At 57.3% G+C, this 48,763-nt stretch carries 35 protein-coding genes and 1 tRNA gene (1 of these 36 cut by a window edge); 12 read left to right on the top strand and 24 right to left on the bottom strand.

From position 1 onward, the window contains the following. Positions 1–110: 110 nt before the first annotated feature. Positions 111–374 carry a hypothetical protein gene (locus L7A15_RS08375; RefSeq protein WP_237212403.1) on the bottom strand — a complete coding sequence of 88 codons (264 nt, stop codon included), beginning with the start codon at positions 372–374 and terminating at the stop codon, positions 111–113. A gap of 144 nt (positions 375–518) precedes the next feature. Here L7A15_RS08375 and L7A15_RS08370 point away from each other — a divergent pair, with 144 nt between their 5' ends. Continuing rightward, entirely contained in the window at positions 519–1,235 is a 717-nt protein-coding gene (locus L7A15_RS08370; protein WP_237208707.1) for an acyltransferase, read from the top strand. Between the two features lie 71 nt (positions 1,236–1,306). Here L7A15_RS08370 and L7A15_RS08365 read toward each other — a convergent pair whose 3' ends face one another. The 5 genes from L7A15_RS08365 to L7A15_RS08345 form a co-directional block, all read right to left on the bottom strand. Continuing rightward, positions 1,307–3,172 (bottom strand): hypothetical protein, encoded by a 1,866-nt coding sequence (locus L7A15_RS08365; RefSeq protein WP_237188283.1) that lies wholly within the window; start codon positions 3,170–3,172, stop codon positions 1,307–1,309. After that, complete coding sequence (locus L7A15_RS08360; protein ID WP_237212401.1) at positions 3,173–5,104, bottom strand: CDP-glycerol glycerophosphotransferase family protein; 1,932 nt, start codon at positions 5,102–5,104, stop codon at positions 3,173–3,175. It lies immediately after the preceding gene. 256 nt (positions 5,105–5,360) lie between these two features. Next, entirely contained in the window at positions 5,361–6,734 is a 1,374-nt protein-coding gene (locus L7A15_RS08355) for a hypothetical protein (protein ID WP_237208709.1), read from the bottom strand. Positions 6,735–6,736: 2 nt separating this feature from the next. After that, the gene (locus L7A15_RS08350; RefSeq protein ID WP_237208710.1) at positions 6,737–8,272 is read right to left on the bottom strand and encodes a CDP-glycerol glycerophosphotransferase family protein; all 1,536 of its coding nucleotides are present in this window, start codon (positions 8,270–8,272) and stop codon (positions 6,737–6,739) included. Positions 8,273–8,340: 68 nt separating this feature from the next. Then, positions 8,341–10,338, bottom strand: a complete 1,998-nt coding sequence (locus tag L7A15_RS08345) for a glycosyltransferase family protein (RefSeq protein ID WP_237208711.1) — start codon at positions 10,336–10,338, stop codon at positions 8,341–8,343. Between the two features lie 320 nt (positions 10,339–10,658). Between L7A15_RS08345 and L7A15_RS08340 the strand changes: the two genes are divergently transcribed. The 6 genes from L7A15_RS08340 to L7A15_RS08310 all read left to right on the top strand — a co-directional run bounded on the left by L7A15_RS08340 (position 10,659) and on the right by L7A15_RS08310 (position 19,869). Then, the gene (locus L7A15_RS08340) at positions 10,659–13,520 is read left to right on the top strand and encodes a bifunctional glycosyltransferase/CDP-glycerol:glycerophosphate glycerophosphotransferase (RefSeq protein WP_237188289.1); all 2,862 of its coding nucleotides are present in this window, start codon (positions 10,659–10,661) and stop codon (positions 13,518–13,520) included. 62 nt (positions 13,521–13,582) lie between these two features. Further along, positions 13,583–15,595 carry a leucine-rich repeat domain-containing protein gene (locus L7A15_RS10690; protein ID WP_272878641.1) on the top strand — a complete coding sequence of 671 codons (2,013 nt, stop codon included), beginning with the start codon at positions 13,583–13,585 and terminating at the stop codon, positions 15,593–15,595. 479 nt (positions 15,596–16,074) lie between these two features. Next, on the top strand, positions 16,075–17,784 hold the full coding sequence (locus tag L7A15_RS08325; protein WP_237208712.1) for a DUF6270 domain-containing protein: 1,710 nt from the start codon (positions 16,075–16,077) through the stop codon (positions 17,782–17,784). A 96-nt stretch (positions 17,785–17,880) separates the two neighbouring features. Then, a complete protein-coding gene (locus tag L7A15_RS08320; RefSeq protein ID WP_237208713.1) occupies positions 17,881–19,173 on the top strand; it encodes a DUF6270 domain-containing protein in 1,293 nt (430 codons plus the stop codon). Between the two features lie 94 nt (positions 19,174–19,267). After that, positions 19,268–19,486: a hypothetical protein gene (locus tag L7A15_RS08315; protein ID WP_237188293.1), complete on the top strand. Its 219-nt coding sequence runs from the start codon at positions 19,268–19,270 to the stop codon at positions 19,484–19,486. A 2-nt stretch (positions 19,487–19,488) separates the two neighbouring features. Beyond that, on the top strand, positions 19,489–19,869 hold the full coding sequence (locus L7A15_RS08310; RefSeq protein WP_237208714.1) for a hypothetical protein: 381 nt from the start codon (positions 19,489–19,491) through the stop codon (positions 19,867–19,869). 574 nt (positions 19,870–20,443) lie between these two features. Here L7A15_RS08310 and purM read toward each other — a convergent pair. From purM to L7A15_RS08250, 12 genes are all read right to left on the bottom strand, one after another. Beyond that, a complete protein-coding gene (purM, locus tag L7A15_RS08305) occupies positions 20,444–21,586 on the bottom strand; it encodes a phosphoribosylformylglycinamidine cyclo-ligase (protein WP_237208715.1) in 1,143 nt (380 codons plus the stop codon). A gap of 1 nt (position 21,587) precedes the next feature. Beyond that, positions 21,588–23,303 (bottom strand): amidophosphoribosyltransferase, encoded by a 1,716-nt coding sequence (purF, locus tag L7A15_RS08300; protein ID WP_237208716.1) that lies wholly within the window; start codon positions 23,301–23,303, stop codon positions 21,588–21,590. A 180-nt stretch (positions 23,304–23,483) separates the two neighbouring features. Further along, the gene (locus L7A15_RS08295) at positions 23,484–23,855 is read right to left on the bottom strand and encodes a hypothetical protein (protein ID WP_237208717.1); all 372 of its coding nucleotides are present in this window, start codon (positions 23,853–23,855) and stop codon (positions 23,484–23,486) included. Between the two features lie 34 nt (positions 23,856–23,889). Further along, positions 23,890–24,300 carry a sterol carrier family protein gene (locus L7A15_RS08290; protein ID WP_237188299.1) on the bottom strand — a complete coding sequence of 137 codons (411 nt, stop codon included), beginning with the start codon at positions 24,298–24,300 and terminating at the stop codon, positions 23,890–23,892. Continuing rightward, a complete protein-coding gene (locus L7A15_RS08285) occupies positions 24,300–25,298 on the bottom strand; it encodes an asparaginase (RefSeq protein ID WP_237208718.1) in 999 nt (332 codons plus the stop codon). The genes L7A15_RS08290 and L7A15_RS08285 overlap by 1 nt, the downstream gene beginning before the upstream one ends. Before the next feature lie 128 nt (positions 25,299–25,426). Beyond that, positions 25,427–26,401, bottom strand: a complete 975-nt coding sequence (locus tag L7A15_RS08280) for a phosphoribosylaminoimidazolesuccinocarboxamide synthase (RefSeq protein ID WP_421083371.1) — start codon at positions 26,399–26,401, stop codon at positions 25,427–25,429. A gap of 49 nt (positions 26,402–26,450) precedes the next feature. Continuing rightward, positions 26,451–27,731 (bottom strand): phosphoribosylamine--glycine ligase, encoded by a 1,281-nt coding sequence (purD, locus tag L7A15_RS08275; RefSeq protein WP_237208720.1) that lies wholly within the window; start codon positions 27,729–27,731, stop codon positions 26,451–26,453. Between the two features lie 168 nt (positions 27,732–27,899). Beyond that, positions 27,900–31,211, bottom strand: coding sequence for an MMPL family transporter (locus L7A15_RS08270; protein ID WP_237208721.1), 3,312 nt, complete (start codon positions 31,209–31,211; stop codon positions 27,900–27,902). Between the two features lie 30 nt (positions 31,212–31,241). Further along, entirely contained in the window at positions 31,242–31,931 is a 690-nt protein-coding gene (locus L7A15_RS08265) for a TetR/AcrR family transcriptional regulator (protein ID WP_237208722.1), read from the bottom strand. Between the two features lie 146 nt (positions 31,932–32,077). Next, positions 32,078–32,989 carry a type IV toxin-antitoxin system AbiEi family antitoxin domain-containing protein gene (locus L7A15_RS08260; protein ID WP_237208723.1) on the bottom strand — a complete coding sequence of 304 codons (912 nt, stop codon included), beginning with the start codon at positions 32,987–32,989 and terminating at the stop codon, positions 32,078–32,080. 205 nt (positions 32,990–33,194) lie between these two features. Further along, the gene (locus L7A15_RS08255; RefSeq protein WP_237188306.1) at positions 33,195–33,953 is read right to left on the bottom strand and encodes a FadR/GntR family transcriptional regulator; all 759 of its coding nucleotides are present in this window, start codon (positions 33,951–33,953) and stop codon (positions 33,195–33,197) included. A 139-nt stretch (positions 33,954–34,092) separates the two neighbouring features. After that, a complete protein-coding gene (locus L7A15_RS08250) occupies positions 34,093–35,787 on the bottom strand; it encodes an L-lactate permease (protein WP_237188308.1) in 1,695 nt (564 codons plus the stop codon). A 548-nt stretch (positions 35,788–36,335) separates the two neighbouring features. Between L7A15_RS08250 and L7A15_RS08245 the strand changes: the two genes are divergently transcribed. The 5 genes from L7A15_RS08245 (at position 36,336) to L7A15_RS08225 (ending at position 42,673) form a co-directional block, all read left to right on the top strand. Then, the gene (locus tag L7A15_RS08245) at positions 36,336–37,133 is read left to right on the top strand and encodes a (Fe-S)-binding protein (RefSeq protein WP_237188309.1); all 798 of its coding nucleotides are present in this window, start codon (positions 36,336–36,338) and stop codon (positions 37,131–37,133) included. Between the two features lie 3 nt (positions 37,134–37,136). Continuing rightward, entirely contained in the window at positions 37,137–38,762 is a 1,626-nt protein-coding gene (locus L7A15_RS08240) for a LutB/LldF family L-lactate oxidation iron-sulfur protein (RefSeq protein WP_237208724.1), read from the top strand. Next, on the top strand, positions 38,762–39,403 hold the full coding sequence (locus tag L7A15_RS08235; protein WP_237188313.1) for a LutC/YkgG family protein: 642 nt from the start codon (positions 38,762–38,764) through the stop codon (positions 39,401–39,403). The genes L7A15_RS08240 and L7A15_RS08235 overlap by 1 nt, the downstream gene beginning before the upstream one ends. Before the next feature lie 122 nt (positions 39,404–39,525). Beyond that, complete coding sequence (locus L7A15_RS08230) at positions 39,526–40,539, top strand: hypothetical protein (protein WP_237208725.1); 1,014 nt, start codon at positions 39,526–39,528, stop codon at positions 40,537–40,539. A gap of 19 nt (positions 40,540–40,558) precedes the next feature. After that, positions 40,559–42,673, top strand: coding sequence for an MMPL family transporter (locus L7A15_RS08225; RefSeq protein WP_237208726.1), 2,115 nt, complete (start codon positions 40,559–40,561; stop codon positions 42,671–42,673). A gap of 90 nt (positions 42,674–42,763) precedes the next feature. Here L7A15_RS08225 and L7A15_RS08220 read toward each other — a convergent pair whose 3' ends face one another. The 6 genes from L7A15_RS08220 to L7A15_RS08195 all read right to left on the bottom strand — a co-directional run. Then, positions 42,764–43,324, bottom strand: coding sequence for an NADPH-dependent FMN reductase (locus L7A15_RS08220; protein ID WP_237208727.1), 561 nt, complete (start codon positions 43,322–43,324; stop codon positions 42,764–42,766). A gap of 232 nt (positions 43,325–43,556) precedes the next feature. Next, positions 43,557–43,633: transfer RNA gene (locus tag L7A15_RS08215), tRNA-Pro, on the bottom strand. Between the two features lie 183 nt (positions 43,634–43,816). Continuing rightward, positions 43,817–45,637 (bottom strand): ABC transporter ATP-binding protein, encoded by a 1,821-nt coding sequence (locus tag L7A15_RS08210; RefSeq protein ID WP_237188321.1) that lies wholly within the window; start codon positions 45,635–45,637, stop codon positions 43,817–43,819. Between the two features lie 4 nt (positions 45,638–45,641). Then, positions 45,642–47,561: an ABC transporter ATP-binding protein gene (locus tag L7A15_RS08205; RefSeq protein WP_237191612.1), complete on the bottom strand. Its 1,920-nt coding sequence runs from the start codon at positions 47,559–47,561 to the stop codon at positions 45,642–45,644. 73 nt (positions 47,562–47,634) lie between these two features. Then, complete coding sequence (locus L7A15_RS08200; protein ID WP_423816860.1) at positions 47,635–48,588, bottom strand: metallophosphoesterase; 954 nt, start codon at positions 48,586–48,588, stop codon at positions 47,635–47,637. A gap of 8 nt (positions 48,589–48,596) precedes the next feature. Continuing rightward, a protein-coding gene (locus L7A15_RS08195) for a transglycosylase domain-containing protein (RefSeq protein ID WP_237208728.1) crosses the window boundary here: on the bottom strand, positions 48,597–48,763 show its final stretch. The gene runs 1,975 nt beyond the window's last position; 167 of the gene's 2,142 nt are visible here — the last part of the coding sequence; the start codon falls outside the window, past its right edge; it ends in the stop codon at positions 48,597–48,599.

Raw genomic sequence — 48,763 nt, 5'->3', positions numbered from 1 at the left:
CTCGGCGGTGGATGACTCGGTGGAAGCCGGCGTTGAATGCTTTTGCTATTGTTTTTGGTGATCGGTTGCCGCAGGTGGCTGGTCGCTAGATTTGTTGTGGGTTTACACCGTTAATCTGACAGTCCCTCCGCATCAGTCAAGGCAATTTTTTGGTCGCCCAGTTTTACTGTATCCCTGAAGTTGCCGAATGGCGGGCAAATGAGAATAGCTTTATCACCAGCTGTGTTCCAATAGGCATGGTAGGCGAAGGTGTGGAAGTCATACTTTTCTTCAAAACCTGCAGGAATCTCAACCCCTGAACCGACAAAATCAAAGACATGACCCCGTGAGTATTTATTCAGAATCAGACTGGCTGGTGAGGCAATTTCAAACAAGATGGCCTTTCGGCAAGGTGACTACAAATTTGCTAATTTGATTATACCTGAGTGTAAAAGTTGTGACACGGCACCTGTTTGTTGCGGCTCGATGCATGATACTATGATTCAGTCCTCCCATCGTATGACAGGCTTGGTGGTTAGATGCCAACTATCGTTAGAAAAATCTCAAATTACAAAGATGATAAAGGTAACGAGATTATTGATTCAGGTGCTGCCCCTATTGAAGAAGGAATTTATATTCTCTTCACTGGTTCCGGAAACAAGGTAACTATTGATACAGCGGCACGGATTAAGAAATTATATCTGCGCTTTGATTCAAACAACGGTACCTTCAATATCGGAAGTAACGTCGGAGTAGCCCCTTTTCAAGGCAATATTAGGGTTGGCGAAGACTCCAACGTGACTGTCGGTAATAATGTTTCAACAACCAACGCTGTCCAGATCTCGGCGGTCGAAGGAACCAAGATATCAATCGGTAACGACGTGATGATTGCAGGCAACGTTAAAGTTCGCGGCGATGATGGTCATCCTATCTTTGATATTGAAACTGGCCAACGAGTTAATCCTGCTCAGAATATTACTATCGGTGACCACGTCTGGTTGGGAATCGATTCGACTATCCTAGGCGGAGCTATTCTAGGTTCAGGAAGCGTTGTAGGCACTAAGGCTCTTGTCACGAAGCAGTTCCCCAATAACGTCATTGTTGCTGGCGTCCCGGCAAAGGTCATCCGAGAGAATATTGCGTGGGAGAGACCTCACCTGTCAGTCGTCAAACCCTACTATAAGCCTGATTCTTCAACTATCCCTACAACTGACTGGTGGCTCCCAACCAACCATACAGAAGACCCTTATATCTAGGATTTTCTCATGCATATAAAGAGTGCTGGCACCTAATGGTGCCAGCACTCTTTATATGCATAAGCGAAAACCTACAGCTGGATAATCTCTATACGCTCGCAGGCGGCATCAAGAATGGTAAACCACTGCTTGCGAGATAATGCTCCAGTTGCCACATGTACATTAACGTATCGAGGCTTGTAAACATTGACCACTCGCAAGACAAATAAATCTAGAAGCGCGTAGTTATGTCCGTGCTTTATTTCAAGGACGGAGTTTTCGGAAGGCTCAGCCTGAAGATTGATGTAGATATCTAGGGTATCGCTACCTTCGGCAAGACGTGGGGAGTAGTCGTAGATGTTGAAAATCTTGTCGTTCAGAATGGGGTATTTGTGAGTCCCATCTTCAGAAGAGATCATTGTATTTGAGGGCAGGGTTTCGTTCCTGAAGAACTTTGTGTCAGCAGACTCAAATTTCTGTGTTTCACTAGTGTAAACGGTTCCGTCCGGTGCGAAGCCCACGAGCTCAAACTGAGAAGAAAGAATATCGTACTGGGTATCAAATGACTGATCCTCATTGGTTACAAGCAAGAAGCTTAAATCATTATGAGGGGCCAGCATTTGGAAGAAGTTGTTATTTTCTGACATGCTGTGCAGATACCAGTTGATATCTTCAGGTAGGTCTGCAACAGCGTTTGCACGAATCTGGAAACGAACGTAGTTGTTCTCCTCAAACATTTTGAAACTGGTGGTCTTAATAGACTGTGAGTCGCTAATGCCCATGAAGTTCCGCATAATGTTCAGCATCGTCGATAGAGACTTACGGGCAACTGCACCGTGTACCCCGTCAACTCGGTACTTGGTAATGTTCCTTGCTGAGCTAATGAATTCAACCTGGGAGTAGTTGCTCAGCTCATCGTTATTGGTGTAGAAGTAGTCGATTTTTCGATTCTCAGCGATATACCTACGGAGTAGGACCTCGGGCTGCACCGACTCTTGAATCTGCCGGGAACGGAACAAATTATTCTTGAAGAAAGGCTTGTTCATATAGTAGGGCAGATTCATCTGAGGAACGCCTACAAGCAGATGGGCCTTTGGGAACTCCTGGGCGTATATCAGGGCTATCGAGCCGCCCTTCGAAGCGCCGAAGAAAAGCATATTGTCATCAGCAACCTGGTACTTTTCAGCCAAGTCCTTAATCGCAGCCACTACGCGGGGGTAGAGAGAATCACCCGCGTTATCAGAAAGCATGTAGGTGCCAGATACCAGGTAACGGTCTTGGAAGCAGACCATGAGGGTTTCAGCTAGCTCTTCGTCCGTCAGGTTTTTGAGATAGCTGACTGCATAGGGAATGCGGGTAGTGGAAGGGCCAAAACCGGGGAAAGTAAAAATGATGCGCTTGGGATCAGTGGTATTACCGCGAATCGAGAAAAAAACATCTCCAAACTTCTCGACACCGTATTGGTCGTCGTAGCTAAGCTGCTGATCAGTAAAGAAGGGCAGATTAGAGAATTCAAGAGTGAATTCTGTGTCTAGATTCAGAGTGAAATCAGAAATGTTTGTTGAGGTCACAATGATGTTTCGGTACTGTAGCTCAAAGCCACGGGCAGGGGCTTCAACACGGTTACCGTACACGATGTCACCCGATTGGGTTAGAACGAAATCTTTGTTACTGAAGTTCTCCCAATCCTTGATAGTGAGCAAGGCATAGGACTTACCGGCCGGAAGAGGCTGCTGATCGAAGTCAGGCATGCGGTCAAAGATGGGGTGCTTTGCTACCTGAGCCTTGGACACAACAGCCTGTTGGACAGGTTGAAGTGGGGCAACTTGAGCTGAATCCCGAGTAACCTTGGATGCAGACTCTGTCGGGTTTACTCTGTTCTTCACAAATTTTTTGGCGTGGTAGGCCTTTTTGCGGAGCTTTAGGGCCTGGGCATTGAGTTCATGAACAAAAGACACTTAGGCCTCCAAAATGCGGTTGAAGATTCGTTCGTTGATACGAGTGGGGTCAACGCCCTCAAAGAACTGCTGTGAACGCTGAGCATAGAGCTCACGGTCTGTAGAGTATTCCTCGCCGACAATATACTGCAGTACGTTGTCGAGGCTGTAGAAAACTGGTCCTAGGCCCTCTTGATCGAAATCAACCCTATTTTCGTAGGGTTGGTCCTTGAAGAAATCTTCCTTATCCCACTGGTAGTACACGATGGGTTTGCCGATAAAGGCGCCATCCAAAACTACAGAGCTATAGTCCGTAAGAATGAGCTCAGATCCAGCAATAGCGTCGCCGTAGCTCAGGTTTGAGATTTCAATATTAGCCGGGGTATCAAAGCATTCGGCTCGCTTCAAGATATTGGGGTGGAGCTGCAACAGTAGCTTCTTCCCTGTTTTGGCAAGGTGCTCAGTGAGTTGCTCAGACTGGATGAAATCGTTGATTGATTTATAGAATTCAGTCTCCATGAAAGCCTCGTCAGAAAGGTTATGAAGATTGAAGCGCCAGGTAGGCATAAAGAGAATATGATCTTGGGTATTTGGTTTCTTTAGCAAGGCTTCCAAACGAGGAATGCCAGAGTTAAGGGTTTCTTTCGGCAGCAAGTTACCGAGGTAGTCTGCTTCTTGCTTACCGGTTGCGACGAAGACATCGAACTGCTTGGAGAGTACCCAGTCTGACATGTCATTGAGCTGGATACCGTGTTGCAAGTAGATGAAACGCGAGTTTCTGAAGGTCTTGCCCTTAAAACTGGGGCTGTAGGTCTGTGAGGAGATGAAAGCATCTGACCGAAGGTAGAGCTGGTAGAAGTCACGAGAGAAGAACTGAACGAGGTTGAACCCTTCAGCTTCTAGCCGTTCCCAGTCAGGGGACTTCTGATTCAAGGCAAAGTAGATGTTCCTAAACTCAGGGTGGTTTTCCTTAACGTAGCGGTAGAGATGTTCGGCGTTGTCATCAGCCTGCATGCCACGGTCAACAAAAATGAGAACTGACTCAGGAGTAATGGGACTTGAGTAATAGTCATACTCATCAGGCGAGGAGTACTTATCGTTGAGAGACTTAGGCAGCTCTTCACGGCAGATAGCAATTGACGCATCAGACGTCTCAAGACGATAAAGAAGCTTGTCAGATTCATTCTGTTCGGTGTTTTTACTGAACCTGAGGTAGTAATCGTAATGGGCCAGCTCGTTGAAGAGGAACTTATCGTTTGAGGAATCTGCTAGCCACTCAATGAAACCAACTTCAAAAGGATTGAGCGTTAGCGCCTGGGCGCGGGCCAGGTTAACCAGGTTATAGGTATCGACTATCTTGCGCAGGTGGGAGAAAGCCACTGCAGTTTTCTTGTATGTGCGGAAGCCCTTGAGGAAGAGAACTACAAGTTTTAGAACACCGAGTCTAAGCTCTACGTTGGTGGTACCGAAAGCAGGGACTAGCCGCTTGACCTCGTCCTTGATTTCGAGTCCAATACCAATTTTGGTAACCGAAGAAACGCTGTAGCCCATTTCAAGCGGCTTTACCTTGTTAATCGACCAGTAGACACGGTAGGTGAGGTAGAGGCTCTCAGGATCGATATCGTTGTAAATATCGACGGTTTCTAACAGCAGTTCGCGGTTAAAGATGTATCCGTAGTAGCCGGTGTCTTTGTTGTAGAAGTAGGTGTTATTGAGCTTGGCGTAGTCGAACTCTTCAGGGATAGCTGAGTTATACATGAAGGGTTCTGCCAGGTAGATGTTTTTCCCTTCAAGGTACTTAAACATCGTAGGCATAAAATTAGGTGAGAGTATATGATTCTCGTTGATAAAGATGACGTACTTTGAGTTCGCATTGGTGAGAGTTTCCTGAATATCTGCGATGCTCAGGTGCTGGTCACATTCGAGGATTTCAAATTCAGATGAGTACCTCAACTTTGAAGCGACAAGCTGCCGATACAGCTTGCTTTCTTTATCGATTGCGCTGTCACGTTCAAAAACTATGGTTATGAGTTTTTCATTTTCCATTGTGCCCCTAATTCTGTGGTGGGTTAGACCTTGCGACAGAGTTTCGCCTAGCCCACTGTAGAAACTGCCTCATTGATGGTCGAAAGTTATCTGACTAACTTGCTTCAGTTTACCGAACCCGTGAGTGCGATCCGGGAGGTAACGTGTAGGCTCAAGTTTACACCTAAAGGGAGGGGCTAGGAGATGACCTGATAGCCCCCGAGGTGTGTGAACCTGCGAACCTGTAGAGTCCCTCTGGCGCTGGCTGTTTGAGGTAGTAGAGATTGGGGACATTTGGGTGCTTATCCAGGTATATGTGGACTTGCACATCATCGATCTTTTCCTCGATCCAAAGAGCTGGGAGGGGCTGTTCCTCGGCAGCCATTGGCATAAACCTTACATGCAGGAGTTCTTGGCCTTCGCTTTGATATCTTACCCACTGCTGTAGAGGTGGGAGAGAAGGTTTTTCCCAACACAAGAGGCTGTGAATCGTTTGGTTGTGGGCTTTTCGAGAAACGTTTGTAGTTTCGTCGAATCGGTACAGATGGACAGTTTGCGAAAGGCCCTGGTCTTGTATTTGCCTTGCCGCCTCTACGATGGAGTCATCGTTAGAACAGAACAAATGTAGCTTTGAGATTCCTGCACCGGTGCGACCTATAAGCTCAGCGCTGGAATATCCAGCTCCGGATAGGGGTGAGGTCGTAAGGAGGGCAGCTCCGGGAAGGGCTTTCGCTATGTCCACAGCCAAATCAGAAGAGTGATTGATTCCAACTACGGTGGTTTGGTGCGCAGAGAGCTTATAGCGTCGCATGACTTTGCGAACTAGTTTTTTAAGTCTGACCTTGACGCGTTCTACTTGGTACGCAGAGTCTTGCTGATAGAACAGGGGATTCTGAACACAGAGGATAAGGAGGTCTTGGCTGGTCGCAAGGATGGGCCCAATAGCGGTGTGAGCTGAGTTAACGGTATCTTGCGAAATAATCGAATCGCCACAGTAGATTAGCAGGCGTTGGGGAGAGACTGCCTTGCCTTCAAAGCAGTACAAGAGGCCATCTGAACGCTTCAGGCCGAAGGTGTTTTCGTAGTTCACCTGTGCAGATGAATAAATGGGGTATCTGCGCGGCTTATTGTTTTCCAATTGCACGTCAGCAGTGCCTAGTGGATGAGAATCCGAGTGGATACTACCTGTATCATCTGCAAAAATCTGGGCCTCGAAGTGGCCGTTTGGAGACTTGCTACTCAAGGTCAAGTTCTTCACAGGGAATGTAGCCGGTTGCGCCTGAAGCTGGGCTATCCGTGTACCCACTAGAGTGCCGTCTTGGAAGATGCCGAATGTTACTGTACCCCGCCCCGCCGGGAGGGTAACCTCGGCATCTACAAAATAGTGCCCTGCGAACTGTCCTTGAGCTGCTTTACCGTAAGCATGTTCCAGCAGCCCCATCTTCCGGTAGAACCAGTTCACAGCCTTCCGAGTGTAACAGTAGTTCAATAGATGGCGCAGCAACCAGCCAGCAACGGGGTTAGCAACCAGCAGGGAACACAATAATTTCTTGCCCATCTCTACCTACCCTCCCTAGAAGATGCTGAAAGCACTAGCTCGAATAGTTCTTTCATCCCCTGTAGGGGGTCAACCCCTCTGTAGAAATTCAGGACGCGCTGGGCATACTCTTGTGCTGGATTATTCGGCTCCTGCTCCTGAAGGTAGGCTACGAGAGTATCAGCGTCCTCAAAGACTGGTCCAAGGCCGTCCTTTTCAAAGTCTAGCCGGGGGAAGTAATGCTGGGAATCAAAGAAGCTCTCCCGGTCCCACTGGTAATACAGCACCGGGGTTCCTATGTAGGCTGCGTCGAGTACAGCAGAACTGTAGTTCGTCACAACCTCGGTTGCCTGCAAAAAGGCTTGCTCATAGGAGCCTGTCCACAGGTTAAATCTCTGATCGCCCTCAAAAGCACTCTCAAACTTTTTAAAGACCGGGTGCAGAAGTAAGGAAATGCGGCCACCAGTAGCCTGGAGGTCCTTCCCCAGTCCCTCGTGGGTGAGCAGGCCATGGATTTTTTGGAAATATTCAGTCCTCGTGAACTCTTCAACTGACAGTTCCTGCATTCCATACCGCCAGGTAGGCATTACAAAAACATGGCGTCGCTGTGAGGTACGGCTGCCTACGCTCTCCTGCTGGAGTGCTGCATGGCGCATCGCCAGGTGATGAAGGCGCGGCTGGCCAGCTACAAGCACCTGCCCTGGAAAATGCTTTTCAAGGTAGTCAGCTTCATCAGCACCAGTTGCAAGGACGTAATCAAAATGCTTGGTGTGCAACCATCTGTTCATATCGGTAAGCTGCACCCCGTGTTGCAGGAAGACAAGCCGGCAATTTGAGTAGTTTTTTCCTGACCGGGTCGTTGGGTAAAGGTGGGAAGAAAATACTACATCAGCTTCAAGGAAGGCAGCGTAATAATCCTCGCTCATGGCCTCGACCAGGGTAAAACCATCAGCCTCTAAACGAGGCCAGTCCTCGGAATCCCTATTCAAAGCGAAAACAATCCGATTGTACTCTGGGTATTCCTCCCGGAACATGCGGTAGGCGCATTCTGCATTGTCACCGGCTTGCTCTGGCCGATCCATAAACAGAATCGTGGAGTCTGCAGTGATGGCCTTGCTATACCAGTCATAGCGGGCAGGATCCTGGGCCGTCGTCTTTTGAATCTTAGGCAACCGCAGCTTGGTGGCAGTAAGAACAACATCTCGAAAAGCCAGATTCAACCCTGGGCTACCTGCGCTGGAAGCTGCTCTGCCGTCGTCCTCAAGGTGAAAGGTGAGGAAAATATCGCAGGCGTCGGTCTCCTTGAAGAGGTGGAGGCTACTAGCCTTGCAGCCTTCCGCAATCCATCGCACCAGGGCAACAGGCACCGGGTAGAGTGCTTCATCGGTATCGCTGACCAACTCCTGCAGGGCATACTCCCTCACTAGCTGCCCGGTATCAGCCCACGAGGCATCCGTCCTACCAGCCACAAAGGCTCGGTTGAGCTCCCCTAGCAGGGTAGAAAGATGCCGAAGTCGTTGGTCTTCATGTTCGGCATCAGTAATGATGGTCGGGTACATTGCCGAATCCTGGTGTGTGCGGTGCGGGCTATGTGTGCTGTACAGACTACTGGGCTGGAGTCACTGGTTTAAGTTATAGATATTCTGGGGGTAGACATATGGCCGATGAGAACCCCATTGGCCAAAATCTCTAGGGTGTCGACTTCCCAGGTGTGGTCCTGGCTAGTAGCGTCACCTTCACGAACTTGGATGAAATTGGATGAGTCTGTTGAGTAGATTCTATAACCTGCATCTATGCATCTTTCAAGAAAGTCGGTATCTTCACCGACTGTTTTACGTGCAAAACCGAGTTCTTTAAAAATTTCTGCCCAACCTGTTATAGTAGGGCCCGCTACAAAGGAAGTCGCCTGCTTTTCATGGCCGGGCTGGTACTTGACGTAGAGGTCCTCAGACTTGATGTACATCAGCCTGGTATGTTTTCCGACGATATGCGCGTGGGAGAGCTTGAGGAAGTTGATTTGGTCCTGTAGGTAGTAGGGACCGTAGATATCGTCATCGTCCATCTTGCTGATAATCTGCCCGCTGGCCTTCTCAACAAGGGTGTTGAGGCACTCGCCCAAGGTAAGTTTCTTCGGCAGCTCAACGACCTTGACTGCGACGCCGGGCAACCCTTCAGTTAGTTGTTTCAGCTGATCGGGGGTAAGGGAGAAGCCGTGGGTTCCTAGTACTAGTTCAATGTCAACACCCTGCTGGTTGGCGACATTATTAATGATGTTAGAGAGCTTGTCAGGACGCACCGTGGGGAGTACGAGGGATACCAGGTGCTGGGAAAGTATGGATTTGTCATCGGGGTCAGCCTCAATCCCGATGGCTTCGAGGATAGCCTTGGCCCGGTGAGAGTAGGTGTGTTCTTTCCAGATTTTGCGCTGGGCTTTGAGGACTACTTTTCTTCGGAGTTCTTCTGAGTTCAGCAAGGCTCTAATGTAAAGTTCGGCCTCACGTTCGTCGTTGGCGATGTAGACCTCGTCAGCGTCAAAGTAGGTTCTGATAGCTGCTGAGCTACCACTGACGACAGGGGTGCCAGAAGCGATCACTTCGAAGATCCGGCGGGCGCACATGGTAGGTGAATCAACGACTGAGTTGACGTTAAGAATCACCTTGTGGGCTTTGTAGGCGGTGAGCATCTGGCTATAGGGGACGGAACCAATGACGTGGGCGCTGTATTTTGCAGGGAATTGGTAGCGTTCTTCGTGGCCGAAGAAACGGGAATAGATTTCGAAGCCGTTGTAAGTTTTTTTTGCAGCCTGTTGGGCCCCGGCAAGCAGATAGTCCATTTGTTTTCTGCGTTCGGGGTATTTGTGGGCGAAGTAGGATCCTGCGAAGGCTACACCGCGATCATGCTTGCCTGCGAGAGGGACGACGGGGCTATGGATTTCGGGTTGGGCGGCAAAAATGAGGGTGTGGATGTTCTTGTGCCCTAGGTCGCGCTGGTAGTCGGGGATTTTGTTGCAGTCGGTGGTAAAGACGTAGTCAAAGAGCCGGGCGCTGTTGATAAAGTCGTGGTAGTGCGGGGGGTCTTCTTTGTTCCAGAATACAGTGGGGATGCCACGGTCAGTGCAGTAGCTGACGAGGGAGATAAGGGGGATTGAGGGAGAATTGGGGCCTGTGAGGTGGCTCTTCCAGGCGCCAGAGTTACCTGCCCAGGCTGATTCGACGAGAAGGAAGTCGATGGGGGTGTTCTGGAGTTCTTCATACCAATTCTGGGGGGTGACTGGGATGAGGTTGAATTCGGGGTCCCAGGCTTGCCAGGAGAAGTCATCGAAGATAGCTGCGACGTTTACGGTGGGGTAGGTCTTGGTGTAGTCGAGGGGCTTGGTATCTGCGTAGTGGAGTTGATAGCCGGCGGGAGTGTTGAGCTCAGTCTGGACGGGGACAGCTTCGAAGGGGACGTCAACGAGCGTGGTGAGGCCCTGTTGACGGTTTTTGCGGTATTCGATGAGGGCGCGGGATGCGCTGTAGCCAGATCGCTGGAATTTGCGCATCTGGGGGACGCCTCCCCTGCGGAAGTGCCAGAAGGCTCTGCGATAGTAGGAGAAAAAATCTGAAGGATTATTGTATTTCGCCACGTCCCTGGACTCCCTTGAAGTGAAACCGGTTGCTGAATATTTACGAGCAACTGGTGCCTGAAAACCAGGCTTCTATAATTGTAGGCTTTTCAGGCTGAGCTGAGGACGGAACGCTCCGGCACCTGCTAGCGTCTAAGGGGAGTGAGGCCGGGAAATCTTCGCTACAGGCTTTGCGGAAGGCGAATGTACATTTGAGAATGTGGGCTATGCCGTCTTTGGCCTTGGCCTGGGAGAAATCTCTAGTCCGGTACTATTGGGTAAGTATCAAATGGGTAGAGATACATTCGCACATTACCGTTTTACCAGGGGCTAAAACACTCATGAAGAAGCATGTCCTTGATTCCTTGCAGGACAATCGAGTTAAAGGCTACCAGCCTACCTTCTCCGTCATTATCGCGTTGTATAACGCTGAAGAATATTTTGAGAGCACTATCAAGGCCCTGTCAGCTCAGACTATTGCCCAGGAAGAGCTTGAGTTCATTGTTGTGAATGACGGCTCCACTGACTCATCTCTGGCTTTGGCTCACCAGTGGGCTGACCGCGACCATCGCGTGGTTGTTGCTTCAAAACCGAATCGGGGTATCGGTAACACCCGTAACGTTGGCTTGGCACTAGCCCGGGGTAAATGGATTACAGCGGTTGATCCAGATGACCTAGTCAACAAGCATTATTTCGAAGAGATTTACCGTTTGATGCAGAACGACGTTGAAGACCAGGTTGCCTTGTATTCAACCCGTATCTACCCTACGAACGGGGCGAACGGTTGGTTCCGTGATAATCACCCGCTAGGACAAAAGTTCAGGGGAGGCAACCGTTTCATATCAATGGTTGAGGACCCCAACACTTTCCAGATGGGTGCCACTTGTGTCTTTAGGAAGAGCTTGGTCGATCAGTATGGTCTGACATACGACGAATTGCTCAAGCCTACCTTTGAAGATGGCCATCTGATTGCCCGGTACCTGTGCCACTTCGAAGATCCCGTAGTTGGTATTGTTTCTACCGCTCATTACTACTATCGGCGCCGTGTCGATGGTAGCTCAGCTGTGCAGAGCGGATGGAGCAAGGTAGAGAAATTTACCGTTCAGCCTCAGCGGGGTTATATTAGCGTCCTTGAGTACGCTCAAAAGACTCTGGGCCATACCCCTGACTGGTTGGCTGCAATGGTTCTGTATGACCTTGTGTGGTACTTCAAGATTAATAACCAGATGGACAGCCCTGTGAATTGGCTTGATTCCAAGGTTTCTAATGCCTTCATGCAGGCGTGCCAGAAGATTTTTTCGTACATCAGTCTTGAACAAATTATTCTTTTGAAGCCTAACGCCCCTATTTTTGCTCTGCGTGAATCGTTCGTCATCGGCTTCGGGGTGGATGGAATTAGCACTCGATTCTATATTTGGGGGGAGACTCCCGACGGACTGCTTGACATGAAGCTCTTTACCCGAGGCGGCGTCGAGAACTTACAGACGAAGATCAACGGTGAACCTGTTGATATCAAGATCGACGGCACTAAGATTTACGAGTTCTACGATAATCAGGTCATGCTGGAGGTCTCATTTAGGGTTCCCAAGGAAGGTTTCCAGATCTTTATCGATGGTAAAGCCGTTCGGAACACCTATGTCCGGGTTAAGCCTAAGCAACTTCCTGTCAGCACCCTTGCCGCCAAACTCAATAAGAATATAGTTCTTCGCGGAAAGGTCTACTCCAAGGCAGAAAAGATTCAAGAACGCCTATTTGTTGAGTCTCTGATTAGGGAAGAGGCTCAGGCTCTGGTGCTGGCAAAGAAGGTCCCTTCAGCCTTTAAACGGGCCCGTCGCAAGCTGACTGCTAAAGCTGAGTCCGTGGCAGCTACGCAGTTTGCCACTTTGCACACAACCCTGCCAGGTGCAAGTAGGTGGAGCGAATCGCGTTCTTCCCAGATTGTGCCGCAACCTGCCGTCAATAAATATCAAGATTGTTGGTTGCTTCTGGATCACCCTGACAGGGCAGATGACAATGCTGAACATCTCTACCGGTATTTAAAACAGAACCGGCCTGATATCAATGCTTACTTTGTGCTTGCACCTGCCAGCAAGGATTACCAGCGGTTGCATACTGAAGGTTTTGACCTGATTCCTTATGGCTCTGATGAGATGTACAGGGCAGCAGATTCTGCTTTGGTCGTTGCTTCATCGGATGCTGTTCGCGAGTGTATGTACCTGAAGCGTAAGGGGCCTGGAACCTATAAGTTCATTTTCTTGCAGCACGGGGTACTTTTTAATGATCTATCGACCTGGCTGAACCCCAAACAGATTGATTTGATTATTTCGACTACCCAGCGCGAATATGACCAGTTTGTGTGGGACCGCTCCCGTTACAAGTACACCACTCAAAATGTTGCTCTGACTGGCCTAGCCCGCTATGACGGGCTGATGGCTCAGGTGGAGAAAGCCGGTAAACCTCAGGAACAGCGGTTGTTGGTCATGCCTACTTGGCGTCGAGACCTGAAAACACAAATGGCTGCTGCTCGTTCGTTGGCGCAAAAACTTGAGATATTTAGGACGTCAGATTTCTACTCCCAGTGGAAGGGATGCCTGGACCGGCTAGAGGCAACCGGTCAGTTTGCGGGGATTTCAATCTTGTTGCATCCCAATATGGCTGACCATATTGACGTGTACCGCCGTGCTTTTGGCGTTGAGGTTCTTGATGGTTCTCAGATTTCGTTCCAGAGCACAATCGTTCAGTATTCCAGTTTCTTGACTGATTACTCGTCGCTGATGTTTGACTGTCTGTATGCAGGGCTCAGCGTTGCCTACTACCAGCCAGAAGCCCTGTCGGTGTCTTCTGGGTCCCATACCTGGAAGTCAGGTTTTGTTGATTATGAAAGCCTTGACCTGGGCCCTGTTCTGAAGAGTGAGGACGAGCTTGAACGTTGGGCAATCTCGTTATCCGTAACAAAAGCTGATAAAAGGCTGGAAATTTTTAGATACGTTGATAGCATGAACTCACAGCGTATTTGTGCAGCCATTGAGTCTGTAGTGGCCGGTGATTTCGGTAAGGATTCAACCTTGGACGCTACTCTCTCTGAGGCGGTCACAAATCGACTGCAACAAGAGTATAGAGAAATTTCCGGTGGTCCTGCCTCAACTATCCCCCAGAGGAGCGGGAGATTGCGCCGGTTCTTTGGTGGGCTTTCTGCGCAATAAATTGTAAAGTCTGCTCAGCTCTTTCCCACATTACACATTCGTACCTACGAAGGAAGTACACAGTGAAGAAGCTGAACGTGCGTAAGCGTGTTGCTGCCTCTGCCTTGGCCCTCACCATGTCTTTTGGTGCTCTGGGCCTTGGTTTTTCAGGCGCCCAAGCTACTGACAACGTGATTGCCGATGAGGCGCTCAAAGCATGTGTCAACGCAAATATCAATGAGTACCTGAAGACTCGTATTCCCTCTGAAAGTAACCGAGCTTTGAACGCTCCTGTTACTCAGACTGAGGTCCAGGAATACCTGCGCAATCCTCTGAATTGTAGCCCCGCCAATCTGACAGACCTTGGAGCTTCAAAGCAGAGTGTTTCCAGTCTTGAAGGCCTGCAGTATGCAATCAATTTGCGAAGCATCAACATTCGTAATGATGCGGCTCCTGTGAATCAGCGGATCAGCGATATGTCACCGATCGCTAAACTGCCGACCTTGCACACTGTTAACCTGCGCAGCAACAACATTGCTACCCTTCCTGCTGACCTTTCTGGAATGCGCAGTCTTCAAACCTTGACACTGGATAACAACGATCTCACCAGTATCGCTCCAGTTGCAGGCTTAACCAACCTGACAAAACTTGAACTCCAGTACAACAGGATTACTTCTCTTCAGGGCGTTGAAAACCTGAAGAATCTCAAGCAGCTGCTGATTGGTGGAGCTAGCAAGAGCACTGGAAAGATTAATCAGGTTACTTCTCTAGAGCCGCTTCGGAACTTGACCGAACTGGAAAACCTCACTGCTGATAACAACTTGATTACTGACTTATCTCCCCTGACTAATCTCAACAAGTTGAGCCGAGTTATCCTGGCGAATAACAATAGCCAGGAGCGTTTGGGGACAAAGCCAACTGTCGTGATGGATGTATCCCCCCTGGCTAATAAGCCTCTGACAACTCTTAACATTAATTACAACTGGGTTGATAATATTTCAGCGCTGTCAACCATTACAACCTTTGGAAACCCTGACCTGTATGACCCTGAAGTTCCAGGCAGGGCAGGTAAGGTTTCTGTTATGGGTAATCGTATTGCGGACCTAACCCCCCTCAATGCTGTGCCTGCAAGTGCTCGAGCAATTGATGGCCAGGAACCCTTCTCTACGGCTGCTCCTCGCACTGAGGTAAACGGTAATACCGAAATCGATATCTCTGGTCTTAAGAATGTTGATGGGACCATTGTTAACGTAAGTTCAGTCGTGATCACCGGCAGCAAGGGGAGGACAATTGTCAACCCCCAGATTGTCGGAAATAAGATTGTTATTCCGGGCACTTACCCTGTGGAAATCGTAGTGAATTACGTTATCAAGGGGGCAGTCACAGGCGGTTCAGTGATGACTTTGTACCAGGCTGCAGAGACTCCTGCTCCTGTTGAGCCCACTGTTGCTCCCGTTCAGCCGACTGTTGCTCCTGTTGAGCCGACTGTAGCTCCTGTTGAGCCGACTGTTGCCCCTGTTGAGCCGACTGTTGCTCCTGTTGAGCCTACTGTTGCTCCTGTTGAGCCTACTGTTGCTCCTGTTGAGCCTACTGTTGCTCCTGTTGAGCCTACTGTTGCTCCTGTTGAGCCGACTGTAGCTCCCGTTGAGCCCACTGCCGCTCCCGTTGAGCCCACTGCCGCTCCTTCCGAGTCATCGGTCGCTCCAGTTGCTCCCGTAGCTCCTGTTGTGACTGCTGCACCGGTAGCACCTGTGGTCAAGCCTTCACTTGAGAAGGTAAAGGCTGAGAAGCCCTTCGTCTACGAAAACTGCGCAGCAGTACACGCTGCTAAGGCCGCGCCAATCCGTGAAGGTGACTACGGTTGGCACAAGTCCCTCGATGCAGACGGTGACGGAGTAGGCTGCGAAGTTAAGCCCGACTACGAAAACAAGAAGAACACCACTTCAAACACCGTAGCCCAGGCAGAAAAGAAGGCAACCAGCCAGAAGAAGCTCGCAAATACCGGCGCTGATACCGCCGTACTCGTTGGCACCGGCCTCGCCCTCCTGGCAACCGGCGCAGGCGCCTTCATGGCAGCCCGCCGCCGCAAGGCCTAAGACTAAATAAAATTATTTAGCAAAACGCCCGGCCCCTTCCTTTCAAAGCAGCTTTCAATAAGCGCACAGAAAGAGGGGGCCCGGCGATTTGCTTCTGATATGCAAAAATATCTATAGCTGAATCAGAAGTACCTACCAACCCATCACCGCCATCAACCGTGACGCCATGGCAGCCTTCATCTACCGCTACAGCACCCGCTAGCCCCAAAGAAACGTAGAAAAATAAAAGTCCCGGTTTCTAGACCCTTACATCTAGGACCGGGACTCTATTTACCCTCAAAAACATAACAGCCCCGGCAGACGGCAAAAAACCGAAGGTAAATCACCAAATAACCTCAACACCATCCGCCAGGGCCTAGTGACCCATTCTAACGATGTATCTACAATAAGTAGAACCAGCAGTATCAAAAAGGTATATTTTCAAAGACAAGAACCACCTACCCCCCCGTATCAGCAAACGACGGAAAGAAACAGGACGCATGACGGCACACCCCCTCCGCACCTACATCTATGGCTCCTGCGTCACCCGCGATATGCTCGAACTCGCCGACCCCCAAGAAATCGAAATCATCGGCTACACCGCCCGACAATCCCTTATCTCCATCGGCCGCAACGCCCTCGTCCACTGGCCAGCAGGCTACGCCCTCACCTCCCGCTTCCAAAACCGCCAAGCCCGCGCCGACTGGGAAGGCACCGCCTGGGCCAGCATCCAAGAAGCAGCCCCCACCACAGACCTCCTCCTCATCGACCTCACCGACGAACGCTTCGGCGTCTACTCCTTCAACGCCCACCAAATAATTACCCGCACCGCCGACATCCTCAACACCCCCCTCGAAACAGCCTGCGCCCCTGCCCAACACCTAGAGTTTGGCAGCGACCACCACTACGCCTGGTGGGAATGGGACGCCCGAATCTTCATCCAAAACCTCAAAAACACTGGACTCTTCCACAAAACCATCGTCGTCAAAGTGCCCTGGGCCAAAACCACCGAAACCGGCAGCCCCATCCCCGTCCGCGTCGGCCACCAACCCGACGACGCCAACCAAGCCTACGAACGGTACTACCGCTACCTCGAACAAGCAGGCCTGCGCACCATCGACCTCACCGGCTACCCCGTCTTCGGCGAACCCTACCACCAGTGGGGACTCGCCCCCTACCACTACACCCTCGACGTCTACCAGACCATGATCGAGCAACTTCGCGGCCACATCACAGAGCTCTACCCTGACCGCGCAACCACACCCACACCAGAAGAACCCACCCCCGCCCCCAGCGCCCTCCGCACCGTCTGGTTCTCCGCCCAAGAATTTCTAGACTCCGTCGACGACCCCACAGGCACCCACACCATCACACTCGGCGGCCACCCCACCAGCATCGCCTTCAACCGAAACCCCCTCACCAGCCAGCCCTCCAGCATCCCCCTCTTCTTCAGCGGCGCCATCATGGACCGGGCCAACAACCAGCCCCCCTTCTTCAGCGGCTACGGCATCGCCCGCACCCTCAAAACCCCCATGATCGCCATATCAGACCCGCTAGTAGACGAATCCCCCGACACCAACATCGCCTGGTACACCGGCAGCTGGGGGAGTGGCTTCCAGGAAGAACTCACCCAGCTTCTCCGGGGACTCATCACCAAATACCAGAAAAAACTCGTCCTCGTCGGCGGCTCAGCAGGAGCCTACGCAGCCCTCTACTACGCCATGAAAACCGGCCCCGGCGCAAGCGTCCTCGCCTGGAACCCCCAAACCGACATCACCCGCTACAAAGAACCCTTCGTAACCACCTACCTCTCAGGCGCAGGCGCGCCCAAGGAACTCACCAGCACCAAACCCCAGAATGAATCCACCAAGGCAGGGGAGTGGCAGGACGCCGTCCACACCTGGGCAGCCGACGGCACCCTCGACCTGTGCCTCCCAGTCATCACAGACCTATTAGCCACCGACCAGGCCCTCATCATCCAAAATAAAACCGACTGGCACCTAACAGACCACCTACAACCTTGGCTATCCAAAGCCCCCGCCCAACAGCAGATTGTCAACGACTCAGACGCCCACATCCTCGACCCCAACCACCTCATACTCATCAGCGACTACGCCCAAGGTCACGCCACCCTGCCAGCCGAAACCGTCGCCGTCCTCCTCGAAGAGATACTCAAAGACCGGGGAACTATACTAGATATCGTTGAGTAGGTGCCCCTCAAAGCCCTGAAGACTATACAGATTCAGCCCCTTGCTATCAGGAGCCTCCCTGCTCAGCCTCCCTGACCACCGCCTGAAAGCATGACCATGGCCCACCAGAAACGCCTCAACGTCTACGTCTACGGCTCCTGCGTCTCCCGCGACACCGTCGCCGCCATGGACCCCGAAACTGCCTCCATCGCAGGCTACACCGCCCGCCACTCCATCCTCTCAGAAGGCACCGACGCCTCCTATAAACTTCCCGACGACCTCGGCCTCAAATCAGCCTTCCAGACCCGCATGGTCCGTCAAGACTGGGCAGGCAACGCCCTTGAGCAACTCTTTGCCCACGCCCCCGATATCGATCTCCTTCTCTGGGACCTCACCGACGAACGCCACGGCGTCCACTGGTTCGTCACAGGCGAAGTAATCACCCGCTCCGTCGACCTACTCCGCTCCCAGCCAGCCCTCGACCTAATCGAACCCAACACCCGCATTGGCTTCGGCAACGACCTCCACTTCGACGGCTGGGCCGACAAAACCACCGAATTCGTCAGCCGTCTCCGAGATGCGGGGCTCCTCGAAAAAACCCGCCTCATCAAGATCAACTGGGCCACAAAAACCACCACCGGCGAAGACGCCCCCTACTCCATGGCCCTTACCCCTAACAGTGCCAACAAGCTCTACCAGCGTTACTACCAGCACCTTGAAAACCTCGGGGTGCCCGTCATCGAAGTGCCCCAAGAACTTGCCCTCGCCGATCCCGAACACATCTGGGGAGCTGCCCCCTTCCACTACGGGCCAGCCACCTACCGGTACATCATCGAAGCCATTCACCACACCATTACACCCCAGCAAGAAACCAACACTGCCGTGCTCACCCATTCAGAACTCACCGCCCTCGCAGGACTCCTCGACGTCACCACCAAAGACCACCTGCGGACAGCCCTCAGAGATAGCCTGGCAGCCTCCCTGGGCGAAATCCTGCCAGATGGCGATAGTAACCCCACCACCTACCCCAAAGCCACAGCAGAAGCCCTCTGGATTACCCACATGCTCAGTGAGGCCCTCACCGACGTAAACTGGGCCAACGTGTGGCTCTACCACGGAACCCTGCCCGTCTTCCAATTCCGTTGGAACGGCAAAATCGTCGCCATCGATGTACGCCTCACCCGCGACCACGACAGCTACTACCTCAACATCAAATCCTTCATTCGAGGCGGCAACATCGCCACCGACGCCCCCGATATCTTTCCGGCAACCTTTATTGCCACCCACACCGAAGCTGATACCACCGACCTTATCTACGAGGACGAAGCCCCAAGCCTGCTTGAAGCCTACGACAAAGCACTCAGCTTTATGCAAGAGTTCACAGGATACTTTGAAGGACAGATCGGATAGCACAATATACCTTGCGCCGGGTTTCAAGCCTGCTGGACTAAAAAGTTCTAGTCTCCCCTTGAAGTGAAAATCTAGGGCGGGGTAGAATTGTTTTGTGACGAAAAAACGCGACCTAATTAAGAATATTAATCGCGCTGCCAGGGAAAGAGGACTGGAGTTCAAACAGAAGCAACGTAAAGGTGGGCGCCATGACGTCTATGACCTCAACGGTGAAACAATCGCGATTCCACGGCACAATGAAATCAACGAACTAACAACCCTCTCTATCTACAAACAGGCTGCAACCCAGCTCGGCAAGGACTGGTGGAAGTAAAAATGGCAACTAAAAACTACACTGTCATAGCAACAAAAAACGGCAACTACTGGCACCTAGACATCGATGGCCTGCCCCAGGGGACGCAAGTGCGCAGGCTATCTGAAGCACAAGAAACAGTTGCAGACCTGGTCAGTATTTTTACTGATGTACCAGCACATGATGTGACAGTAGATGTACGCATCCAGCTCCCCGAAAATGTTGCCAGCATCCGGAAAGAAGCTGATGAATTATTTGAGCAGGCCAGAATCTCAAATGCGCTGGCAGCTGAACGTTCTCGCCAGGCGGCAAAACTGCTTAAAGAACAAGGAATGACCCTCAAAGAAATTGGCCAAGCTCTCGACGTCTCATATCAGAGAGCAGCCCAACTTGTATCAGCATAAGGTCACCATTTAGACCTGAGCATAGGAAAACGGCGGCCTCCCCTTGCAGGGAGGCCGCCGTTAGTGAGCTAGGGGAGGGGCTTACTTGTAGGAGCCCAGCAGCACTGCCGCGCCGCCGTCCACGCCCTTAGCGCCCTGAACGTAGTCGGGGTTGGTCTTGTGCTCGCCAGAATCCTTCTGTGTAAAACATGGGACTGGGCAGTCTTACACAAACGATACTTCCCGGAGGGCGCTACCTTTGGGTCACATTGGAGGGATTCCTTCTTATTTAATGTATAGGCTTCAACGGAGCCTAAACCAATCTCAACCTGAGAAAATTATTCATTTGACAAGGGGTAATAGAGGTTGCCCACAGGGTTCTTTTTATTTAATCAATCGCTTTGAAGCTGATAAGTTAGAAACAACACGCTGTTCTGCAACCTTCAAGTCGGTGTTCGTCAGCTGCGCCCGGAGGTCGAAAAGGGAGCCGGTGCATCCCGGTACCTTAAATGCCTAGGAGCCCCAGAAACAAGCGGAACGAAACGGCGGCCTCCCCTTGCAGAGAGGCCGCCGTTTGCGGAACTAGGGGAGGGGCTTACTTGTAGGAGCCCAGCAGCACTGCCGCGCCGCCGTCCACGCCCTTAGCGCCCTGGACGTAGTCGGGGTTGGCCTTGTGTTCGCCGGTGTCCTTCTGCACGGTACCCAGCACCCAGGAGGGCAGGCCGCGCTTGTTCAGGCGCTCAACGGCCGCATCAGCAACCGACGGGTCAACCACAGCAATCATGCCCACACCCAGGTTCAGGGTGCGTTCCAGGTCAGCCTGGGGCACAGAACCCAGCTCACCGATTAGCTTGAAAATCGCCGGAATCTCCCAGGTGGAACGCTCCACCACACCCACGGTGCCCACCGGCAGCACACGGGCCAGGTTAGCGGCCAGACCGCCACCGGTCACATGCGAGAAGCCGCGCACACCCGAACCGGTCTGCCCGTCCTCACCGTTGACCGGGAAAGCCTCAATCAAATCCAGGCAGTCAGCGGTGTAAATACGGGTGGGCTCCAGCAGCTCCTCACCCAGGGTACGGCCCAGCTCGGCAACCTCGCGCTCATACTCCCAGCCAGCAACCGACAGCACCTTGCGCACCAGGGAGTAGCCGTTGGAGTGAATGCCGCTTGAAGCCATAGCAATCAGCACATCGCCCTCGCGCACACGGTCGGGGCCCAGCAGTTCGTCAGCCTCAACGATGCCGGTAGCGGCACCGGCGACGTCGTACTCGTCCTCAGCCAGCAGGCCGGGGTGCTCAGCAGTCTCGCCGCCCACCAGGGCAGTACCGGCCAGGGAGCAGCCCTCAGCCACGCCGCGCACAATATCGGCGATACGCTCAGGCACCACCTTGCCGGTGGCAATGTAGTCGGTCATAAAGAGGGGGCGGGCACCGGTCACCACGATGTCATCCACCACCATACCCACCAGGTCATGGCCAATGGTGTGGTGGATATCGAGCTTCTGGGCAATTGCCACCTTGGTGCCCACGCCGTCGGTGGACGTCGCCAGGTAGGGCTTGCGGTAATCCTTCAGCACAGACAGGTCAAAGAGGCCAGCAAAGCCGCCCACGCCGCCCACTACACCGGCCCCGTGGGTTGCCTTGACGGCGTCCTTCATCAGCTCAACCGCGCGGTCGCCCGCCTCGACGTCAACACCAGCGGACGCGTAGGTTACAGCAGTCTTGTTCTCGCTCACTTTAGGCCTCTCCATCAGTGCCACCGGTAGCAGCACGCTTATCTTCGGGTAAAACTAGGGATTCAAGATCAGAATCCGGGCCGGGCTCACACCCACCGGCACCGGACCCAGCCGGCACCTCAAACTTCTTCTCCAAGGTAGCCGTGCCCGGGCGGGTCTCAATAGACACAGCCTTGGCATGATCAGGCTTATGCGCCACCGGACGCTCCACCGTCACTTCAGCGGCAGTACCGGCCAGAGGCCCGCCCTTGGAATCATCAAAAATGGACTTGCCACGGCGGTCTTCGCTGGGTAGCTCAATGGGGTACTTGCCGGTAAAGCAGGCGGTGCACAGGCGCTCGCGGGGCTGCTCGGTTGCGGCAATCATGCCGTCTTCCGAGATAAAGCCCAGGGAATCAGCGCCCAGGGACTTACCAATCTCTTCAATGGTCAGCCCGTTAGCAATCAGCTCGGAACGGGAGGCAAAGTCAATGCCGTAGAAGCAGGGCCACTTAACCGGCGGGGAGGAGATACGCACATGCACCTCTTTAGCGCCTGCCTCCCGCAGCATACGCACCAGGGCCCGCTGGGTGTTACCGCGAACGATAGAGTCGTCAATAACCACCAGGCGCTTACCCTCGACCACAGAGCGCAGAGGGTTGAGCTTGAGCCGAATACCCAGCTGGCGGATGGTCTGCGAGGGCTGAATGAAGGTGCGGCCCACGTAGGCGTTCTTGACCAGGCCGTTGCCGAAAGGAATACCAGATTCTTCGGCGTAGCCAATGGCGGCCGGGGTGCCCGATTCCGGGGTCGGCATGACCAAATCGGCCTCAACCTTGTGTTCGCGGGCCAGCTGACGGCCCATCTCCACGCGGGATTCGTAGACGCTGCGGCCCGAGATAGTGGTGTCAGGCCGGGCCAGGTAGACGTACTCAAAGACACAGCCGGCAGGCTTGGCTTCGGCAAAGCGCTGGGAACGCAGGCCGTCCTCGTCAATGGTGATAAATTCGCCGGGCTCAACCTCCCGCACAAAAGAGGCCCCCACAATATCAAGGGCGGCAGTCTCAGAAGCGATGACCCAGCCGCGATCCAGGCGGCCCAGCACCAGCGGACGCACCCCCTGGGGGTCGCGCGCGGCGTAGAGGGTGTGCTCGTCCATGAAGACCAGGCAGAAGGCACCGGACAGGGTGGGGAGCAGATCGAGGGCAGCCTCTTCCAGGCTGGCAAAGTCATGATCCTTCAGCAGGGCAGTCACCAGGGCTGTGTCGGTGGTATTACCCTGGGCCAGCTCGCCACGTTCAGGCCGCTTGCCGCCATTCTTAGCCAGCAGGCGGTCGTAGAGGTCGGCCGAGTTGACCAGGTTGCCGTTATGGGCCAAGGCCAGGGTGCCGTGGGGGGTATCGCCCAGGGTCGGCTGGGCATTCTGCCAGATGTTGCCGCCGGTGGTGGAGTAGCGGCAGTGGCCGATGGCCATGTGGCCGCCCATAGAGTTCAAGGTGGCCTCATCAAAAACCTGGGAGACCAGGCCGATATCTTTATACACGCTTAGGTGTTTGCCGTCGCTCGTGGCGATACCGGCAGATTCCTGGCCGCGGTGCTGGAGCGCGTACAGGCCGTAGTAGGTCAGTTTTGCAATATCCTCGCCCGGGGCCCACACACCAAAGACGCCGCATTCGTCTTTAGGGCCGTGGTCAACAGGGTCGAGATCGAAGGAAAGTTTTCCGTCAGGACGAGCCAAGGTAGGGGTTCCGTCTCTTTTACTTGGTGGTTATCTCGCACGCGCAGGCTAGGGGTGGCCCTCGTGAGCAAGCGAACATATCAAGTGTACCCTGCAACACAAACAGGGCCTAGAAAAAGCCCACCGTGTGGACTAGATGTTTCACTGTTTCTACACGGTGGGGAGGTTCAGGGGGGGTGGCTACTCGCCGGTGCTCTGGGCGGTGTAGGTGGTGGTGCGTCGGGTCGAACGACGTTCAAGCACCAGGGCCAGTAACAGGGCCAGGACGGTGCAGACGGTACCGCACAGAACAGCCATCACCCCGTAGACCGTCCCAAAAGTGTACTGGGCGTGCTCAGGGCCAAAGGCCGTGACGAAAAAAGCCAGAATAAGGCCCAGCAGTAGGCCTGTGATTGCGAAGGCAGGTAAGGACGGGGCACGCCGCACCGTGAGCTGGGCCCGGTCAGGGGCCGTCGCCGGCGCAAAATGCTGGCCGGGGGCTGCCTGCTTCTCAGCCTCGGTGAGAGGCTTCTCTTCCTTAGCAGAACGACGGAACTTCGACATAAAACTCATAAGTCACCAGCCTACCTAATCTGTCGCAGGGGCACTACATCAGGGGCAGAATGCTACTCACATCAGACCGCACCCCCGAGGCAGAAAGGCGGGCGGAGGCCTCCTCCCAGGGGAGAGCCCCCAGGGCCAGAGCGCACCAGGTCAGGGCGTCCGTCTCAACAACATTCGGCGGTGTACCACGCGTATGGCGAGGCCCGGCAATACACTGGGTCACCCCAAAGGGCGGCACCCGCACCTCCACAGAATTGCCAGGCGCCAGGGTCGCCAGCTCCTCCAACAGATAGCGGACGGCCGTCGCCCGGGTGGGCCGGGCCAGGGCAGCAAAAGCCGCCTCGGCCTCAGCGCCCAGGGGAGAGGTACCCGCAGGCAGGCCAGAAAAAACCTGCCTGACCTGCGCGACTGCAGCCTGGCCGTCCGCCTCAGAAATCTTACGACGCGGGGCCACTAGAGCAGGCCCTCAAAAGCAGAACCCGGCTCAATCGCCCCCACCGGGCGGCCCCCGCCGGTAATAGGCAGGGTACTGGCTTCAACAGCCCGATCAGCGGTTGATTCATCAACAAAACCAGCCACCTGCAGGGCCCGCACCGCCACAAGGGAAGCTGCGCGATTAGAACCATCGAGCATCTTCACCGCAACCGAAGCACCAGAGCGTAAACCAATTGCCAACACGCCTTCAGCCCCCCGCTTGACCACGGCGTCCAAAACCTCACTCAGAACCGTGTCAGAACCACCGTGCCCGTGCACAAACTCGGGGTAATCAACCATAGCCGTGGCAACCGTAGCAGCCCGGGCATCAGCCTGAATATTCTCAACAGCTGCCCCCAGGGTTGAATAGGCCTTCGCCAAACCAACCAAGGACGTCGCGGCCAAGGCCGCCCCACACCCGTCCACCGTCACAGCCTGGGGCTTCTCCCCGGTCAAGGCCTCAATCGTCTCAAGTACCAGCTGCTGCAAGGGGTGGTCAGTCTCAAGATAATCCTCAAGGGACCACCCCGACTTCACACAAGCCCACAAAAAGGCCGCGTGCTTGCCCGAACAGTTAAAAGCCAACCGCTGCTTCCCATGACCAGCCTTCACCAGCGCATGGTAGCTAGGCTCATCAGCAGGCCAGGCCGGGGGACACTGCAAAGCATCCGCCGTCAAACCAGCCTCCTCCAGCACCGCCTGAGCCACCTTCATATGCTCAAACGACCCCGTATGCGACCCCGCCGCCAGGGCAATCTGAGCCCCCTGCAACTCAGCCCCCGCGTTCATCGACGCAATCGCCTGCAGGGGCTTGAGGGCAGAGCGGGCATAGACCAGGGCCTCGGGGTTCCCTAATTCCAGGACGCGCTCGCCCGCCGGAGACAGGACGACCACCGACCCCACATGCCGGGACTCCACAAAACCCCCGCGGGTCACCTGAGCCAGCTCCACTGCCTGATTCGCCTCAAAAGTATGCATGAAACCAGTCTAACGCCCCACCACCCCGGCCCCAGAAACAAGAAAAGTCCGGGGTTAGACCCACCTGTAGGTGCCTTACCACCGACACATGGGACTAACCCCGGACCCTCGCCCCGGGCGTCCTGGCCCTAAGCCTCGAACTTCAAACCGGTCAAACGCTCATAAGCCTCAACATAACGGGCCCGGGTCTTCTCAACCACCTCAGCAGGCAACTCAGGAACCGGCCCGGTGCCGTCCCACCCTGACTCCTCGCTCTTGAGCCAGTCACGCACATACTGCTTATCAAAGGACGCCTGCGCCCGGCCCGGCTCATAATCCTCAGCATCCCAGAAACGGGAAGAATCCGGGGTCAAGACCTCATCGCCCAGGGTAATCTCCCCCCGGTAGGAATCAGTACCGAACTCAATCTTGGTATCAGCCAGAATAATGCCGCGCTCGCGGGCAATCTTCTCAGCGGTCTCATAGACGTAGAGGGTCAGCTCCTGCAACCGGTCTGCAATAGGCTCGCCGACCTCTTCATCCAGCTGGGCCCGGGTAATGGGCTCATCGTGCTCGCCCACCTCAGCCTTACCTGTGGGGGTGAAGAGGGCCGGTTCTAGACGGGAGCCGTCCACCAGGCCAGCAGGGAGCTCATGCTCATTGACCCTGCCGGTCTTCCGATAGTCAGCCAGGCCTGAGCCGGTCAGGTAGCCGCGCACAATGCACTCCACCGGGAACATGTTCAAAGACTTGCAGATCATGGCCCGGCCAGCGACAACTTCAGGCACATCGGTTGAGAGCACATGGTTGGGAACACCCTTGAGCTGCTCAAACCACCAGAGGGACATCTGGGTCAGGATCTTACCCTTGTCAGGAATCTCCGTGGGGAGCACCTGGTCAAAAGCGCTAATGCGGTCGGTTGCTACCACCATGACAGAGCCTGCCCGCAACTCTGCATCGTCATTGACGCAGAAGCCGGTGACGTCCTGGGTATCTTCTTCGGGAATGTAAAGGTCACGGACCTTGCCGGAATACACGTGCTTCCAGCCGGGAATTTCAACGGGAGTATGTTTCAAAGGGGGTCTCCTGTGTGGAAGATATGGGAAAGGTGACTTGGGTGTCATGAGAAAAGTGACTGCCCCCTGCTGGGGTGCAGGTGGCAGTCACTGAAAGCTATTGTTGGGTGGGGATAAGGATGCGGTTGTCGGCAGCAGCCAAAGCGATGTCAGAGCGGTTCTGGGCGCCGGGCCAAGAAATCTTAGCTACACCCTCATACGCTGCCGCGCGGGCGTCCACCAGGGTCTCACCCAGCGCAACGACGGCGAGGACACGGCCACCAGCGGTGACGATTTCGCCGTCCTTCTCGGCAGTACCGGCATGGTCAACGTGGACGTTTTCCAGGGCGTTGGCCTGCTCCAGGCCGGTGATGACGTCGCCCTTGCGGGGGGTGTCGGGGTAGTTTTCAGCGGCCATGACCACGTCAACGGCGGTGCGGGGATCCCAGTCGAGGGCCAGGTCGGCAGGCAGTTCCCCCTTGGCTGCGGCCATGAGGACGCCACCGAGCGGGGTGCGTAGGCGGGCCAGTACCGCCTGGGTTTCGGGGTCGCCAAAGCGGGCGTTGAATTCGATGACGCGGATCCCGCGGGAGGTCGCGGCCAGGCCACAGTAGAGGACGCCGACGAAGGGGGTGCCACGGCGGGCCATTTCGTCGATGGTGGGCTGGGCGACGCGGTCAATGACTTCCTCAACGAAGCCCTCGGGCAGCCAGGGTAGGGGGGTGTAAGCACCCATACCGCCGGTGTTGGGGCCCTCGTCGTTGTCGAAGATGCGCTTGAAGTCCTGGGCGGGGGAGAGGGGGACGCAGTTAGTGCCGTCAGAGAGCACGAAGAGGGACACCTCGGGGCCGTCCAGGAATTCCTCGATTACAACGGTGCCACCGGCTGCGAAGCAGGATTCGGCGTGGGCCAGGGCCGCCTCGTAGTCATCGGTGACAACAACGCCCTTACCCGCGGCTAGACCGTCATCCTTTACGACGTAGGGAGCGCCAAAGGTTGCCAGGGCAGTTTCGGCTTCCTCCCGGTTGGTGGCGACGCGGGCCAGGGCAGTCGGTACGTTCGCGGCAGCCATGACTTCCTTGGCGAAGGCCTTGGAGCCTTCAAGCAGGGCAGCAGGCTTGGAGGGGCCAAAGACCGGGAAGCCAGCATCACGGAGGGTATCAGAAACACCAGCGACGAGGGGAGCCTCAGGGCCAATCACCACCAGGTCAGCGGCAAGCTCCTGGGCCAGGGCCAGGGCAGCTTCCGGGTTGTTGGCGTCAATAGCGTGGGTAGGGACGTCCTGCGCGATGCCTGCGTTACCGGGTGCAGAATGAACCTCTGTAACAGCAGAATCCTTCAGGAGAGCTCGAATAATTGCGTGTTCACGACCGCCGGGGCCCAGTACCAAAACCTTCATTCTCTTAGGTTACTTGGAAGGTCACGATTTGATGAAGATTTCTGGGCCTTGGAGCGTCATATAGGTCAAGATTTCATGGTGTGAGCGAAAACCCGCCTCGTTCGCCTGCCAGGGGGCAGACGGACGGGGCGGGTGGAGGTGGTTTACCCTGCTCAAGGACGAGGTGGGTTATGCCTTGGGCTTGGGCTTGGGCTGCTTGAGGGCTGAGGTTGACTCCACCGCAACAGCCCGGAGGGGGTTCTGCTGGGGTGCGGTTGCCGGGTCTGTTGAAACCACCAGGGCCTTGGGGTCGTCCTCGGTGGCCTGAATACGGTTGCGCTGCTGGACCAAGGCCGGGTCGAAAGCGGACGCTGCCGCCTCATCAACCCCGGCGAAGGTCTGCGGAGCAGCTACCGGCGAGACCTGCTGGGGAGCATGCTCAGAAACCTCAGAAGCCGCAGGAACAGAAGCCGCAGGAGCAGAAACTGCAGGGCTAGAAGCCTCAGCGGCACTCGGTGCAGAGATATCAGGAGTAGCAGGCGCTACCACCGGATTGGACTGGGTCCAGGGGGCAACCTTTTGCCCCTGCCCGTCCTGCCCTTGCCCGTCCTGCCCTTGCCCGGCAGAAGCCGGGGCGAGGCCGTCCTCACCTGGTACCGAGTACCGAGCCTCCAAGCCGGTGCCCTCAACGTCCAAATCAGGAATCAGCCGGTCCAGGACGCGGGGGAACCACCAGGCCTTCTCACCCAGCAACTCCATCAGCGCCGGAATCAAGGTCATACGCACCACGAAAGCATCAAAAAGCACACCGGCAGCCAGGGCAAAACCAATAGAAGCGATCATAGGATCACCTGAGAAAACAAAGCCCATGAAGACGCCAGCCATAATCAAAGCCGCCGCGACAACAACCTTGGAATTATGGTTGAAACCGATCCTTACCGACGGACGCGCCCCACGGCCATGGGCATACGATTCCCGCATGCCAGAGACCAGGAAAACCTGGTAATCCATAGCCAGCCCAAACAGAATACCCACCGCCAGAATCGGCAGGAAGGCCAAGAGGGGCCCAGGCGTCGTGATATTGAACAGGTTAGATGCCCAACCCCACTGGTAAATCGCAGTCGTGGCACCAAGCGCCGCAAGCAAGGAGAAAAGGAAACCGACAGTCGCCGTCACCGGCACCAGGATCGACCGGAACACCAGCACCAAAACCACCAGGGACAGACCCATGACGATAGCAACATACAAGGGCAGAACATCGTAGAGATTCTGGGCAATATCAACGGCCATGGCGGTCATACCAGTCACAGCCAGGTCAGCCTCACCGTTCTCAACCGCAACCGAGGTGCCACGCAACTGATGCACCAAATCAACAGTTGACTGGGCGTTGGGACCCTCCGCAGGAACAACCTGGAAGAGCAGAGTAGAAGAGTCCTCCGAGATCATCGCAGGCACAGCCGCCTCAACGTTCTCAACACCCAACAGGTTCTGGCCAATAGTCACCTGGGCGGCAACCGCCTGCTCGGCAGTCGTGCCCTCAGGCAGCTCAGCAGCAACAACCAAGGTGCCATTACGGCCCTCACCAAACTCCTCCGTAATGAGCTGGTAGGCCTGGTAGGCCGCAGAATCAGGACGCTGGGACTCGGCACCGGGCAGACCCAACCGCATATCAGCAACAGGGTAGGCCACAATACCCAGAGCCAGCACCGACGCCACAATCGTCAGGACGGGCTTCTTCAAAATCAGGGCCAGCCAGCCACCCGCCTTCTCCTCACGCAGACGGGCAGCCGCAGCGGCTTCGTCCAGCTCAGCCTGCGACGCCACCGCGCGAGCAGCATTGCGCTCCTGAACCTGAGCCCACCGCTTCTTGCTCATCACCCGAGAACCGATCAAAGACAAAATCGCCGGGGCCAAGGTCAGGGCAACAGCCACCGCCATAAACACCGAGAAAGCCGCCGCATTACCCATCACGCCCAGGAAAGGAATACCCACAATATTCAGGGCCAGCAGGGCAATCATCACGGTAATCCCAGCGAAAGCAACCGCCGAACCGGACGTCCCCACCGCCATCGCAATAGAGTGCTGCAGGGGCATACCCGAGGCCAGATTATTGCGGTGCCGATTCAAAATAAAGAGAGTGTAATCAATGCCAACAGCCAAACCCAGCATGGTGCCCAAAGCCAGGGTAGTGGAGGTCATCTCAACCACACCCGACAGGGCCAAGGTGCCCAGCGCAGCCGCACCAACACCCACCAGGGCCATCAGAATCGGCAAGCCAGCAGCCACCAGGGACCCCAACATCATCACCAGAATAATGAAGGCAACCACAATGCCAATAGCCTCAGCAGTGGCGTTCATATGCGGCGTCTGAACCTCCATCCCCTGGTTAAAACTCAGGACGAGGCCCCGGTCAGCAAGCGGGGCAAAGGCCGCACGAGTATCGGCCAGGGTCTGCTCAGACACCGACCCAACATTCTCAGTGAAAGTCACCGTCACAATAGCCGCCGTCTCATCAGCAGACACCATCGACGCACCACTTGAAAGATCAAGCAGAGCCCGATTCTGATCGATAGTCGCCTGGCCCGCAGCAGCCTGGGCGAGGCCGTCCTGAAGGGCAGTGCGCTGCTCATTCACCTGGGCCTGGGCAGCCTCAAGCTCAGCCCACATCTCCTCAGTCGGCTGGAAATTCTCCAACCCAGCACGCTGCTCATCAAGCTGACGCTGGCCGTCCTCAAGCTGCGCCTGGGCAGCATTAAGCTGTCCCTGGGCGGTATCGAACTGGGCCTGGGCAGCCTCAAGTTCCGCCTGGGAAGCTTCAAGCTCCTCAAAAGCCTCCGGAGGAGCCTCCTGCCCCTCCAACTGGGCGCGTTGCTCCTCCAACTGACGGAACTGATCCTCCAACTGGGTACGCTGCTCCTCCAACTGGGTACGCTGCTCATTGAGCTGGTTGCGCTGCTCGTCCAGCGTACGCTGGGCCTCATTGAACCGGTCCCAGGCCTCCTGCGGAGCCTCACCACGCTCAAAACGGGCCCGAGTCTCATCAATCTTCGCCTGCGCCTCATTCAGCTGAGCCTCACCGTCACGAGCCGGAGCCACCTGGGCATCCAACTCAGCCTGTCCAGCATCAAGCTGGGCCCGGCCGTCCGCAAGCTGCGCCACAACCGCAAACGGATCCATCGTGCTTTCAACACCCGAAACCCCATCAACCACAGCCAAAGCCGCCGCCAAGGCGTCCTTCTGCTCCTGGGTAAAAGGCTGATCATCAGACGTCTGCAAGATCACCGAACCAGTCGCCGCATTCGCGTTGAGACCGAACGTATCCTGCAGCTGCTCCTGCACCTGCTGGGCCTCCGTACCCGGAATCGTAATCTGGTCAGTCAAAGTACCCTTAAAAGCCGCATACGAGCCGCCGATACCAGCCAGCAGAAGCACCCACACGAGCACAACAGCCCAGGCCTTTCGCGCCGCCAGTAGCCCTAGTTTGTAGAGAAAATTAGCCATAATGAGTTTTCTTGAGGTTCCGTTCAGGGTTTATTTCTGTGAAAAATGAGGGCGACCGGCACTGACGCGGTCCATGGCCCAGATGAGGTAGGGGGTGATGCGAGTTGTATCCGTGATCGCCTCAAAATCTCCACCAGGAGACAGCTCCTTCATGGCCCTGTCCAGGCCAAAAGCAATGGAATGACACAGGGAGTTTACATAAATCGCCAGCTCGTACTGCTGCTCGGAGGTGAGATCATGGGCCGCGAGGAGTTCCTCGATGCTCTCCCTCGCCGCCCTACTCAACATCTGGGAGGTGTAGGCGTGGAGGGCGTCCTCATCCCGTTCAACCATAGCCAGAGCCAACCGGACTGCCCTGACCAGGGCCTCATGGCCGTTCAAACTACTCACCCGGTCGCGGCACCGTTGCTCAAGGAGGCGGGGGAGGACGTCCACTGAGGCCCTATCGGCCAGGGGGGCACCCTCGGGGAGGAGTAGGCAACCGTCAATGAGTTTCAGCTTGGTGGCGTGTTCGTTGAGTCGGGCAAGAAGGACGTCCTCAAGGCTCGGAAAATGATTGAAAATCGTGCGCTCAGAAACCCCTGCCTGCTCCACCAGGGCCTTGGTGGTGAGGGCTCTGGGGCCCTGGGTGAGCACAATGTGTTCGGCCGCGTCGAGGATCGCCGTCCGGGTAGCGACCTTCCGGAGGTGTCGCCGATCGGGGGCAAGGGGTACTGTCATGTAACTACAGTAACCGCAAAATTGCAGTTTCTGCAAAAAGGTGGGTGGAAGGTCTCAGGTGCTGATCTTCTGCCGGTGTCTGTACTTAGTCCCACAGGTAGGTGCTTAGGTACCTACTTGTGGGACTAAGTACCTACTCACAGCGCTTATGCGGCGGGGCGCACTCCATGGCTCAGCAACACCCGTCGAATTGTTTCAGGGCTGTGCATGAGCTCAGACCAGGTAGCGCGGACGACCGTCCAACCCTCATTGCGCAGTTCCCGCTCCCGCAGGACGTCCTTGTGAACCCGGTCATCCCCTGAACCAAACCTGCCCGTGTACTTAAAGCGACCATCAACCTCTAAAATCAACCGCAGGTGAGGCCATGCAAAATCGGGGCGGTAGAGGGCACCTGACCGGGTGCGAACCTCCCACTGTTGCACAGGACGTTCGAGCCCCCACTCACCGATACGTAGCAGGGCAAGTGACTCCAAAATCGATTCGCAGTGCAAACTCATGACGGGAAGGATCCGTCGGGCAGACCGCACGCCCTTACCCCGCACTTGGGACAGGGCTTCGGTAGTTTCTGCCCACGTCACCAGATTTTTATTCAACATATGGTTGGTAATGGCTAGCGCCTGTAAAAAAGAACTCGATGCCAGGCAGTCGATAATGACGTGAAGCGGGGAGGCCACAAGCACCCCGTCAATGAGCCGGGCCTGCTCAACGACCTGCGGTCTGTTTCTATGAAAGAGGATCCGCTGGTGTGACACGTTATAAGTTTTTGCCACCGACACATGGACCTTAGTGGGCAGTTTCAGCAAGGGAGCTCCCCACATGAGTGCTGCTGATTCATGGCTGATGACGCGATTTTCGCCAGAGAGGGCTATGGCATGAATCCGGGTGAGAGCGTGGTCGGTCTCGTCAAAATCTCGGGCCAGCTCAGGGCGCAGGTAGATGCCTCGGCATACCCGGGTGAGGTGGCCGGTTTGGAGGCGTCGGCTGATTGTGCTTTTGCTGAAGCCCTCAAGCTCCAGCTGCTGGGTGGTTTTCAGGGCAGAAAGAACTTTGCTACTCATGGCAAAACAATGGCTCAGAATTGCCGTCGGCACAAGTGAGAGGCATATTTTGTGGATAACCTCTGCAACACCTAGGTCATATTCTGAAGCCTGTGGAAAACCTGACCACCGGGCGATTTCGTGAGTGTCTGTACTTAGTCCCACGGGTAGGTGAATAGACACCTACCCGTGGGACTAAGCACCTACCCGTAGGGGGCGGACTTGGTTAGCCCTGGCCGTCCCGAACCTTCTGATGGTACTCGTCGTGGGTGGCCCCAATCTCTGACAGGGCGTAGAACCAGCGGATATGGTGAGCGACGGCCTGCTGGGCCTCCTCAGCCTGACCTGCGGCTACGGCATTGTAAATCGCCAAATGCTGTTTTTGGAGCTCACGTTTAGTCGCTGCCCAATCATCGAGGTAGGGCACGGCCTCCTGCACATAGCCCACGGTGGCCAGATGCAGGGAGTCAATGACGGTGTCCATGACGATGTTCCCGCCCAGGGATGAAATCTCGTAGTGGAAGCGGGTGTCGCAGAAATGGAAGCGGTCGTTCGGGATCTCGGGGGAGCTCATCTCGTCCAGGTAAGACCGGGCGGTTGCCAGGGCCTTGGTTCTACGGACGGACGGCGGCGCGGCGGCGGCCCGGGCGGCGGCTTCACCCTCAAGAAGGATGCGGGTGTTGACAATGTCCTCCACCGGGAGGGTGCGGGTGGCAATGTGCATGCGGAGGGCCCACCCGAGGGCGTCCGAGGGCTCGGAGACGACGACGGCGCCGGCCTTTGGCCCTGAACCAACCCCGGAGCGGATGAGGCCGACGGCTGAGAGGATCCGAAGTGCCTCGCGTACAGAAGCCCGGGAGATGCCGAAGTTCTCTGCGAGGGTGCGTTCGCCGGGGAGGCGGTCGCCAACTCGCAGTTGCCCGTGGCGGAGCTGGTTCTCAATCGAGGAGAGCAGGGGGGAGTAGGTGGGCTCTTTTTCTTTCACGCGCTGACCTTTGGGAAGTAAAAGGGTGGGGAGGGAAAAGATGAGTGATTCCGGGTAAAGATTATAGAAAGGGGCGGTACATAACCAAGGTGTTACGTACCGCCCCTCAACTGGTTTATACCTGAATTAGGTATGTGGCTTAGTGGCCGGCCAGGTAGGGCTCAACCAGCAGGCCGGAGAGTACGGTTGCCTGCAGGAGGACCAGGACACAGATAGCCAGCAGCAGGACGAAGGACCAGCCAACGACTGACTTCATGAGGACAGACTCCTTGCCCTCCATGTTCACTGCGGTTGCAGCGATGGCCAGGGACTGGGGTGAGATCATCTTGCCCACAACACCACCGGTGGTGTTAGCAGCCAGCATGAGTTCGGGGTGGGCACCGGTCATGCCACCTTCCTGCAGGTGCTCAGCTGCGGTGACCTGCAGCTTGGAGAAGAGGGCGTTTGCTGAGGTGTCGGAGCCGGTGACGGCGGTGCCGACCCAGCCGAGGACGGGTGCCAGGAAGGCGTAGGCTACGCCGAGGGAGGCGACGTATTCACCGATGGCAACGGTCTGGCCGGAGTAGTTCATGACGAAGGCTAGGGCCAGAACCAGGGCGATGGTGACTGCGGACCAGCGCATCTTGAAGGCTACGGCGCCGATTTCCTTGATGGCGTCGCCCATGGAGATCTTGTACTTGCCGTTTTCGTTGAAGATGCCGTAGAGGACAGCTACCAGCAGACCTGAGATGAGCAGGTAGGTGCCGGGGTTGCCGAGCCAGGCCCAGGAGTAGGCGGAGTTGACGGGGTCGCCGGAGGCGGTCAGCAGGCGGTCGCTGAGCAGGGGCATTTCGAACTTGATGGCGGTGGACTTGAGCCACTTGACCAGCGGGTCGTAGAGGTTGGCGACACCGAAGATGATGACAACAACCAGGTAGGGCATGAGGGCCATCCAGATGCGGCGGCCGGGCAGGTGCTCGATTTCGAGGGGTGCGGTGATGCCGTAGCGTTCGCGGACGCCTTCAACGCCGCGGGGCTTGACGAAGCGGAGGAAGACAACGGCTGCTGCGATGGAGACGATGCAGGCTACGACGTCGGTGAGCTGGTAGACGAAGTAGGTTGCGGCCCACCACTGGGCGACACCGAAGGAGGCGCCGATGACGGCTGCGTGCATCCAGGCGTCCTTGAGGCCCTTTACGCCGTCCAGGATCCAGAGGAGGATGAAGGGGACGAAGAAGGCGACGAAGGGGGCCTGGTGGCCGACGAGGGCTGCGATGACGGTGGCGTCCTTGCCGCCAACTTCACCGGCGGTGGTGATGGGGATGGCCACGGCGCCGAAGGCCACGGGGGCGGTGTTGGCGATGAGGACGGTGGTGGCTGCCTTGAGGGGCTTGACGCCCAGGGCCAGGATCATGGTTGCGGTAATAGCGACGGGGGCGCCGAAGCCTGCGAGGGCTTCGAGGAGGCCGCCGAAGCAGAAGGCGATCAGGATGGCCTGGATGCGGAGGTCGCCGCCGCCGATGAGGTCGAAGGTGCGGCGGAGGTCTTCAAAGCGGCCGGAGAGTACGGTGACCTGGTAGAACCAGATGGCCATGAGGATAACCCAGACGATGGGGAAGAGGCCGTAGATGCCGCCGCGGAAGGCTGACATGCCTGCCAGGTCCCAGGGCATACCGAAGCCGAAGATGGCGACGAGCAGGGCGACGAGCAGGGAGACGAGGCCAGAGACGTGGGCTCGGGCCTTGACGCCGAGCAGCATGACGAAGAAGGCGATCAGGGGCAGGGTTGAGACGAGTGCGCTCAGTGCCAGAGATCCACCGACTGCGTCGGTTACAGCGGTGTAAGTGTTTTCCACTGTGTTCTCCTTTGGGTGAATGATGGGATGGCTGACCGGTTCTGCTGTGAATTGGTGAGCCAACAAAATTGAGGTCCAACCTTCTGTGGTCAGACCATTGTTTTTCGAGAGATACATTACAGGACGCTCATCACAGACAACAAGCTGGAGCCAGGTTTTGAGGTGATTTTTTTTCTGGACGTGGGGGAGGTTGGTTTCTTGGGTATTTTGGGCTGGTTTTGTGTGTGTCTTTGCGTGTTTATGTTGGTTTTCGTGGGGCTGTGGGCGTGGGGCCGGACGGAGGGGCAAAAGGGCTGTCTTTGAAGGTTTAGCTATTGGGTCCTGCGTGGTCTGACCATAGAAACCATTTGCTCAGGAAAATATGCGCTATTTAAAGTGCTATAAATGCAAAGCAATCGTGTTAAATGAAGGGTGAAGAGATACATCTAACCAGGCACCCCACTTGCACTGATGAGCCGATCCCACCGGCCCCGCGTCCTGAAACCCAAGGCAACGGCGCTGCGGCCCCGCAGAACCCAAGCAGGAGCCCCACGGAAGAAGGTAAAGATATGCGTGTTGCACTGTTCTCAACGTGCATTGTCGACGCAATGTACCCCAAGGTTGCTGAAGCAACCGTGACCATTCTGGAGCGCCTCGGCCACGAGGTTGTCTTCCCCCAGGGGCAGACCTGCTGCTCCCAGATGCACGTCAACTCCGGCTACTTTGACGACGCCTACCCGATCGTCAAGAACCACGTTGACGCATTCAGCGAATGGGACTTCGACGCCATCGTCGCCCCCTCCGGCTCCTGCATTGCCTCCCTCGGCCACCAGCAGCCCATGATCGCTGAACGCGCAGGCGATGCCGCTACCGCTCAGGCAGCAGCCTCCCTGGCAGCCCGCTCCTTCGAACTGGCCCAGTTCCTGATCGACGTCTGCGGCATTACCAACGCCGCAGAACAGCTGGGCTCCTACTTCCCCGAGAAGGTCACCTACCACTCCTCCTGCCACGGCATGCGCCTGCTGGGCCTGGGCACCCGCCAGGAAGACCTGATCCGCACCGTAGGCGGCCTGGAATACACCCAGATTGACGGTCTGGACCAGTGCTGTGGCTTCGGCGGCACCTTCTCCTTCAAGAACGCAGATACCTCCGGCGCTATGGTCGCCGACAAGGTAGAAAACATTGAAGCAACCGGCGCGTCCGTCTGCACCGGCGGCGACTCATCCTGCCTCATGAACATTGGCGGTGCCCTCTCCCGCAAGGACTCCCCGGTTCAGACCGTCCACTTCGCAGAGATCCTCGCATCCACCAAGGAAAACCCGCTCAAGGTCAGCGGTCCCGTAGCTGTTACCGCAGGAGGTAAGTAAGACATGTCAACCACCGCACTCGGCATGCCCAAGGTCCGCCACGGCGTCGGCAACATCTTCGAATTTGAGCCCTTCCCCGAATACGCTGAACGCGAGCTCCAGAACGAGCAGCTCCGCGCCAACCTGGGCTTTGCCACCCACAAGATTCGCACCAAGCGAGCCAACGTCACCAGCGAGCTGCCAGACTGGCAGGACCTCCGTACCGCAGGTTCCATGATCAAGCAGAAGGTCATGGCCAACCTGGACACCTACCTGGAAGAGTTCGAAAAGAACTTCACCGCCCGCGGCGGCCACGTCCACTGGGCCCGCGACGCCCACGAGGCCAACGAAATCGCCCTCAAGCTGATCAAGGCTGAAGGCGTCACCGAGGTCAACAAGATTAAGTCCATGGCTACCGCCGAAACCGGCCTCAACGAGTTCCTCGAAGAGCACGGTATCCACGCCATCGAGACTGACCTGGCAGAAGAAATCGTCCAGCTGGGCGACAATGACCGCCCCTCCCACATCCTGGTGCCCGCGATCCACCGCAACCGCACCGAGATTCGCGACATCTTCCTCAAGAAGATTGAGGGCGTCAACCCCAACCTGACCGACGACCCGGCTGAGCTGGCCGAAGCCTCCCGCTTCCGCCTGCGCGAGAAGTTCCTGACCAACAAGGTCGCCATCTCCGGCGTCAACTTCGGTATCGCCGAAACCGGCACCATGACCATCGTTGAGTCTGAGGGTAACGGCCGTATGTGCCTGACCCTGCCCGACACCCTGATTACCTTCATGGGTATCGAGAAGCTCCTGCCCACCTTCCAGGACCTTGAGGTCTTCACCCAGCTGCTGCCCCGTTCATCCACCGGTGAGCGCATGAACCCCTACACCTCCATGTGGACCGGTGTCACCCCTGGCGACGGCCCCCAGAACCTGCATGTCATCCTCATGGATAACGGCCGCACCGCTGCCCTGGCCGACCAGGTTGGCCGCCAGGCCCTGCACTGCATCCGTTGCTCAGCCTGCATGAACGTCTGCCCTGTCTACGAACGCGCAGGTGGCCACGCTTACGGCTCCACCTACCCCGGCCCCATCGGATCCATCCTCTCCCCCCAGCTGGGCGGTATTGAGAACCAGTTCAACGCCACCCTGCCCTACGCCTCCTCCCTCTGCGGTGCCTGCTACGAGGCCTGCCCCGTCAAGATCAACATCCCCGACGTGCTGGTTCACCTGCGCGGCAAGGCCGTTGACCACGAGAAAGCCCAGGGTGAATTCGCTGGCGGCAAGAAGGACCGTCACATCCAGATGGACGCCATGATGTTCGGCGCTAAGAAGCTCTTCAGCTCCGGCAAGCTCATGGCCCTGGCCACCAAGGGCCTGCCTGCCTCTAAGCTGATCACCGGCAAGAAGGGCAAGATCACCAAGCTTCCCGGTATCGTCGGCGGCTGGACCGAGTACCGTGACATCCCCGAGCCCCCCAAGACCTCCTTCCGTAACCAGTGGAAGAAGGAACGCGGCGACGCCCCCAAGCGCGTCGGCGGTGAGCGGGTTGACCTGCAGGCCCTCATTGCCGCCAACCAGGCCAAGATCGCTGAAGCCCACGCCAACGCTGAAACTGCTAACCCCATTGCCCCCAAGGAGGCTAACTAATGTCTGATGCCAAAGCAGAAATCCTCGGCCGCATCCGCGCCTCCCTCTGGGACAACCCCCAGCCTGCTGAGCCGATCCGCAACTACCGCCGCGAGAGCGACAAGAACCTCGAAGAAATCATCGAGATGCTGGTTGACCGCCTGATCGACTACAAGGCCAACGTCTACCACGAGACGGCAGACACCATTGCAGATCGCGTCGGCGAGCTGCTGGGCAAGTCCTCCCGCTACGTGGTTCCCACCGGTCTGAACCCTGCCTGGCTGCCCGAGGATACCGCCTCCCGCTCCCGCGTCGTCGATTCCGGCAACGCCAACAAGCCTGGCGCTCTTTCCGTGCGTGAGCTGGACGCCATCGACGCTGTGGTGACCTCCTCAACCGTCTCCTGCGCTGAAACCGGCACTATCGCCCTGAACAGCTCCGACGAAGAGGGCCGCCGCGCCATCACCCTGGTGCCTGACCACCACATCTGCGTGGTTCCCGTGGACACCATTGTTGAGCTGATCCCTGAAACCGTCTCCCGCCTGGACTACACCAAGCCGGTGACCTGGATTTCTGGTCCTTCAGCAACCTCAGATATCGAGCTGATCCGCGTTGAGGGCGTCCACGGCCCCCGTACCCTGGACGTCATTATCCTCAAGTAGGCTCTAGCCCGCTGTTGATGCACCGAACTCCGCCTGCTTTTCTCCGTCAGAGGGGGAAGGCAGGCGGAGTTTTGCTGTTAGGCTAGGGCAGGTAGGAATTGGCTCGTTCGCTGGAGGACAGCATGCGTTTAGCTCAGAGTTCTGACCGGGTTGTTGGTGTTGACCTGGCCCGTTGGGTGGCCCTGGTGGCCATGTTTGTGGCGCATACGGCCCCGTCCGCCGGGCCAGCTAATCTTCTGGCCTATGCTGATTTTCTGGCGGCCCCCCTCTTCGCGGTTTTGCTGGGGGCAGCGGCCCGGTTTTCGTCGTCGACGATGAGTTTCCCGGCCCTGTTTGCAAGTTCTGTTGTTCGGGGAATCGCCCTGGTGGCATTGGGGCTGTATCTGGGTACCTGGGGTGCCCAGGTTGATATTGTGCTTCAGTATTTGGGCGTGCTGGCTATTGTGATTGCCCCGCTTGTTTTTTTGCCGGCCTGGGCCTTGGGGCTTATCGGTGCGGCCGCCTGGTGGGTGGCTCCGCTGGCGTCCACCTATTTTGTTCAGGACGCAGCCGCGGCGGCGTCCGCTGGCTGGTGGAGGTCCTACGCCTATGACTGGCTGGTGACGGGCCAGCACTACCAGGTGCTGACCCTGCTGGTCTACGCCTGCGTGGGTGCTCTTCTGGCTTCTGGGCTGGAACGCTGGGGAGCCGCTGGGGACGCTGCTGTTGCGGTTGCTGCTACAGGTGCGCTTGCTGCTGTGTTCTGGTACCTTCCCTCAGCTGGGCTGACCCTCGTGCCCTATTCTGTGTCCCGTATTGAGATTGCTGTCAGCCTCCTGCTGGCGACGGCTTCGGTGGGCTGGTGCTGCCTGCTGGCCCGGGCTGTGGGGGCCAAGGAGCAGCTGGTCGCCCCCGTCCTGTATGCAGGGCGCATGACTCTCACCCTCTACGTCCTGCAGATTGCTGCGCTGGCTGCCTATAGCGCCTATGCTCCCGGGTATGGCTGGCCCGCCTCGGATGACTCCTGGTATATGCTGGCAGGTCTGGTTGTCGGGGCTTCCCTTTTTGCCCTGGTGTGGCGGCATTTCCTGGGGGCGACGGCCCTCTACCGGGGCCCGCTTGAAACGATTTTGGCCCTGCTGACCGGCAGGGGCTAACAACGAATCTAGGAGCCCCATGAAACAAGGAACCACCTGGCTGCGGGTATTGATAGCAGCTGTTTTGACCCTGACCTGGCTGGCTGTGGCGGGTATCGGCGGGCCCTACTTTGGAAAAATCTCCGAGGTCTCAACCAACTCCCAGACTGACTTTCTGCCAGCCTCTGCTGAATCCACCCAGGTGGTAGAGCAGCAGGGTGACTTCCTGGGCACCGACGCGGTGCCCGCAATTCTTGTCTTTGAAGCTAACGGTTCCCTCACCGATGCCCACCGCACCTACCTAGAGGGTCTCACCGGCCAGCTGGCGGCGTCCGGCACTTTCACCGGTGAAAGCTCTCCCGTCATTTACTCAGAGGACGGCCGGGCAGCGGAGCTCATTCTGCCCATCTCCACCGACCAGGAGACCCGAACCGTTGTCGATAACATCCGCGCCGAGATAACCCAGGCCCCCGACGGCCTCACCGGCTACGTAACCGGCCCGGCTGGCTTCTCGGCCGACCTGGTTGAGGCATTTGGCGGTATCGACGGCATCCTGCTGGCAGTTGCCCTGATTGTGGTCTTCGTGATTCTGCTGGTGGTCTACCGCTCGCCCCTGCTGCCCATTATCGTGCTGACCAGTTCGATGGTTGCCCTCTCTGGCGCTATCTTCGTTATCTGGCACATGGCGAATGCCGGCTGGGTCATGATCAACGGCCAGGTGCAGGGAATCCTGCTGATTCTAGTGGTTGGTGCTGCAACCGACTACTCCCTGCTCTATGTAGCCCGCTACCGTGAGGCCCTCACCCAGTACGTTTCGCGCTGGGAGGCAACCCGGGTTGCCTGGCGCGGCTCCCTTGAGCCGATTCTGGCTTCCGGCGGTACGGTGATTGCGGGCCTGCTGTGTCTGCTGCTCTCTGAGCTGTCGTCGAACAAGGCCCTGGGGCCCGTGGCAGCTACCGGCATCGTGCTGTCTATGCTGGCCTCGCTGACCTTCCTGCCCGCCGTCCTGGCCCTGCTGGGCAGGGTTGCCTTCTGGCCTGCCCGTCCCCGCTATTCCGCTGAGGTTAAGGACGCCTCAGCCGGCTTCTGGGCAAAAATTGCGGCTTTCGTGTCGGGCAAGCCCCGCACAGTCTGGCTGGTCACGGCTCTGGCGCTGGCTATCTTCGCAGGCTTTTCTGCGACTTTCCAGGCTGACGGGGTGCGCCAGTCTGACCTGGTGCTGGGGCAGTCCCAGGCACGGGACGGCCAGAATGTGCTGGCTGAACACTTCCCCGGTGGCTCAGGCTCCCCGGCAAATGTAATTGTGCCTGCTGCCGAGCAAGATACCGCAGTGGCTGCCCTCGACGGGCTAGATGGAGTAAGCTCTATTGCCGCGGTTGCCCAGGAGTCACCCGCTGGCACCGTGCCGGTGGGCGCTTCAGCTGAGTCAGTTCCGCCGGTTTTTGCCGGTATTGCCCCCACTGAAGTTGAGGGGCGCGTCATGCTCCAGGTGACTCTGGCTGACCCCGCCGACTCACCGCAGGCAGAAGAGACTGTGCGCCAGATGCGCGAGAGCCTTGCCAGCGCCGCTCCCGGCTCGCTGGTTGGCGGGACGACCGCGTCCGCCCTCGATACCATCGATAGTGCCCAGCGCGACCGCGCCCTCATCATCCCGGTGGTGCTTGTTGTTATCACCCTGATTCTGATGGTTCTGCTGCGCTCGATTCTGGCCCCGCTGATGCTGGTGGCTGCCACGGTGCTGTCGTACCTCACTGCCCTGGGCGTTTCGGCCCTGGTCTTTAACCACGTGTTCAACTTCCCCGGTGCCGACCCCACTGTACCTCTCTACGGTTTCGTATTCCTGGTCGCTCTGGGGATCGACTACACCATCTTCCTGATGACCCGCGTGCGGGAAGAAGCTCTACATCAGGGGACCGAACAGGGCCTACGAACGGCGCTGGTGGCAACCGGCGGGGTCATCACGTCCGCAGGAATCGTGCTTGCGGCAACCTTCGCTGCCCTGGGCGTCATCCCGCTCATCTTCCTGGCCCAGCTCGCCTTCATCGTCGCTTTTGGCGTACTGCTCGACGCCACCGTAGTGCGAGCCCTGCTGATACCCGCCCTCGTGGAAGATACCGGCAAGAAAATCTGGTGGCCCTCGAAGCTCTCCCGCTGAATCTAGCTCGCTGAGCCGAACTGCTGAAACCCATGCAAAAGGGCCTCCCTGTGTGCCAGGGAGGCCCCAATTTTTTTTGAGTTCAGGTGATTAGTCGGCCAGGAACTTCAGGTAGTCAGCGACGAACTGATCGACGTTCTTCTGCTGCTCTTCGTCCAGTTCTAGCTTGCCGGTGCCCCAGGCCTCGCCGGGGATGCGGACGCCCAGGCCCTCGCCCTCCATCAGGTTGGCACGAACGTAGGGAACCAGGTGACGCAGGTGCTCGCGCACGAACTTGCCGTAGGTGGAGTTGGCCACCGAGGCGATACCGACCTTCTTGCCGTTGAGAACGGTGGGGGTGTCCTTATCCCCGGCAACGACGGCGCGGGAGGCCCAGTCGATGAGGTTCTTGAGGCGGGCAGGGTAGGAGCCGTTGTATTCGGGGGAGACGATGATGAGGCCGGACGCAGCCCCGATGTCGGCGCGGAGCTTTTCGACGGAGGCCGGGGTGGGGAACTCGCTGTTCTGGCTGAGCAGGGGGATATCGGAGTAGTCGTAGACTTCTGCAGGCTGGCCTGCTGCGGTTAGGGCAGTGGCCAGCTGCTGGGCGAGCTGGGTGTTGAAGGAGCCGACGCGGTCGGAGCCTGAGATGATGAGTACCTGGGATGCCATGATTTTCCTTTCAGTTCTGTAACTTTTGTCAATAACTATAACCCCGTAAAACTTTACAGAGCAAGTAAATTTTTCGGTATGTTACGGCCAGGGCCTTCCGCTGGAAAAGCAGATGTGCCGGAAAACTTCATATGTTCCGTTAAAGCCGTTACATATGAAGGTTTCCGGCACACTTGCCCCAGGCGCGGGGCATAGAAAAACCGCCCCCGGCTAGAGCCAGAGGCGGTTTGCTTGGTCGGGATGACAGGATTTGAACCTGCGGCCTCGTCGTCCCGAACGACGCGCGCTACCAAGCTGCGCCACATCCCGATGTGGTGATACCCTGCGGTACCAACAACCTCTCAAGTATAACGTGCAGGGGTGGAGCCTGCCAAATTGCAAGAGAAAGTAAGGCACCGCTGGGCGCCGTTGACCAGCGTTGCTACTGTCTACCGTAAGCCAACATCGCAGGGTTTGCCAAGAGGGGCAACCCTAGGGCGGTAACAATAGATCTTATTCGCCGGTCGAGTTGTTCTCTTCCCAGGCTGTGACCATCTGGGCGAACCTGCCGCCCTGGCTGACGAGATCGGTGGGGGAGCCGTCTTCAACCACCCTGCCGTCGGCCACGACCAGTACCCGGTCGGCGGTCAGCACCGTCGAGAGGCGGTGGGCAATAACCAGGGAGGTGCGGCCTGCCAGCAGGGACTCCAGACCCCGCTGCACCAGCTTCTCGGTGGGAATATCGAGCGAGGCGGTGGCCTCATCGAGAATGAGGACGGCCGGGTCAGCCAGGAAGGCCCGGGCAAAGGAAATCAGCTGCCGCTGGCCCGCCGACACCCTCCCGCCGCGCGTCGCCAGGTTGGTGTCAAAGCCCTGGGGCAGGCCCATGATGAAGTCGTAGGCCCCCACCTTACGGGCCGCCTCGAAGACCTCCTCATCACTGGCCGCCGGGTTGCCCAGCCGGATATTATCGGCCACGCTTCCCTTGAAGAGGAAGGCCTCCTGGGTCACCATGACCACCTCCCGGCGCAACTGCTCATCGCTCAGATCGCGCAGATCCACCCCGTCCAGGCGCAGGGAACCGGCCGTGACATCGTAGAAACGGGCCACCAGCTTAGCGATCGTGGACTTACCGGCACCCGTCGCCCCCACCAGGGCCAGACGCTGCCCGGCAGGTACCTCAGTGTTCAGGCGGTGCAGAGCGGGGCGTCCTGCCACATACTCAAACTCAACCCCCTCAAAGACCAGATGGCCGGACGCCGGACGCTCGCGTCGGGCAGGCACAGCAGGTTCTGCGACCTCGGGCTCCTCAGCCAGGAAACCCGAAACTTTTTCCAGGGCAGAGACCGCCGACTGGAAGAGGTTGTAGTAGTCGGTGAGCATGAAAATCGGCTCAAAGACCCGGTTGGAGTAAATCACCAGGGCCAGCAGGGTACCGGCCTGCATGGTGCCACCCAGAATTGAGTAGCCACCAATGACCAGCACAATTGCCACAAAGGTATTACCGAGGGCCTGCAGCACGGGGGTGTAGGTGCCAAAGACCTTGATGGACTGCATGACCCTCACCCGGTACTCCTCAGCCGTATCCGCGTAGGCGGCGCGGGCGGGGGCTTCAGCGGAGAAGGCCTTGACAGCCCTCAACCCGGTAAAGGTCTCAGAAAAGCGGGAGATGATACGGGCAGAGGCGACCCGGGTCGCCCGGTAGGCCAGTTCGGATTCACGCCGGAACCAGCGGGTCAGCCAGGCCACCGGGAGCATGATGATGAAAAGGGCCAGGCCCGCCCGCCAGTCCATGATGAAGAGTGCTATCACCGTGAACACGATGGAGAGCAGCATGGCAGCCAGCTCTGACAGGCCGGAGTCCAGGAACTGGCGGATCGTATCAAGGTCACTGGTCAGACGGGAAATCACGCGGCCGGAGGTGTAGGTGTCGTGAAAACCAACCGAGAGTTTCTGGGCGTGCTCAAACATGCGCAGGCGCAGGTCATAGAGCACCTGCTGCGAAATCTTGTAGGTCAGCAGGATATTGGCGTAGGTGGCCAGCCCCGCAAGGAGAGCCGCCCCCGCATAGAGGGCGGTCAGGGTGAGTGCGTAATTGGCATCCCCGGCTAGAAGAGGAGCCAGGGCCTCATTGATGGCGGTGGAAATCAGCCAGGGCATGGCCGTGGTCAGGGCCGTTGCCAGGACGACCAGCACCACCGTCAGCACCAGGTGGGCCCGGACCGGCTTGAGGACGTCGAGTAGGAGGGCAAGGGAGCGGCGGCGCACGGCCTTAGCTTCCTCCCGGCTGAGGCTGATCTTATCTTCGGCGTCAGAAATGTTCTTCGGTGCCATGAGCCTAACCCTCCTTCACATCGGTTGCTGGGGCGGGGGCGTCCTGCCCGGGATTCTGCCCGGGGCCGCGCCCAGCGCCGGTGCCAGCATCGGCGTTCACTTTAGCGTCAGTGCCCGGGAGCGGGGGCAGGGAAGTCTCGGTGCTCATCAGCTCCCGATAGACCGGGTTGCTCAACAGATCAGTATGCGGCCCCACCGCCAGCACCCTACCCTTCTCAAGCAGGACGACGCGGTCCGCCAGGGCCACGGTCGAGGGCCGGTGGGCGGTGAGCAGGGTCGTCGTGGAGGTCAGCTCGCTCTTGAGCTTGCCAATGACCTCCTCCTCGGTGGTCACATCCAGGGCCGAGAGGGGGTCATCCAGAAGCAGGACGGCCGGTTCGGCGGCAATCGCCCGCGCCAGGGAAAGGCGCTGACGCTGGCCACCAGACAGGCTCATGCCCTCCTCCCCGATGACAGTATCGACGCCCTCGGGCAGGTTCCAGACGTAGCTTGCGGCGGCAACGTCCAGGGCTCGGGCCACCAGGGCATCGAGCTCCGCCTCGGTGTAGTGGCTCCGATCAACGCCCAGCAGGACGTTCTCCCGCACACTGGCTGAAAACAGCAGGGGGTCTTCAAAGGCGATCGCCACCTGGGAGCGGAGCTCAGGCAGGGGGAGGGCCGCGATGTCCCGGCCGTTGAGGGCGATGGTTCCGGCGCTCGCTGCGTAGAGCCGCTGGACCAGGTGCAGGACGGTGGACTTACCCGACCCGGTCGCCCCGACCAGGGCGATAATTTCGCCGGGGGCTACGTCCAAGGAAAAATCGGTGAGGACGGGGCCTTCCTCCTGGCCGTAGGAGAAGGCAACCCGGTTGAAGTTCAGGGCTGCTGCCTGGGCGGAGGTGCTGCGGCTGGGGCGGGCGGTGAGGCTGATGTCCTCCCCGGCTTCGCCCACCATGACCTGCCGGTGGCGGTCCATGGAGACGCTGGCCGCCAGGTACATAGACAGCAACATGCCCGAGCGCTCCACCTGGGCGAAGAGGATGGCGGCGGTCGCGAAGAAACTGGTGAGGGCACCGACGGTCAGCTGGCCCTGTTCCACCAGGTTCAGGCCCCAGATCAGGCCCAGGGCAAGGGTCACACCGCTGATCAAGCCGGTTTGGAGCCGCACAAGACCCATGGCCCGGCCCCGCTCAATTTCGAGGTCCCGCAAGTCAGCGGCCCCCTCGGTGAAGCCTGCCAGGGCGTGGGGGCCGCGTCCGAGGGCCTTGAGGACGCGCAGGCCCTGCACCGACTCTTCAACCGTGGTGGCAAGGTCGCCGGTTTTTTCCTGGGCTTGTCGGGTCAGAGCCCTAAACCGCAGCACGAACCGCCAGACGCAGAAGAAAGCCAGGGGCAGGGCGGCCAGGAAGAGCAGGCCTAGCTGCCAGGCCCCGGTGAACATGTAGACACTGCCGACTGTCACCTGCACAGCCACCGTAATGATCTGAATCAGGCCGAAGGCCGTCCAGCGCCGAATGGTGCCCAGATCGCTCATGGCCCGGGTGAGGAGCTGGCCGGAGGGCCAGCGATCGTGAAAGGCCACCGGGAAACGGAGTAGACGGTCGAAGAGGTCTATCCGCATGGTGTTTTCAACCGTGCTGGCCGGTTCAATAACCAGCTGACGGCGCAAAAAGAAGAGGGTCGATTGAAGCAGGCCTAAGGCAAAGACCAGCCCGCCCCCGGCCCAGACTGCCCCAACGGTGGGGGAGTCGGTGAGCATGGCGTCCACAATCCAGCCCAGGGCCTGGGGGATAGAAATGGCAATGACCGCCGCCGACAGGGCAACGAAGAGACCCGCTACCCAGCGGCCCCTAATGGGCTTGGCATAGTTCCAGAGGGTGACCTCCTGTTCTTCCCTTGCCCCGTGGGGGACGGGATCGGGGGTGGGGAGGGGTTTTACACGCAACAATCTGGAGGCCATAGTAACCAATCTTACATTTGCAGTCCTGCAAAAACCAGGCGGGCTACCCCGCCCCAGCCTACCGGGCCGTCAGCGTCACCAGCACCGCCTCCGGCGGGCAAAAGAGACGTACCTGGGCAAAACGGGAGGTGCCCAGCCCTGCAGAAATCTGGACGGGAACGTCCTTCTCGAAGCTGACCCCCTTGGCCCTCGCCGGGGGAAGATCGCAATTACTGACCAGGGCATGGCCCCCGGGCAGACAGACCTGCCCCCCGTGGGTGTGCCCGGCAAAAATTGCCTGGGCGCCGTCGTCCACAAAGCGGGCCAGGGTACGCAGGTAGGGGGCATGACAAACACCCAGGCGGACGGGCTCGCCCCCCTCACCGCTGAAAGCAGTGGGGGAGAAGCCGGGGTGGCGGTCATAGTCGAGGTGGGGGTCGTCCACCCCGGAAAACTCAAGACGCACCCCCTTAACCGTCAAGGTATCAAAGCGGTTAATCAGCCCAACCCAGCCCCGGGCATCAAAAGCGTCATGCATATCCTGGGTAGGAAGAACCGCCCGGCCGTCCTCAACGATTTCATCGCCGGTATTCTGCTTCCACAGGTAACGGGCAGGGTTCTTCGGGACGGGAGCGAAATAGCAGTTGGAGCCCGGCACGTAAACACCGGGGAAATCCAACAGGGGGTCAAGCGCATCCAGGAGGGCAGGCAGGCCACGCATATGCGAGAGGTTATCGCCGGTGTTCATCACCAGATCCGGCTGCAACTCAGCTAAGGAATGCATGAAGTCCCGCTTGCGCTTCTGGCCCGGAATCATGTGCATATCAGAGATATGCAGGACGCGTAGATCCGGGCTTCCTGCCGGGAGCACCGGCAGGGTCTCGTGCCGAACCTGAAAATTATTGAGTTCAATAAAGTGGGCGTATGCGACCGTGGCGGCCCCCGCAACCAGGCTTCCCGCTAAAACCGCTGCGGCAGTTGAAGCGAGAGACCCGGCGGGAGCCGCCACGTCACGCGAATTCAAAGAATTCACTGGTTTCCTTACTGGCTGTAGCCCAGAACCTTCTGGGAGGGCAGATCGAAGGGGTCTGTGTTGAAGTTCTTGGCCTGGGCCTGCATAAACCGCTGCCACTGGCTACCTGCATAGGTTGCACCATCAACATAGGCGAGGCGCTGGCCGTTGATGGACAGGCCGTTCAGGGGGCGGG

Origin of the sequence: Rothia nasimurium (assembly GCF_928391935.1) — a bacterium.
GTDB classification, from domain to species: Bacteria; Actinomycetota; Actinomycetes; order Actinomycetales; family Micrococcaceae; genus Rothia; species Rothia nasimurium_D.
Note: the sequence above shows the minus strand (reverse complement) of the source record. Positions and strands in the feature narration are given on the sequence as shown.

Bases quoted from the DNA above. Each gene is read 5' to 3' on its own strand.
- L7A15_RS08355 (WP_237208709.1), bottom strand. From the start codon at position 6,734: ATGGGCAAGAAATTATTGTGTTCCCTGCTGGTTGCTAACCCCGTTGCT.
- L7A15_RS08245 (WP_237188309.1), top strand. From the start codon at position 36,336: ATGCGTGTTGCACTGTTCTCAACGTGCATTGTCGACGCAATGTACCCC.
- L7A15_RS08270 (WP_237208721.1), bottom strand. From the start codon at position 31,211: ATGGCTAATTTTCTCTACAAACTAGGGCTACTGGCGGCGCGAAAGGCC.
- L7A15_RS08295 (WP_237208717.1), bottom strand. From the start codon at position 23,855: ATGAGTTTTATGTCGAAGTTCCGTCGTTCTGCTAAGGAAGAGAAGCCT.
- L7A15_RS08280 (WP_421083371.1), bottom strand. From the start codon at position 26,401: ATGACACCCAAGTCACCTTTCCCATATCTTCCACACAGGAGACCCCCT.
- purD (WP_237208720.1), bottom strand. From the start codon at position 27,731: ATGAAGGTTTTGGTACTGGGCCCCGGCGGTCGTGAACACGCAATTATT.
- L7A15_RS08340 (WP_237188289.1), top strand. From the start codon at position 10,659: ATGAAGAAGCATGTCCTTGATTCCTTGCAGGACAATCGAGTTAAAGGC.
- L7A15_RS08310 (WP_237208714.1), top strand. From the start codon at position 19,489: ATGGCAACTAAAAACTACACTGTCATAGCAACAAAAAACGGCAACTAC.
- L7A15_RS08230 (WP_237208725.1), top strand. From the start codon at position 39,526: ATGCGTTTAGCTCAGAGTTCTGACCGGGTTGTTGGTGTTGACCTGGCC.
- L7A15_RS08370 (WP_237208707.1), top strand. From the start codon at position 519: ATGCCAACTATCGTTAGAAAAATCTCAAATTACAAAGATGATAAAGGT.
- L7A15_RS08210 (WP_237188321.1), bottom strand. From the start codon at position 45,637: ATGGCACCGAAGAACATTTCTGACGCCGAAGATAAGATCAGCCTCAGC.
- L7A15_RS08265 (WP_237208722.1), bottom strand. From the start codon at position 31,931: ATGACAGTACCCCTTGCCCCCGATCGGCGACACCTCCGGAAGGTCGCT.
- L7A15_RS08320 (WP_237208713.1), top strand. From the start codon at position 17,881: ATGGCCCACCAGAAACGCCTCAACGTCTACGTCTACGGCTCCTGCGTC.
- L7A15_RS08350 (WP_237208710.1), bottom strand. From the start codon at position 8,272: ATGTACCCGACCATCATTACTGATGCCGAACATGAAGACCAACGACTT.
- L7A15_RS08225 (WP_237208726.1), top strand. From the start codon at position 40,559: ATGAAACAAGGAACCACCTGGCTGCGGGTATTGATAGCAGCTGTTTTG.
- L7A15_RS08285 (WP_237208718.1), bottom strand. From the start codon at position 25,298: ATGCATACTTTTGAGGCGAATCAGGCAGTGGAGCTGGCTCAGGTGACC.
- L7A15_RS08260 (WP_237208723.1), bottom strand. From the start codon at position 32,989: ATGAGTAGCAAAGTTCTTTCTGCCCTGAAAACCACCCAGCAGCTGGAG.
- L7A15_RS08325 (WP_237208712.1), top strand. From the start codon at position 16,075: ATGACGGCACACCCCCTCCGCACCTACATCTATGGCTCCTGCGTCACC.
- L7A15_RS08235 (WP_237188313.1), top strand. From the start codon at position 38,762: ATGTCTGATGCCAAAGCAGAAATCCTCGGCCGCATCCGCGCCTCCCTC.
- L7A15_RS08240 (WP_237208724.1), top strand. From the start codon at position 37,137: ATGTCAACCACCGCACTCGGCATGCCCAAGGTCCGCCACGGCGTCGGC.
- L7A15_RS08220 (WP_237208727.1), bottom strand. From the start codon at position 43,324: ATGGCATCCCAGGTACTCATCATCTCAGGCTCCGACCGCGTCGGCTCC.